At 68.7% G+C, this 55,472-nt stretch carries 54 protein-coding genes and 2 tRNA genes (2 of these 56 only partly in view); 34 read left to right on the forward strand and 22 right to left on the reverse strand.

Annotated elements, in window-relative coordinates; translation table 11 throughout:
• Both BUB76_RS03990 and regB read right to left on the reverse strand, forming a co-directional pair.
• Positions 1-906, reverse strand: the 5' portion of a protein-coding gene (locus BUB76_RS03990) for a PAS-domain containing protein (RefSeq protein WP_073126990.1). It extends 666 nt beyond the left edge of the window; 906 of the gene's 1,572 nt are visible here — the first part of the coding sequence; it begins with the start codon at positions 904-906; its stop codon lies beyond the left edge, outside the window.
• Positions 907-998: 92 nt separating this feature from the next.
• Positions 999-2,426, reverse strand: coding sequence for a sensor histidine kinase RegB (gene regB, locus BUB76_RS03995; protein ID WP_084140523.1), 1,428 nt, complete (start codon positions 2,424-2,426; stop codon positions 999-1,001).
• Between the two features lie 69 nt (positions 2,427-2,495).
• Here regB and BUB76_RS04000 point away from each other — a divergent pair, with 69 nt between their 5' ends.
• Entirely contained in the window at positions 2,496-3,137 is a 642-nt protein-coding gene (locus tag BUB76_RS04000) for an SCO family protein (protein ID WP_073126992.1), read from the forward strand.
• A gap of 61 nt (positions 3,138-3,198) precedes the next feature.
• The gene (locus BUB76_RS04005; RefSeq protein ID WP_073126995.1) at positions 3,199-3,750 is read left to right on the forward strand and encodes an ActR/PrrA/RegA family redox response regulator transcription factor; all 552 of its coding nucleotides are present in this window, start codon (positions 3,199-3,201) and stop codon (positions 3,748-3,750) included.
• 3 nt (positions 3,751-3,753) lie between these two features.
• On the opposite strand, the gene BUB76_RS04010 is transcribed toward BUB76_RS04005, so the two are convergent.
• Both BUB76_RS04010 and BUB76_RS04015 read right to left on the reverse strand, forming a co-directional pair.
• On the reverse strand, positions 3,754-4,626 hold the full coding sequence (locus BUB76_RS04010) for a LysR family transcriptional regulator (protein ID WP_073126997.1): 873 nt from the start codon (positions 4,624-4,626) through the stop codon (positions 3,754-3,756).
• 302 nt (positions 4,627-4,928) lie between these two features.
• A complete protein-coding gene (locus tag BUB76_RS04015; protein WP_073126999.1) occupies positions 4,929-5,519 on the reverse strand; it encodes a YfbR-like 5'-deoxynucleotidase in 591 nt (196 codons plus the stop codon).
• Positions 5,520-5,668: 149 nt separating this feature from the next.
• Between BUB76_RS04015 and ahcY the strand changes: the two genes are divergently transcribed.
• The 3 genes from ahcY to BUB76_RS04030 all read left to right on the forward strand — a co-directional run bounded on the left by ahcY (position 5,669) and on the right by BUB76_RS04030 (position 8,601).
• The gene (ahcY, locus tag BUB76_RS04020; RefSeq protein ID WP_073127002.1) at positions 5,669-7,054 is read left to right on the forward strand and encodes an adenosylhomocysteinase; all 1,386 of its coding nucleotides are present in this window, start codon (positions 5,669-5,671) and stop codon (positions 7,052-7,054) included.
• Positions 7,055-7,205: 151 nt separating this feature from the next.
• Positions 7,206-7,547, forward strand: coding sequence for a DUF2853 family protein (locus BUB76_RS04025; protein WP_073127004.1), 342 nt, complete (start codon positions 7,206-7,208; stop codon positions 7,545-7,547).
• Between the two features lie 76 nt (positions 7,548-7,623).
• Positions 7,624-8,601, forward strand: coding sequence for an FUSC family protein (locus tag BUB76_RS04030; protein ID WP_073127006.1), 978 nt, complete (start codon positions 7,624-7,626; stop codon positions 8,599-8,601).
• On the opposite strand, the gene BUB76_RS04035 is transcribed toward BUB76_RS04030, so the two are convergent.
• Together BUB76_RS04035 and tsaD are read right to left on the reverse strand one after the other, a co-directional pair.
• Positions 8,598-9,011, reverse strand: coding sequence for an EVE domain-containing protein (locus BUB76_RS04035; RefSeq protein WP_073127008.1), 414 nt, complete (start codon positions 9,009-9,011; stop codon positions 8,598-8,600). The genes BUB76_RS04030 and BUB76_RS04035 overlap by 4 nt on opposite strands.
• A complete protein-coding gene (gene tsaD / locus BUB76_RS04040) occupies positions 9,008-10,087 on the reverse strand; it encodes a tRNA (adenosine(37)-N6)-threonylcarbamoyltransferase complex transferase subunit TsaD (RefSeq protein WP_073127010.1) in 1,080 nt (359 codons plus the stop codon). Before tsaD ends, BUB76_RS04035 begins: the two co-directional genes overlap by 4 nt.
• Before the next feature lie 138 nt (positions 10,088-10,225).
• On the opposite strand from tsaD, the gene BUB76_RS04045 reads away from it, so the two are divergent.
• The 7 genes from BUB76_RS04045 (at position 10,226) to BUB76_RS04075 (ending at position 17,356) form a co-directional block, all read left to right on the forward strand.
• Positions 10,226-10,855, forward strand: coding sequence for a uroporphyrinogen-III synthase (locus BUB76_RS04045; protein WP_084140524.1), 630 nt, complete (start codon positions 10,226-10,228; stop codon positions 10,853-10,855).
• 71 nt (positions 10,856-10,926) lie between these two features.
• The gene (locus tag BUB76_RS04050; RefSeq protein WP_073127014.1) at positions 10,927-12,147 is read left to right on the forward strand and encodes a mitofilin family membrane protein; all 1,221 of its coding nucleotides are present in this window, start codon (positions 10,927-10,929) and stop codon (positions 12,145-12,147) included.
• 11 nt (positions 12,148-12,158) lie between these two features.
• Positions 12,159-13,814 carry a heme biosynthesis protein HemY gene (locus BUB76_RS04055; RefSeq protein WP_084140525.1) on the forward strand — a complete coding sequence of 552 codons (1,656 nt, stop codon included), beginning with the start codon at positions 12,159-12,161 and terminating at the stop codon, positions 13,812-13,814.
• A gap of 50 nt (positions 13,815-13,864) precedes the next feature.
• A tRNA-Thr gene (locus BUB76_RS04060) sits at positions 13,865-13,940 on the forward strand.
• A 133-nt stretch (positions 13,941-14,073) separates the two neighbouring features.
• Complete coding sequence (locus BUB76_RS04065) at positions 14,074-14,535, forward strand: (2Fe-2S)-binding protein (RefSeq protein WP_073127016.1); 462 nt, start codon at positions 14,074-14,076, stop codon at positions 14,533-14,535.
• A 2-nt stretch (positions 14,536-14,537) separates the two neighbouring features.
• Positions 14,538-16,727 carry a xanthine dehydrogenase family protein molybdopterin-binding subunit gene (locus BUB76_RS04070; protein ID WP_073127018.1) on the forward strand — a complete coding sequence of 730 codons (2,190 nt, stop codon included), beginning with the start codon at positions 14,538-14,540 and terminating at the stop codon, positions 16,725-16,727.
• An 11-nt stretch (positions 16,728-16,738) separates the two neighbouring features.
• Positions 16,739-17,356, forward strand: coding sequence for an Isoquinoline 1-oxidoreductase subunit (locus BUB76_RS04075; protein WP_073127020.1), 618 nt, complete (start codon positions 16,739-16,741; stop codon positions 17,354-17,356).
• Between the two features lie 98 nt (positions 17,357-17,454).
• On the opposite strand, the gene BUB76_RS04080 is transcribed toward BUB76_RS04075, so the two are convergent.
• The gene (locus BUB76_RS04080) at positions 17,455-18,879 is read right to left on the reverse strand and encodes an alkaline phosphatase D family protein (protein WP_073127022.1); all 1,425 of its coding nucleotides are present in this window, start codon (positions 18,877-18,879) and stop codon (positions 17,455-17,457) included.
• A gap of 93 nt (positions 18,880-18,972) precedes the next feature.
• Here BUB76_RS04080 and BUB76_RS04085 point away from each other — a divergent pair, with 93 nt between their 5' ends.
• Positions 18,973-19,896: an NAD(P)-dependent oxidoreductase gene (locus BUB76_RS04085; RefSeq protein WP_073127531.1), complete on the forward strand. Its 924-nt coding sequence runs from the start codon at positions 18,973-18,975 to the stop codon at positions 19,894-19,896.
• A 19-nt stretch (positions 19,897-19,915) separates the two neighbouring features.
• Here the strand turns inward: BUB76_RS04085 and BUB76_RS04090 are convergent, their stop codons facing one another.
• Together BUB76_RS04090 and ubiG are read right to left on the reverse strand one after the other, a co-directional pair.
• Positions 19,916-20,881 (reverse strand): DUF808 domain-containing protein, encoded by a 966-nt coding sequence (locus BUB76_RS04090; protein ID WP_073127024.1) that lies wholly within the window; start codon positions 20,879-20,881, stop codon positions 19,916-19,918.
• Positions 20,882-20,976: 95 nt separating this feature from the next.
• A complete protein-coding gene (gene ubiG, locus BUB76_RS04095; protein WP_073127026.1) occupies positions 20,977-21,687 on the reverse strand; it encodes a bifunctional 2-polyprenyl-6-hydroxyphenol methylase/3-demethylubiquinol 3-O-methyltransferase UbiG in 711 nt (236 codons plus the stop codon).
• 137 nt (positions 21,688-21,824) lie between these two features.
• Between ubiG and BUB76_RS04100 the strand changes: the two genes are divergently transcribed.
• The 5 genes from BUB76_RS04100 (at position 21,825) to BUB76_RS04120 (ending at position 27,601) form a co-directional block, all read left to right on the forward strand.
• Positions 21,825-22,625: a flagellar motor protein MotB gene (locus tag BUB76_RS04100; protein ID WP_073127028.1), complete on the forward strand. Its 801-nt coding sequence runs from the start codon at positions 21,825-21,827 to the stop codon at positions 22,623-22,625.
• A gap of 79 nt (positions 22,626-22,704) precedes the next feature.
• The gene (locus tag BUB76_RS04105) at positions 22,705-24,006 is read left to right on the forward strand and encodes a flagellar hook protein FlgE (protein ID WP_073127030.1); all 1,302 of its coding nucleotides are present in this window, start codon (positions 22,705-22,707) and stop codon (positions 24,004-24,006) included.
• A 39-nt stretch (positions 24,007-24,045) separates the two neighbouring features.
• A complete protein-coding gene (gene flgK, locus BUB76_RS04110; RefSeq protein ID WP_073127033.1) occupies positions 24,046-25,491 on the forward strand; it encodes a flagellar hook-associated protein FlgK in 1,446 nt (481 codons plus the stop codon).
• 2 nt (positions 25,492-25,493) lie between these two features.
• Entirely contained in the window at positions 25,494-26,498 is a 1,005-nt protein-coding gene (locus BUB76_RS17585; RefSeq protein WP_175550260.1) for a flagellin N-terminal helical domain-containing protein, read from the forward strand.
• On the forward strand, positions 26,498-27,601 hold the full coding sequence (locus BUB76_RS04120; protein ID WP_073127037.1) for a flagellar basal body P-ring protein FlgI: 1,104 nt from the start codon (positions 26,498-26,500) through the stop codon (positions 27,599-27,601). Before BUB76_RS17585 ends, BUB76_RS04120 begins: the two co-directional genes overlap by 1 nt.
• 33 nt (positions 27,602-27,634) lie before the next feature.
• Here BUB76_RS04120 and bchO read toward each other — a convergent pair whose 3' ends face one another.
• Genes bchO through crtA form a run of 4 tightly spaced genes read right to left on the reverse strand, consistent with a single transcriptional unit; the run spans position 27,635 to position 31,921 of the window.
• Positions 27,635-28,531 (reverse strand): alpha/beta fold hydrolase BchO, encoded by an 897-nt coding sequence (bchO, locus tag BUB76_RS04125; RefSeq protein ID WP_073127039.1) that lies wholly within the window; start codon positions 28,529-28,531, stop codon positions 27,635-27,637.
• A gap of 2 nt (positions 28,532-28,533) precedes the next feature.
• Positions 28,534-30,198: a magnesium chelatase subunit D gene (locus tag BUB76_RS04130; protein ID WP_084140528.1), complete on the reverse strand. Its 1,665-nt coding sequence runs from the start codon at positions 30,196-30,198 to the stop codon at positions 28,534-28,536.
• On the reverse strand, positions 30,195-31,220 hold the full coding sequence (bchI, locus tag BUB76_RS04135; RefSeq protein WP_073127042.1) for a magnesium chelatase ATPase subunit I: 1,026 nt from the start codon (positions 31,218-31,220) through the stop codon (positions 30,195-30,197). Before bchI ends, BUB76_RS04130 begins: the two co-directional genes overlap by 4 nt.
• Positions 31,217-31,921 (reverse strand): spheroidene monooxygenase, encoded by a 705-nt coding sequence (crtA, locus tag BUB76_RS04140; RefSeq protein ID WP_139210031.1) that lies wholly within the window; start codon positions 31,919-31,921, stop codon positions 31,217-31,219. The genes bchI and crtA overlap by 4 nt, the downstream gene beginning before the upstream one ends.
• Positions 31,922-32,044: 123 nt before the next feature.
• On the opposite strand from crtA, the gene BUB76_RS04145 reads away from it, so the two are divergent.
• Together BUB76_RS04145 and crtB are read left to right on the forward strand one after the other, a co-directional pair.
• Entirely contained in the window at positions 32,045-33,598 is a 1,554-nt protein-coding gene (locus BUB76_RS04145) for a phytoene desaturase (RefSeq protein WP_073127046.1), read from the forward strand.
• Positions 33,595-34,629 carry a 15-cis-phytoene synthase gene (crtB, locus tag BUB76_RS04150; RefSeq protein WP_073127049.1) on the forward strand — a complete coding sequence of 345 codons (1,035 nt, stop codon included), beginning with the start codon at positions 33,595-33,597 and terminating at the stop codon, positions 34,627-34,629. The genes BUB76_RS04145 and crtB overlap by 4 nt, the downstream gene beginning before the upstream one ends.
• A 20-nt stretch (positions 34,630-34,649) precedes the next feature.
• Here the strand turns inward: crtB and BUB76_RS04155 are convergent.
• Both BUB76_RS04155 and BUB76_RS04160 read right to left on the reverse strand, forming a co-directional pair.
• Positions 34,650-34,726: transfer RNA gene (locus BUB76_RS04155), tRNA-Pro, on the reverse strand.
• Between the two features lie 15 nt (positions 34,727-34,741).
• Complete coding sequence (locus BUB76_RS04160; RefSeq protein WP_073127051.1) at positions 34,742-35,752, reverse strand: DMT family transporter; 1,011 nt, start codon at positions 35,750-35,752, stop codon at positions 34,742-34,744.
• A gap of 91 nt (positions 35,753-35,843) precedes the next feature.
• Between BUB76_RS04160 and BUB76_RS04165 the strand changes: the two genes are divergently transcribed.
• Positions 35,844-36,335 (forward strand): DUF421 domain-containing protein, encoded by a 492-nt coding sequence (locus tag BUB76_RS04165; protein WP_073127054.1) that lies wholly within the window; start codon positions 35,844-35,846, stop codon positions 36,333-36,335.
• On the opposite strand, the gene leuB is transcribed toward BUB76_RS04165, so the two are convergent.
• From leuB to leuC, 5 genes are all read right to left on the reverse strand, one after another.
• Complete coding sequence (gene leuB, locus BUB76_RS04170) at positions 36,332-37,432, reverse strand: 3-isopropylmalate dehydrogenase (protein ID WP_073127056.1); 1,101 nt, start codon at positions 37,430-37,432, stop codon at positions 36,332-36,334. The genes BUB76_RS04165 and leuB overlap by 4 nt on opposite strands.
• 80 nt (positions 37,433-37,512) lie before the next feature.
• Positions 37,513-38,601 (reverse strand): endonuclease/exonuclease/phosphatase family protein, encoded by a 1,089-nt coding sequence (locus BUB76_RS04175; protein ID WP_308417664.1) that lies wholly within the window; start codon positions 38,599-38,601, stop codon positions 37,513-37,515.
• Positions 38,592-39,413 (reverse strand): hypothetical protein, encoded by an 822-nt coding sequence (locus BUB76_RS04180; RefSeq protein ID WP_308417662.1) that lies wholly within the window; start codon positions 39,411-39,413, stop codon positions 38,592-38,594. Before BUB76_RS04180 ends, BUB76_RS04175 begins: the two co-directional genes overlap by 10 nt.
• 281 nt (positions 39,414-39,694) lie before the next feature.
• The gene (gene leuD, locus BUB76_RS04185) at positions 39,695-40,300 is read right to left on the reverse strand and encodes a 3-isopropylmalate dehydratase small subunit (protein WP_073127063.1); all 606 of its coding nucleotides are present in this window, start codon (positions 40,298-40,300) and stop codon (positions 39,695-39,697) included.
• Positions 40,301-40,311: 11 nt separating this feature from the next.
• Positions 40,312-41,733 carry a 3-isopropylmalate dehydratase large subunit gene (gene leuC / locus BUB76_RS04190; RefSeq protein ID WP_073127065.1) on the reverse strand — a complete coding sequence of 474 codons (1,422 nt, stop codon included), beginning with the start codon at positions 41,731-41,733 and terminating at the stop codon, positions 40,312-40,314.
• 232 nt (positions 41,734-41,965) lie between these two features.
• Between leuC and BUB76_RS04195 the strand changes: the two genes are divergently transcribed.
• The 3 genes from BUB76_RS04195 (at position 41,966) to tspO (ending at position 44,337) form a co-directional block, all read left to right on the forward strand.
• Positions 41,966-43,294 carry a mechanosensitive ion channel family protein gene (locus BUB76_RS04195; RefSeq protein WP_073127067.1) on the forward strand — a complete coding sequence of 443 codons (1,329 nt, stop codon included), beginning with the start codon at positions 41,966-41,968 and terminating at the stop codon, positions 43,292-43,294.
• Between the two features lie 221 nt (positions 43,295-43,515).
• Entirely contained in the window at positions 43,516-43,839 is a 324-nt protein-coding gene (locus tag BUB76_RS04200; RefSeq protein ID WP_073127069.1) for a DnaJ family domain-containing protein, read from the forward strand.
• A gap of 30 nt (positions 43,840-43,869) precedes the next feature.
• The gene (gene tspO / locus BUB76_RS04205) at positions 43,870-44,337 is read left to right on the forward strand and encodes a tryptophan-rich sensory protein TspO (protein WP_073127071.1); all 468 of its coding nucleotides are present in this window, start codon (positions 43,870-43,872) and stop codon (positions 44,335-44,337) included.
• On the opposite strand, the gene crtC is transcribed toward tspO, so the two are convergent.
• Positions 44,327-45,211 (reverse strand): carotenoid 1,2-hydratase, encoded by an 885-nt coding sequence (gene crtC, locus BUB76_RS04210; protein WP_073127073.1) that lies wholly within the window; start codon positions 45,209-45,211, stop codon positions 44,327-44,329. The two genes, tspO and crtC, sit on opposite strands and share 11 nt — an antisense overlap.
• A 32-nt stretch (positions 45,212-45,243) precedes the next feature.
• On the reverse strand, positions 45,244-46,713 hold the full coding sequence (crtD, locus tag BUB76_RS04215; RefSeq protein ID WP_073127075.1) for a 1-hydroxycarotenoid 3,4-desaturase CrtD: 1,470 nt from the start codon (positions 46,711-46,713) through the stop codon (positions 45,244-45,246).
• Positions 46,714-46,810: 97 nt separating this feature from the next.
• Here crtD and BUB76_RS04220 point away from each other — a divergent pair, with 97 nt between their 5' ends.
• The 10 genes from BUB76_RS04220 to pufL all read left to right on the forward strand — a co-directional run.
• Positions 46,811-47,680: a polyprenyl synthetase family protein gene (locus tag BUB76_RS04220; RefSeq protein WP_073127077.1), complete on the forward strand. Its 870-nt coding sequence runs from the start codon at positions 46,811-46,813 to the stop codon at positions 47,678-47,680.
• A 44-nt stretch (positions 47,681-47,724) separates the two neighbouring features.
• Positions 47,725-48,846: a methyltransferase gene (locus BUB76_RS04225; protein ID WP_073127535.1), complete on the forward strand. Its 1,122-nt coding sequence runs from the start codon at positions 47,725-47,727 to the stop codon at positions 48,844-48,846.
• A gap of 110 nt (positions 48,847-48,956) precedes the next feature.
• Positions 48,957-49,895 carry a chlorophyll synthesis pathway protein BchC gene (gene bchC / locus BUB76_RS04230; protein WP_073127537.1) on the forward strand — a complete coding sequence of 313 codons (939 nt, stop codon included), beginning with the start codon at positions 48,957-48,959 and terminating at the stop codon, positions 49,893-49,895.
• On the forward strand, positions 49,892-50,896 hold the full coding sequence (locus tag BUB76_RS04235; RefSeq protein ID WP_073127079.1) for a chlorophyllide a reductase iron protein subunit X: 1,005 nt from the start codon (positions 49,892-49,894) through the stop codon (positions 50,894-50,896). The genes bchC and BUB76_RS04235 overlap by 4 nt, the downstream gene beginning before the upstream one ends.
• Positions 50,897-51,069: 173 nt before the next feature.
• On the forward strand, positions 51,070-52,539 hold the full coding sequence (gene bchY, locus BUB76_RS04240) for a chlorophyllide a reductase subunit Y (RefSeq protein ID WP_139250783.1): 1,470 nt from the start codon (positions 51,070-51,072) through the stop codon (positions 52,537-52,539).
• Between the two features lie 58 nt (positions 52,540-52,597).
• On the forward strand, positions 52,598-54,073 hold the full coding sequence (gene bchZ / locus BUB76_RS04245; protein WP_073127081.1) for a chlorophyllide a reductase subunit Z: 1,476 nt from the start codon (positions 52,598-52,600) through the stop codon (positions 54,071-54,073).
• Positions 54,070-54,297: a cytochrome PufQ gene (pufQ, locus tag BUB76_RS04250; protein ID WP_073127083.1), complete on the forward strand. Its 228-nt coding sequence runs from the start codon at positions 54,070-54,072 to the stop codon at positions 54,295-54,297. The genes bchZ and pufQ overlap by 4 nt, the downstream gene beginning before the upstream one ends.
• A 143-nt stretch (positions 54,298-54,440) precedes the next feature.
• On the forward strand, positions 54,441-54,590 hold the full coding sequence (gene pufB / locus BUB76_RS04255; protein ID WP_073127086.1) for a light-harvesting antenna LH1, beta subunit: 150 nt from the start codon (positions 54,441-54,443) through the stop codon (positions 54,588-54,590).
• Positions 54,591-54,604: 14 nt separating this feature from the next.
• The gene (gene pufA, locus BUB76_RS04260; protein WP_073127088.1) at positions 54,605-54,787 is read left to right on the forward strand and encodes a light-harvesting antenna LH1, alpha subunit; all 183 of its coding nucleotides are present in this window, start codon (positions 54,605-54,607) and stop codon (positions 54,785-54,787) included.
• Positions 54,788-54,898: 111 nt separating this feature from the next.
• A protein-coding gene (gene pufL, locus BUB76_RS04265) for a photosynthetic reaction center subunit L (RefSeq protein WP_073127091.1) crosses the window boundary here: on the forward strand, positions 54,899-55,472 show its 5' portion. Its footprint extends 257 nt past the window's final position; the window shows 574 of its 831 coding nt (coding positions 1-574); it begins with the start codon at positions 54,899-54,901; its stop codon lies beyond the right edge, outside the window.

Genomic DNA, 55,472 nt, shown 5'->3' on the forward strand with positions numbered 1-55,472 from the left:
GCGCGACAGCAGCAGGTCGATGGGCAAGGTGGTGAGGTCCGTCAGGGCGGGGTTGAACATGACCAGCTGCCGGTCCCGGTCGAAAAGCGCGATGCCCACCGTCAGTTGCGCGAAGGTGCGCGAGAAGGTCTGGATCGACTCGGACAGCGACGTTTCGGCCCGTACCAGCGCATCGACGGGCAGGGCCGTGACGAACAGGTCCGCCCCGATCCGCGATAGGTGACAGTCGAACCACCGCTCGCCGCCGTCGGGATCCGTGAGCGACAGGCGCTGGATGTCGCCTTCGTCCGGGTTCAGGCGGGGAAAGACCCGGTGCGGCGGCCAGGCCGTGGACGGGCCGTCGGATACCTCTTCGACCAGGGCGAGATAGGCCCTGTTCACCCACGAAATCGTGCCTTCCGGCCCCTCGCGCCACGCGGCGAAGGCCATGGCGTCGCCCTGCGCGCGCAGGCTGTCCAGCTCGGCCCCCAGAGACGCGTGCGCGCCGCGGTCGAGCGTGACGATATCGGTCTCGGCAGACACCAGCGAGAGGCGCACGCCGGTCCCCTCGTTCCTTAGCCGCAGCGCGGTCGAGCGATCCTGCGAGGCCAGCGTCGCGACCCCGAGGCGGGGCATGTCCAGCATCGTGCGCGAGAAGCCGGGAAAGAGCCGGTCGAGATGGCCGGCGAGGCTGCGGTAGGTCGCCCGCCCGTCGCCAAGGCGCGCGAGATATTCCCGGGCCGGGGCGGTCGCATCGACCAGCGCGCCGCGGTCGACCACGAAACTGGTGGCGGTCGGGTCGGCTTCGCGCGTGAGGCGCTGGTCGCGCCGGTCCGCGCCCAGCCTGTGCGCCAGGAACGCCGCACCCGACAGCGCCGCGGACAGTGAAACCGTCGCACAGATCAGCACCAGATCGACAACTGTCATCGAGACCCCCGACCGAATGGAAACGTTAACGGTCAGCTTCTTCGGGGAAGACTTAACGAAACGTTAAGCTCCCGAAAAAAGGCGCGTTTTACTCAAATGTCGGTCGGTTGGTTTTCACCCAGCGCGCCGCGACCGCCGCCTTCGGCCGCCAGGGCCGCGCGCGACCAGCGCAGGGTGACGATGGCGCCGTGTCGCGTCAGGCGGGCCGAGCGGTCGGTGAACTGGTCCGCGCCATTGGCGAAGACCAGCTCGGCCCCCGAGCGTTCGAGCAGCGTTTTCGCGATGAACAGGCCCAGGCCCATGCCCTGGCTGTCCTCGCGGCGGGTCGTGCGACCGGCATTGCGGCTGCGCATGAACGGGTCGCCCAGGACGGGCAGCAGGTCGGGCGGAAAACCGGGGCCGTCATCGGCGATGCGCAGGTTGATGGTCTCGTCGCTCCAGCGGGCGTCGATCCAGACCCGCGACCGGGCGAAATCCACCGCGTTCTGGATCAGGTTGCGCAGGCCGTGCACCACTTCGGGGCGTCGCAGGATCACGGGCTCCTCGTCCTCGGGGTCGAACTCGACGGCGCCGGTGGGGGCGAGGTCGTAGATCAGCTCGACCCCGCGGGCGCCGTGCGGCTCGGCCGCTTCCTCCAGCACCGCCGACAGGGGCGCGTGGCGCATGTGGCTGTCCTGCTTGCCGGCGCGACCCATGGAGTGAAGGATCATCCGGCACCGCTCGGCCTGGTCGCGGATCAGCCGCGCGTCGTCGCGCAGGTCCGAGTCCTCGCCCAGCTCTTCGAGCATCTCGCCGCTGACCAGCGCGATGGTCGACAGGGGTGTGCCCAGCTCGTGCGCGGCTGCGGCGACCACGCCGCCCAGGTCGGTCAGCTTCTGTTCGCGCGCCAGAGCCATCTGCGTCGCCTGCAACGCGTCGGCCATGGCCGTCATCTCCAGCGTGACCCGGCGCGCGTAGGCGGCCTGGAAGATGACCCCGATGCAGATCGCCGCCCAGAAGCCCAGCCGGAACAGCGGCGGCAGGTGCATCTCGGCCCCGTCGGTGGTGCTGAGCGGGACGTAGACCCAGAAATTCGTCGTGGTCAGACCCACGGCAACGACGCACACCAGCAGGGTCGCGTTCAGCCGCAGCACGGCGGCCGAGATCGCCACCTGCGCAAGGATCAGGGACGCGAACGGGTTGTTCAGCCCGCCCGTCAGCATGAGCAGCGTCGACAGGTGCACCATGTCGAAGACCAGCACGCCCGCCAGCCCGGTTTCGTTCAGGCGCTTGTTCTCGGGATAGATCAGCGCGGCGGCGACATTGGTGATGACCGCAACCGCGATGGTGACCGCGATCAGCCCGGTGGGCAGCGCCAGGTCGAGGAACACCAGCGACAGGATGACGGTCACCACCTGCCCGGCAATGGCGATCCAGCGCAGCAGGATCATGGTGCGCAGGCGCACCCAGTTCGACCGTCGCGGCGCCGCGAAGATCGGATCGTTGGGGCCGAAATCGGGCGCTGCGTCTGTCTGCGTCATCGTTTCGCTTGTAAGGCCGGTCACGCGGCCCGATCAATGGGCCGGATTCGGGGCGAAAGGACGCAAGCGATGAAGAAGGCTTACCTGTTCGGCGGCGCGGCGGTGGTGGCCGTGGGGGTCGGGCTGACCGCCGGCCTGCTGCTGCGCGAGGATGGCGGTCCCTTCGCGCCGTGCCGGGACAACGTCATCGCCGGGGGCGGCGGCACGATCGGTGGCGACTTCACGCTGGTGTCCGAGACCGGCGAGACCGTGACCTCGGACGATGTCATCGACGGACCCACCCTGATCTATTTCGGCTACACCTTCTGCCCCGATGTCTGCCCCTACGATGCCGCGCGCAATGCCGAGGTCGTGGACCTGCTGGACGCGCGCGGATACGACGTGACGCCGGTGTTCGTCACCATCGACCCGGCCCGCGACACGCCCGAGGTTCTGGCCGAGTACACCGACTACCTGCATCCCGACATGCTGGGCCTGACCGGCTCGGCCGAGCAGGTCGACGCCGCGGCGCGGGCCTATCGCGCGTATTACGGGCGCGGGCCCGATGTGGGCGAGGACGGCTACCTGATGAACCACTCGGTCTTCAGCTACCTGGTCCTGCCCGAACACGGCTTCGTCGAGTTCTATCGCGGTGCGCCCGGCGTGGCGGGCGAGGGGATCGAGTCCGACGCGATGGCCGAGAGCATGGAGTGCTACCTCAGCAGGGCGTGATTTGATCGCCGCCGTTTCGCGCCTATGTCACGCGACATAGTAGAGAATTGCGGGATGCGGGATGAGCGAGACTGCCCAGAAAATCGGACCGGACAAGAGCCTTCTTCTGCTGGATGACGACGAGGCGTTCCTGAAACGCCTTGCCCGGGCGATGGAGAAGCGCGGCTTCGAGGTGCGCACCGCCGAGTCGGTCCAAGACGGATTGGCCGCGGTCCGCGAGGCGACGCCGGCCTACGCCGTCATCGACCTGCGCCTGGGCGACGGCAACGGGCTGGACGTGGTCGAGCAGATCCGCGAGCGGCGCGAGGACACGCGCATCGTCGTGCTGACGGGCTACGGCGCCATCGCGACCGCCGTGGCGGCGGTGAAGATCGGCGCGACCGATTACCTGTCCAAGCCCGCAGACGCGAACCAGATCAGCGCCGCGCTGCTGGCCACGGGCGAGGATCTGCCCCCGCCGCCCGAGAACCCCATGTCCGCCGACCGGGTGCGGTGGGAGCATATCCAGCGCATCTACGAGCAATGCGACCGCAACGTGTCCGAGACGGCCCGGCGGCTGAACATGCATCGCCGGACCTTGCAGCGTATCCTGGCCAAGCGGTCGCCGCGCTAGGTCTCAGGCGGCCTCGGCCCGCAGCCATCTTACGAATTTGCGCAGCGTCTCGGGCCGGTGGCCCGGTCTCGTGACGACGAAGTAGCCGTAATCGGTCTCGGTATCCTCGAACAGGTCGATGAGGCTGCCGCGCGCCAGGTCGTCGGACACCACCGGGTAGGGCAGGATCGCCACCCGGTCCGACCCGCGCAGCGCCTGCAGCAGCATGGCATTGTCGTCGAACTCGGTCGCGCGCACCCGGTCCAGGTCCAGCCCGTGCGCGCGGGCCCAGTCGATCTCGGCCTGCCGGTACGGCCCGAGTAGCCAGGGCCAGGTGGATAGCGGCGACAGGTCGGTCAGCGGGCCGACCGCCGGCGCCTCGGGCCCCGCGACCACCACGTGCACCGATCCCATCAACCATTCCGACTCGACGCCCGGCCAATCGCCCTTGCCCTGCCGGATGGCCATGTCGAACCCGTCGCGCGACAGGTCCACCACGCGGTTCGACGGCAGCAGCTCCAGCTCGACCTCGGGGTGGCGGGTCCAGAACCGGCCCATGCGCGGCATGATCCAGCTGGCCGCCAGCGACGGCGTCAGCGACACCCGCAGCGGCCGGGCGCTGTTGCGCGTCGCCATGTCCCGCGCCGCACCGGCGATGCGTCCGAACCCGTCCGTCAGCGCGGCGCAGAGCGCGATCGCGTCATGCGTCGGTGCCATCCCGTCAGGCGTCCGCTGGATCAGCGCCACCCCGAAATGCGCTTCGAGCTTGCGCACGCTCTGCGACACCGCGGCGTGGGTCACGTTCAGCTCGGCCGCGGCGGCGGTGTAGGAGCCCAGTCGCGCGACCGCCTCCAACCCCCGCAAGGCCTGAAGCGAAGGAACCCCGTGCCAGTCCATTGTAAGCCCACCTTACATGCAAGAATTCGTTCTGATTCGGTATGGCCTAATAAAGCAGCTACATGAGGGACATCGGAAGTCGAAAGGTGCGACGCCTACCGTAAGAAACGCATCGATCCCTTCCGTGGTCCCCAAAGGGCCCATCGGAACCCTCACCGCAGGAAAGGATCCTGTCATGATGAACATTTTCGCTCAAAGCTTCCTCGTCGCCACGCGCCAGGAGCCCGGTTACCGCAACCGCGCGCAGAAACGGGCGGAAGACGCCCGGACCGAGCGGTGGCACAGCGACCGGCGCTCGGGCTTCAGATCTGCGCCAGCAGAGACGCGTGACGGGCGGTGAACGCCGCCCGCACCTCGCGCGGGGGGCGCAGGACGATGTCGAGATCCGCGATCAACTCGGGATTCGGCCGTCCGAAGAAGCGCGTGGCTTCCGCTTCGGCGAAACCCGCGATCTGCACCGCTTCCATCCATGCACTGACCCGGTCCGCCGCCTTGATCTGCCGCTTGATCTTCTGCGGCAGGGCGGCGGGCAGGCCGAACCGCAGGTGGATCGCCGCCGTCAGCCGCGTGTCGAGCTCGCCGTAGCTGGCACCGATGGCGGCCTTCACCGGCGAGATCATGTCGCCGATCACGTATTCCGGCGCGTCGTGCAGAAGCGCGGCCAGCTGCCAGCGCGGTTCGGGACGGGCGCTGGTCGCGGTGAACAGGGTTTCGACCAGAAGCGAATGCTCGGCCACGCTGTAGGCGAAATCGCCCCTCGTCTGCCCGTTCCAGCGGGCGACGAAGGACAGGCCATGGGCGATGTCCTCGATCTCGATATCCATCGGAGTGGGATCCAGCAGGTCCAGCCTGCGGCCCGACAGCATCCGCTGCCATGCGCGGGGGGTATTCATGGGGCGATCTTCGATCAGGGTCGGTTGCCGGGTCACCTGTAGGCCATGGGGCCGGCCGATGCGACCGCTTCGCGCGGCCGCGCGCAGCGCGTTGCCTGTGCGGAAATCCGATGCTACACGCCACCCAACTTTTGCAAAGGATGATGGATATGGCTGGCGACTATGTCGTGAAGGATATTGGTCTGGCGGATTACGGCCGGATGGAGCTGGACATCGCGGAAACCGAGATGCCGGGCCTGATGGCCTGCCGCGAGGAATTCGGCGAGGAAAAACCCCTGAAGGGCGCCCGGATCGTGGGCAGCCTGCACATGACGATCCAGACCGGCGTTCTGATCGAGACGCTGACCGCCCTGGGCGCCGATGTGCGCTGGGCCTCGTGCAACATCTTCTCGACCCAGGATCACGCCGCCGCGGCCATCGCCAAGGCCGGCGTGCCGGTCTTCGCCGTGAAGGGCCAGACCCTGGAAGAGCACTGGGACTACCTCGACCGGTCGTTCCAGTTCGACGATGGCCCCAACATGATCCTGGACGATGGCGGCGACGCGACGCTGTATATCCTGCTGGGCGCCCGGATCGAGGGCGGCGAGGAATTCGGCGTGGCCACCTCGGAAGAGGAAGAGGTCATCCAGAAGCAGATCAAGAAGCGCATGGAAGCCTCGCCCGGCTGGTTCACCAAGATGAAGGAACAGATCAAGGGCGTCAGCGAAGAGACCACAACCGGTGTGCATCGCCTCTATGACTTGAAGAAGAAGGGCGGCCTGCCCTTCCCCGCGATCAACGTGAACGACAGCGTCACCAAGTCGAAATTCGACAACAAGTACGGCTGCAAGGAATCGCTGGTCGACGGCATCCGCCGCGCCACCGACACCATGATGGCCGGCAAGGTCGCCGTGGTCATGGGCTACGGTGACGTGGGCAAGGGCTCGGCCGCGTCGCTGCGCGGCGCCGGTGCCCGCGTGAAGGTGACCGAGGTCGACCCGATCTGTGCGCTCCAGGCCGCCATGGACGGGTTCGAGGTCGTGCTGCTGGAAGACGTCGTCGCGGACGCCGACATCTTCATCACCACCACCGGCAACAAGGACGTCATCCGCATCGAGCACATGCGCGAGATGAAGGACATGGCGATCGTCGGCAACATCGGCCACTTCGACAACGAGATCCAGGTCGCCAGCCTGAAGAACCACAAGTGGACCAAGATCAAGGACCAGGTGGACATGATCGAGATGCCCTCGGGCAATCGGCTGATCCTGCTGTCCGAAGGCCGCCTGCTGAACCTCGGGAACGCCACCGGCCACCCGTCCTTCGTGATGTCCGCGTCCTTCACCAACCAGGTGCTGGCGCAGATCGAGCTGTGGAAGAACGGCGGCCAGTACGAGAACGACGTCTACATCCTGCCCAAGCACCTGGACGAGAAGGTCGCCCGCCTGCACCTGGACCGGATCGGCGTGAAACTGACCCAGCTGGATCCCGAGCAGGCCGCCTATATTGGCGTGACGCCCGAGGGTCCGTTCAAGCCCGAGCATTACCGCTACTGAGCTTCGGTCAAGCGACAGTCCTTGTGGGGCCCCGGTATCGCCGGGGCCCTTTTCGTTTGCCCATGGGGGCTTTCGCGTCATGCCAAGCTTGACGCACGCGTGTTTTGCCTTCGAAACTGCGCGCGGCACCATAACAGGAGGACAACGCGCCATGGGAAAACGGGATGACCTGATCGAGAAATACGCGGCCGACCTGCGTGAGAAATGCGGGATGGAGCCGGACATGGACCTTCTGCGCAAGGTCACCATCGGCTGCGGGCCGGCGATCTACAACGATGACGCGTCCACCGTGGCCGCCAGCGACACGGAAGAGCTCAACCGTATTCGCGAGAACTTCCTGATGAAGAAGCTGGGCCTGCCCGACAACGACAGCCTGATGGGCGGCATCCAGGAGGTCATCCGCATCTATGGCCGCGAGAACCGCAACAAGTATCGCGCCGTTGTCTACTACATGCTGACCAAGCATTTCGGCCGCGAAGCCGCCTATTCCTGAGCCCCCTGGGCGGGGGCGCACTGGCCCCCGGGGGAACCGCCCCTAGATCCCGCCTCAGCAATGGGGCGGGACGTGCATGAAGGACGCAATCCGGGGATGGTGGTTCGAGGGTGACGACCCCATGCCGTGGCGCGAGGTGGCGATCACCACGCTGGCCGTGGCGGTGCCGCCCGTGCTTGCCATCCTCGCCTTCGGGCGCATGGGCGCGGTGGCCTTCATCGCCTCGCTGGCCGCCCACCTGTCGGCCAAGGACGAGGGCGTCCTGACCGGCACCGTCGTATCGCTGGTGCTGGTCATCTCGGGACTGCTGAGCCTCGGCGATCCCGACCTGGCGCTGCTCACCGCCGCCTCGCTGGGAATAATGACCGGTATCTGCGGGTTGCGCGGCATGGCGCGCCCGCCCCTGCGCGCGCTGATCACCTGGACCGTCTTCACCAGCCCGATCCTGCCCGCGACCGAGAAGCCGCTGCTATTCGCGCTGTTCATCCTCGCCATGGTCTGGAGCCTGGGCGTCACCCACGTCTTCGGCCAGAGCCGCACCACCGGCGATGAGGACCAGGAGAGCGCCGAATACGCGCTGGTCTTCGGCATCGCCTTCGCCGTGGGGCTGACGCTGTCGGTCTATATCGGCGGGCGGTATTTCGGCGATCACGGGTTCTGGTTCCCTCTGACCTTCGTGGTGCTGTGCCTGCCGCCGCATGGGCGGCTGTTCCGACGCACCCTGAAGCGGACCGTGGGCACCGTGCTGGGCACCGCCGCCGCCGTCGCCGTCGCGCTGGTCAGCGAGGCGACATGGCTGGTGGTGACGCTGGGCGCCGTCAGCCTGCCGCTGGCCTTTCGGATGCTGCCCTACAGCTACACCATCTTCACCGCGATGCTGACGATCTGCGTGCTGGAGCTTCTGGCGCTGGTCTCGCCCGTCAGCACCCTGGCGGCGGAACGGCTGTACACGATGGCGGCCGCGGCGGCGATGACCTACGCGCTGGGCATCGTGGGCTACGGCGTCCTGATGATCCTGAAGCCCGACGCGGCCAGGACCCTGCGCGAGGGCTAGAGCCCGCCCAGGTCTCGTATCAACTCCCATTCCTCGGGCGTCACGGGCTGCACCGACAGGCGGGAATTCTTCACAAGCACCATGTCGGCGAGCCGGTCGTCGGCCTTGATCTGGTCCAGTGTCACGGGCGTCGGCAGCGGCTCGACCGCCTTGATGTCCACGCATTCCCAGCGGTCGTCGTCGGTGGTGCTGTCGGGATGCGCCGCGGCGATGACCTCGACGATGCCCACGACCGCGCGTTCCTTCTGCGAGTGGTAGAAGAAGCCCTGGTCGCCCACCGCCATCTCGCGCATGAAGTTGCGCGCCTGGTAATTGCGCACGCCGTCCCATTCCTCTCCCGCGTCGCCCCTGGCGACCTGGTCGTCCCACGACCAGGTCGAGGGTTCCGATTTGAACAGCCAGTAGCTCATGCCTTCGCCCCCTTGCGGCCGCTGCCCAGCATGGGCGCGGCATCGGTATCCAGCGGCCAGCGCGGGCGCGCGGCCAGGCTCATGTCGTCGGTCTGCCCCAGGCGGAGGCGTTCGATCCCCGCCCAGGCGATCATCGCCGCGTTGTCGGTGCACAGCGCCAGGGGCGGCGCGGTGGAGGCGATGCCTCGTTCCGCGCAAAGGTCGCTCAGCCCGGCCCGGATCGCACCGTTGGCCGCCACGCCCCCGGCCACGGCAAAGGCGGTGGCCTCGGGCATCAGGTCCAGCGCGCGGCGCGATTTGGCCACCAGGATATCGGCCACCGCCGCCTGGAACGACGCGCAGATGTCGTCGCGGGTGGACGCGGGCAGGGTGCCGTCGACCAGCGCCGCGTCGCGGGCGCGCAGCACGGCGGTTTTCAACCCGGAGAAGGACATGTCGCAGCCGTCCCGGTCCAGCAGGGGCCGGGGCAGGGTGATCACATCGTTGCCACGTGCCGCCGCCCGCTCGACCTCGGGGCCGCCGGGCTGGGGCAGGGACAGGGCCTTCGCGATCTTGTCGAAGGCCTCGCCCGGGGCATCGTCGATGGTGCCGCCCAGCCGGGTGAACCTGTCGGCGGCCGTCACGCGCAGGAACTGGCAATGCCCGCCCGAGACCAGCAGCATGAGATACGGGAACGCCAGCCCGTCGGTCAGCCGGGGCGTCAGCGCGTGGCCGGCCAGGTGGTTCACGCCGATGATCGGCAGGCCCAGCGCGGCGGCGAAACCCTTGGCGCACATCACGCCCGCCATCACCCCGCCGATGAGGCCCGGGCCCGCGGTCACCGCCACGCCGTCCAGGTCACGCGGCCCGAGACCCGCGGCCGCCAGCGCGCGTTCGATGGCCAGGTCCAGTTTCTCCACGTGGGCGCGGGCGGCGATCTCGGGCACAACGCCGCCGTAGGCCGCGTGCAGGTCGGCCTGCCCGAAGACCACGTTCGACAGGATCTCCGGTGGCTGGCCGGGGACGTGCCGCACCACGGCCGCGCCAGTGTCGTCGCAGCTGCTTTCGATGCCGAGAATGGTAAGCGTCGTGTCCATGCCGGCCTGTTGCCTTGGAAGTCGCCCGAGCCTACCACTTGGCCCTGCAGCCGTCCATTGTGAAGGAGCCGCGCCATCCCCGCGCCGCCGCTTGTCCTTTCGCGTCCGCGCCCGGCCGCCCTGAGATTCGCCCGCACGGTGCGCGGCCTGGGTTTCGGGGGGCCGATCCTGTTCGCGCCCGTGCTAGAGATCGTGCCGATGGCGCCCGGAGACCTGCCGGGGGGCGATCTGGTCTTCACCTCCGAACACGGGGCCATCCGCGCCGCCGAACTGTGCCTGCGGGACCGGCGCGCCTTTGCCGTGGGACCACGCACCGGGGCGGTGGCGCGCGCGCTGGGATTCGACTGCGCCGACGGACCGGGGCAGGCCGCCGAGCTGCCGGATTGGCTGGCCACGCAGGGCGCCGGGCCGGTCCTGCACCTGCATGGTCGCCACGTGACCGGCGACTTGGCGGGCGCACTGCGGGAGCTTGGCGTGCTGGCCGAGGCCCGGGTCGTCTATGACCAGGTCGCGCGCGCGCCCGGCGCCGCCGCGACCCGTGCGGCGCGCGGGCCGGGTGCGATCTTGCCGTTGTTCTCCGCGCGCACGGCCCGCCTGTTGGCGGACGGATTGGAGCAGGTGGACGACAGCGCGCAGGTGCTTTCGATCAGTTCGGCGGTCGCGCGGGCTTGGCCTTTGGGCGGTGTGCAACATATTGCATCAACGCCCGATGCGGCGGGGATGGCGGCTCTGGTGGCCGCCCTTGTTGCACCGGCAGTGGAACGCTAAGGTCGCGTGACGCTTTGGAAAGCAGGAACAGCCGACCCGTCCGGGCGGCGAGAAGGTGGGAAGACGTTGGCATGACCGAGGCAAAGACCGAAAGCACCGACACGACCCGGGGCGGCGCCGAAGACACCAAGCCCGACCCCACGACCGAGACGGCCGCGACCACGACGCCCGACACGCCGAGCACCGGGAACGATGACAGCCGGGCCGCCCAGGAAACCAGCCGCACGCCCTTCGCCACGCTTTTCCTTGGGGGTTTCATCGCCGCCGCGCTGGGATACGGCGCGGCCTATTACGGTGAATTCGGCCTGTTCGGCGCTGGCGAGGACGAAGCGCTGGTCGAGGTTGTCGCCGCGCAGGAAGCCCGGATCGACGCGATCGAGGCGGCGCTGGGCGCCCCCGACGAGGTGACCGAGCGGCTGGACGCCTCGGATGCCGGGCTGACCGAATTGCAGCAGAATTTCGGGTCGCTGGCCCAGAACATCGATTCGCTGGATGAGCGCATCGGCGGGGTCGAGGCCGGTCTCGCCGGTCTTGCGCCGGGCGAAGACGCCGAGGGTCAGACCGCCGGCGTGGACCTGTCTATGATCGAAGACCTCACCGACGCGCAGAATTCGATCCAGGGGCAGCTGTCCCAGCGGATCGACGAGCTTGCCGCGCAGGTCGCGGCGCTCGAGCCGGGGGCGAGCACCGACAGCGTCGCCGCGTTGGAACAGCGGCTGGCCGACCTTTCGGCCCAGATCGACGCACAGTCCGAGGCCATCGCCGGCGCCGAGACCGCCGCCGAGACCGAGACCCGCCGCATCGCTGCGCAGGCCGCGATCAGCGAGATGCGCGCCGCCATCGAAAGCGGTGCGCCCTTCGCCGATGCCGTGGGCGCCTTCGAGGACGCGAGCGGCCAGGACGTGCCCGAGGCGCTCAGCGCGCCCGCCGGTCAAGGCGTGGCCACCCTGTCGTCGTTGCAGGACAGTTTCGACGCCGCCGCGCGCGACGGTCTGGACGCCTCGCTGGCCGTGACGGCCGGCGACGGCGCACTGTCGCGCATCGGTGCGTTCGTGAAGGCGCAGACCGGCGCCCGCGCCCTGAGCGAGCAGGAGGGCAGCGGCCCCGACGCGGTTCTGAGCCGTGCCCAGGCCCGCCTGAACGAGGGCGATCTTCGGGCCGCGCTGACCGAGCTCGACGCGCTGCCCCAGGAGGGTCGCGATGCCATGTCCGACTGGATCGCCCGCGCCGAGACCCGGCTGCGCGCCAGCGCCGCGCTGGCCGACCTGTCGCCGACTTCCAACGCTAACTGAGGACGATCGTCATGCTGTGGTCCCTTCTGAAGGTCGTTCTGTTCTTCTGTGCCGTCGCCGCCCTGACCTGGGGCGCGGGCCAGTTGCTGAATGCCGATGGCGCCATCCGCGTCGCCGTCGCCAATACCGAATTCACGCTCGGGCCGCTTCAGGCGGCCATCGCGCTGATCCTGTTGATCGTCGCGGTCTGGATCGTGTTGAAGTTCATCAGCCTGCTGGTCGCGATCCTGCGGTTCCTGAACGGCGACGAGACGGCGCTGAGCCGCCATTTCTCGCGCAACCGCGAGCAGAAGGGCCTTGCCGCTCTGGGCGACGCCCTGCTGGCGCTGGCCTCGGGCGAAGGCAAGGAGGCGCAGGCCAAGGCCGCGCGGGCGCAGAAATACCTCGACCGCCCCGAGCTGACCAACCTGCTGGTGGCCCAGGGCGCCGAGATGACCGGCGACCGCGCCACCGCCGAGCGTGTCTACAAGGAATTGCTGGCCGAGGATCGCACCCGCTTCGTCGGCGTGCGCGGCCTGCTGAAGCAGAAGCTGCAGGATGGCGACACCGACACAGCCCTTGCGCTGGCCGAGAAGGCCTTCGCGCTGAAGCCCAAGCACGCCGAGACGCAGGATACCCTGCTGCGGCTGCAAGCGGGCAAGCATGACTGGGCCGGGGCGCGCAAGACGCTGGGCGCCAAGCTGAAATACGGAACCCTGCCGCGCGACGTTCACAAGCGGCGCGACGCCGTGCTGGCCCTGTCCGAGGCGAAGGACCTTCTGGCCGAGGACAGCACGATCTCGGTCCGCGAGAACGCGATCGAGGCCAACCGCCTGTCGCCCGACCTGATCCCGGCGGCCGTCATGGCCGCGCGGGGCTACATCAGGAACAACCAGACCCGTTACGCGACCCGGGTGCTGAAGAAGGCCTGGGAGGCACAGCCGCATCCCGACCTCGCCGCGGCCTTCGCCGACATCTCGCCCGACGAGACGACGGGCGAGCGCGTGCGCCGCTTCGGTACCCTGACGCGGTTGAAGCCCGACCACCCGGAAACCAAGATGCTGCTGGCCGAGCTGCACATCGCCAACGAGGACTTCCCGGCCGCACGTCGCGCGCTGGGGGACCTGGCGACCTCTCACCCGACGACGCGGTCGATCACCATCATGGCCGCGATCGAGCGGGGCGAGGGCGCCGATGATGCGATCGTGCGCGGCTGGCTTGCCCGTGCCGTGACGGCGCCGCGCGGCCCGCAATGGGTCTGCGACAACTGCCAGACGGTGCATGGCGAATGGGAGCCCGTCTGCGGCAATTGCGGTGCGTTCGACACGCTCAGCTGGACGGAACCCAAGGCCGGGTCGATCTCGGTGCCGAAACAGGCCGAGATGCTACCCCTGGTCGTTGCCGGCGGGTCGCCCAGCAGCGATATCGTGATCCCCGACGCGCAGGAAGAATCCGCGACGACGACCACGGCGTCCGAGCCGCCGATCCCGTCCGAGCCTGAGCCCGACGCCGAGCCGAAGGCCGAGGAGAAGCCCGCGGCCGAGCCGGCCCCCGAGCCCGCGCCGAAGCCCGATCCCAAGGTCCAGCCGGTCGGCGCCGACGAAACGCCCGAGGCCACGGCGGTGCCCGAAGCCGAGGTCATCGTGCCCCAGGACCAGCGCGACGAGGAAAACGCCCGCCGCCCCTGAATTGCCCTTCCACCGCCGCGGGATCCTTGTTACAGACCGCGCCGGTGGACGCCGCTGTAGCTCAGCTGGTAGAGCACGTCATTCGTAATGATGGGGTCGGGGGTTCGAGTCCCTTCAGCGGCACCACCCGTTTTCACTGGAAATTCTCGGAAGCTGGATCGGTCGAATTCCGATCACTTTTTCCGTCGCGCCGCCTGACGAGGGTGCGGCTCGCGCTATGCTCTCCCCCAACCCGCCGCACGCGCCAAGGAGAGCTGTCATGTCCACCACCTTCACCGTCAACGGCCGCGAGGTCACAGTCGACGCAGACCCGGACACGCCGCTCCTGTGGGTGCTGCGCGACGAGCTTGGGCTGACCGGCACCAAGTTCGGCTGCGGCATCGCGGCCTGCGGGGCCTGTACCGTGATGCTGGACGGCATGTCGCGCCGGTCCTGCGTCACGCCCCTGTCGACGCTGGACGGCGCGCGGGTCGAGACCATCGAAGGCGTCACCGGCCCCGAGGCCGAGGTGGTCCAGGCGGCCTGGGTGGATATCAACGTCCCGCAATGCGGATACTGCCAGTCAGGGCAGGTCATGGCGGCCACGTCGCTGCTGCAGATGATCCCCAAGCCCACGGACGAGGAGATCGACAACGCCATGGCCGGCAACATCTGCCGCTGTGCCACTTACGTCCGCATCCGCCAGGCCATCCGCCAGGCCTCGGACAACCTGGAGGCCTGATCATGCTGCCGCACATCGCCAAAGCCGCCCCCCGTGTCGCGACCACGCGCCGGGGTTTCCTTGCCGGGGCCACCGGCCTTGTCATCGCCACCCACCTGCCGGGCAAGTCCCGCGCCCAAGCCGCCCGCGTCGTGACCGAGGACGGCACCACGCAGCTTGCGCCGAATGCCTTCGTGCGCGTGGCGCCGGACAACACCGTGACCGTTCTGGTCAAGCATATCGAGATCGGCCAGGGCGCGAATACCGGCCTGCCGGTGCTGGTCGCCGAGGAGATGGACGCCGACTGGTCCCAGGTCCGTGCCGAGGCCGCACCCGAGGACGTGACGCTCTACAAGAACCTGGCCTTCGGGATCCAGGGCACGGGCGGCTCCACCGGCCTATCCAACAGCTACATGCAGATGCGCGAGGCCGGGGCCGCCGCGCGGGCTATGCTGGTCGATGCCGCCGGCCGCCGCTGGGGTGTGCCCGCGACCGAGATCACCGTCTCGAAAGGCGTGGTCAGCCACGAGCGGTCGGGCAACAGCGCCACGTTCGGCGAGCTGGCCGAAGAAGCGATGGAAAGCGAGATCCCGGTCGGCGTGCAGCTGAAGGATCCCGCCGACTTTACGCTGGTGGGCACGAAGGTCACGCGCACAGACTCGGCCGCCAAGTCCACGGGACAGGCGACCTTTGCGCTGGATATCTACCGCGATGGGATGAAGACCGTCGCCCTGCTGCACCCGCCGCAATTCGGCGCCACGGTCGTGACGGTCGATGACAGCGCCGCCATGCAGGTCGCGGGCGTGCGCCAGGTGGCGCAGGTGCCCAGCGGCGTGGCCGTCATCGCCGACAATACCTTCGCCGCGCTGAAGGGTCGTGACGCCCTGAGCGTCGAGTGGGACACCAGCAGCGCCGAGACCCGCAGCAGCGCCCAGATCGCCGAGGCCTTCCGCGCCCAGGCGCAGCCCGGCGCGGGCACTCAGGTCGAGGGCAACGGCAATATCGACGATGCGCTGGCCGGGGCCGACCGCACCTTCGAGGCGGAATACCTGTTCCCCTACCTCGCTCACGCGTCGATGGAGCCGCTGGACGGCGTGATCGAGGTGAAGGACGGCGAGGTCGACGCCTGGATCGGGTCGCAGTTCCCGACCGCCGACAACCAGACCATCGCCGGTGTCCTGGGCGTGTCGCCCGAGCAGGTGCGCGTGCACACGATGTTCGCGGGCGGCTCCTTCGGGCGCCGCGCGACGCAGGGATCCCATTTCGCGGCCGAGCTGGCCAACGTCGCCAAGGCGGGCGGCGACGGCGCCTACAAGCTGATGTGGACGCGCGAGAACGACATGCGCGGCGGCTATTACCGCCCGCTGACCGTGCACAAGCTGCGCGCCGGTCTCGACGCCGAGGGCAACATCACCGGCTGGGACAACCTTGTCGTGAACCAGTCGATCATGATGGGCACGCCGATGGAGGCGATGGCCGTGCAGAACGGTCTCGATCCCACGTCCTACGAGGGGTCGAACGACCTGCCCTATGGCTTCCCGGCCCACCGACTGAGCTGGGCGCGGGGCGAGGCGGGCGTGCCGGTCCTGTGGTGGCGTTCGGTCGGGCACACGCACACAGCCTACGCGGTCGAGACGTTCCTGGACGAGCTGCTCGAAGCCGGCGGCAAGGACGCGGTCGAGGGGCGTCTTGCCCTGATGAAGGACGAACGCCCCCGCGACGCGGCGGTTCTGCGGCGGGTGGCCGAGATGGCCGACTGGTCGGGGCCCGGTACGGGCGACACGCGCTTCGGCGTGGCCTATGCCCGCAGCTTCGGCAGCTACGTCGCCCAGATCGCCGAGGTCGAGGACCGCAACGGCGTACCCCACGTGCGCCGGGTCTGGTGTGCCGTGGATTGCGGCGTGGCCGTGACGCCCGACGTGATCGCCGCCCAGATGGAAGGCGGCATCGGTTACGGCCTGGGTCACGCGCTGTATTCGCAGATCACGCTGGACGACACGGGCCGCGTGCGCGAATCCAACTTCGACACCTATCGCAGCCTGCGCCTGTCCGAGATGCCGCAGATCGAGGTGTCGATCATGGACAGCACCGCCAACCCCACCGGCGTGGGCGAACCGGGCCTGCCGCCGATCGCCCCGGCCGTGGCGAACGCCTGGCGCAGCCTGACCGGCGTGTCGCGCCGCGACCTGCCCTTCGTAAATCGTATGTCCTGAAAGGAATGAGCATGAAACCGATCGGGACGCTTGCCCTGGCCGCGCTGCTGGCCGCAGGGCCCGTTTTCGCCGAAAGCCACCAACCCGAGATCGCGACCGAGCTTCGGCCCGTCTCGGCCTTCGAGGATATCGAGAACGACGACGAACGGGCCTCGGCGCTGTTCACCGAGATGGCGAAGGTGCTGCAACATCCGCGCTGCCTGAACTGTCACCCGGTCGAGGGCGGCCCTCTGCAAGGCGACGATATGCAGCCGCACGATCCGCCCGTGGTGCGCGGCGCGGGCGGCATGGGGGCCATCGGGATGCAGTGCAACACCTGCCACGGGGCCGAGAACGTCGCCTTTACCGGCGCCGAAGGCTCGATCCCCGGCCATTCGCCCTGGATGCTGGCACCGCTGTCCATGGGCTGGATCGGCCTGACCGTCCCCGAGATCTGCGCCCAGCTGAAGGACCCCGAGCGCAACGGCAATCGTGACCTGGCCGCCATCCACGAGCACAACGCCGAAGATGGGCTCGTCGGTTGGGGCTGGCATCCGGGCGAGGGCCGCACGCCGGTGCCGGGCACGCAGGAGCAGTTCGGCGAGCTGACCCAGGCCTGGATCGACGCGGGCGCGGGCTGCCCGAGCTGAGTTAGCCGTCCGAAGTTTTTGAAGCGGGCCGCCAACGGGCGGCCCGTTTTCTTTTGAGCGATGTCCGGGACTCGCTTTCGCGTAAGCCGACGCCCTGGCTAAAGTGCCAGTTCCGGCGTCAGACCCGTCTTCTCCAGCGCCCAGGCGGCGGCCCAGGCACCGTCGCGCCGGGTCAACATCAGGTAGTTGCGTTGCGCGCAGTAGATCCCGGGACGACCGGGCAGCGCGCGCAGGCGGATCGGGTGGCCCTTCAGGGGCGCTTCGCCGAACCGTGCCAGCGTGCCCAGCCCGCGGGCGAAGGCGGTGGGCGGCGCGGGGTGCGAAATGCCCGAGGCCACAAGCTGGTGCAGCGGCCCGCTCGCGGCATCCATCGTGCCGCGCGTGGCCAAATGGATCTCGCCCGACAGGACCGTCACCGGTGTCTCCGGCCGCTCGTGCCGGTCGAGGATCAGGCGCAGGAACCGTTGCCATTCGGCCCGGTGGGTGCGGCTTTGCCACTGGTCGCGCAGGTCATCCTCGTATTTCTCCATCCGGCGCGTGAGGCCCATCAGCCGCTCGACGATCGACAGGCGCGGCCCCAGGGCGGGGACCGAGGATAGCAGGAACAGGTGCCCCGTCGGGGCGCCGGTGATCGCGTCGGTCACGTCACGCCAGGTGGCGTCGTCCATGACCCGCTCGGGCCGCCGGGTGGAGCGCAGGTCGGGCGCAACGAAGCTGACGCCCGGCGCATCCACGCGCCACGACAGGTGCCCCGACCCGGTGGCGACAGGAGGCTGCTCATCGGGCGCGCAGCCCATCTGGAACATCAGGAACGACTCGCGCGCGACGTCGAACAGCGTGCGGCCCACGTCGCTGTCCAGGATGTCCTCGGGCAGCGATCCCCAGCCGTCGCAGATGTCGTGGTCGTCCCACATGGACAGGCTGGGGACGCGCGCGGCGACCGCGGCATAGCCCGCCTGCGCCGACTGGAAGGCATAGCGCAGGAAGAACGCGCGACGCAGGGCTTCGCGCAGTTCGGCCAATGCGGATGCGGGCTGGGGGCGGGTGTCGATGTCGGGCCAGTCGCGGCTGATCGGGTGCGCCTCGGTCACCTCGTCGGCATAGATCTGGTCGCCGCCTTGGAGCAGCAGGTGCAGCGGCGCGCGGTCGTTGCGTTCGGCCAGCTGGCGCCACATGGCGTTCCGGCTGGCCTCGGGGCGGTCGAGATCGCCATGCTCCTGCCCGTTGCACGAGGTGTAGGCCACGTTCAGGTCGCCGCCCCAGCGGGTGTTCACGCGGTATTCGCGCCCGTCGATCTGGTAGCTTGCGGCCGGATCCGCGGGCAGGCGGAAATCGTATCGCCACATGGTCGCCCCCGCCGCACCGCCCAGCCGCACGGGGTCGACCTGCGTGCCATCGGCCTCCAGCACCGGGGGCTTTCTGCCGACGTGGCGGACCAGTGTCGCGGCCAGGGTCACGCCCCGTTCGTCGACCTGGCGCAGGTGCAGCATCGGAAGGGTGTCGGGGGCACGGTCTGGCAACATCGCCCTGAGATAAGCCCCCCGCGCCCGCCCGCAAGTGCGCTTGAACCGGCGGTGATCTGGTATACCATTTGCCGGAAAACCGAGGAGGACAAGATGGCAGACAAACCGACAGTCGGCTTTATCGGCGTGGGCTACATGGGCCACGGCATGGCCAAGAATATCCTGCAGGGCGGCTATCCCATGCAGATCAAGGGCAACCGCAACCGCACCCCCGTCGACAGCCTTGTCGGCATGGGCGCGACCGAGGCCGATACGCCCAAGTCCATGGCCGAGGCCTGCGACATCATCCATATCTGCCTGTCGAATTCCCCCCAGGTGGAAGAGATCATCCGGGGCGAGGACGGCATCCTCGCTTCGGGCAAGAAGGGCCTGATCGTGGTGGACTGCACCACCGCCGATCCCGGCTCGACCGACATGCTGGCGGCAGAGCTGGCCGAGGCGGGCATGACCATGGTCGACGCGCCGCTGGGCCGCACCCCGAAGGAAGCCGAGGAAGGCACGCTGGACGCCATGGTGGGTTGCGACGACGCGACCTTCGAGACCTTGAAGCCGGTGATCGAGTGCTGGGCCGGCACCATCAACCGTATCGGCCCCGTGGGCAGCGCGCACCGGATGAAGCTGATCATGAATTTCATCGCCATGGGCTATGGCGCGCTGTTCGCCGAGGCGCTGAGCCTCGGGGCGAAATCCGGTATCTCGCCCCAGACCATCCGCAAGGTCATCGGCGAAAGCCGCATGTCCAACGGTTTCTTCGAGACGTTCATGTCCTACGCCGTCGACCGCAATCGCGAGGCGCACAAGTTCACCATCACCAACGCGCTGAAGGACGTGACCTATGTCGCCTCGATGGCGCAGGGGGCGGGGGTGATGAATCCCATCGGCGCGGCCACGCGAAACTACTACGCCCATGTCGCCGCGCTGGGGCAGGGGGCGGATTACGTGCCCATGGTCGCTGACCACGTGGCCCGTCTGAACGGGCTGGACCTGGCCGACGAGGTCAAGAAGGGCGAGAAGTAAGCGCGCGGGCTGGCCGGGGTCAGTGGGCCCCGGCCTTGTCCTTGTTGCCGAACAGGCCGCTAACGGTCTTCACCACCGGCACCAGGATCGCGCCCAGGATCAAGCCGATGACACCGTCGAGGAACGCCGTCACCGCCCATTCGACAGCACCGCGATAGCCCGACACCGCATCGCCCGCGGCGACCGCCAGGTCGTGGATGATGTCGTAGGGCAGGTGCCAGCCCATCTCGTGCAGGCCGTGGACGATGATGTTGCCGCCGACCCACACCATGGCGGCGGTCCCGATGACCACCAGCGCCTTCATGATCCACGGCATCGCCTTCACGATGAACCGGCCCAGCGACCGCGTCACCGACAGCCGCCCCTTGGCGGCCATGGCGACGCCGGCGTCGTCGGCCTTCACGATGACCGCCACCGCGCCGTAAACGGCCACGGTGATCAGGATTCCCGCCGCGCCCAGCACCAGCGCCACGCGCCACAACCCCATATCCTCGGGCAGGGACGACAGCACGATGGTCATGATCTCGGCCGACAGGATGAAATCCGTCTTGATCGCGCCCTTGACCTTCTTCTCCTCGAGATGCGCGTCGGCCATCTTTTCCTTCACCAGGTCCTCGGCGTGATGATCGGCCGGGTTGATGGCGTGAAGCACCTTCTCGGCGCCCTCGAAACACAGGTAGGCGCCGCCCAGCATCAGGAGCGGCGGGATCGCCCACGGCGCGAAGACCGACAGCAGCAGGGCGATGGGCAGCAGGATGACGATCTTGTTGAAGAACGACCCCTTGGCGATCTTCCAGACGATCGGGATCTCGCGGTCGGCGGAAAAGCCGTGGACGTATTTCGGGGTGACCGCGGCGTCGTCGATCACGGCGCCCGCGGCCTTGGACGACGCCTTGACCGCCTGCCCCATGACATCGTCGACCGAGGCCGCCGCCACCTTCGCGATGGCCGCCACGTCGTCCAGTAGCGCGATCAGACCGCTCATCCGGCGTCCTCCTTTGCCTGCTCCGGGGTGACATAGCACCGCAGGGCGGCCGCGCAATGCGGGGCCGCGTTGGCGGGCCAGATGGCTTGGGCGGATCAGCCCGGCTTGCGCGCCCATCCCATGTAGATGACGGCGGTCGTGGGCACACGGCCGAAGACCGGGTCCAGCCGCTTGTTCAACCCGCGCGGCCCCAGCCCGGTCGTCTCGCGCGGCGCGAGCCCCGCGCGTTTCAGCAGGGTGTCGAGCTCGCCGGGCTTGATGAACATGTCGGGGTCGTGGGTGCCCTTGGGCAGGATGCGCAAAACGTCCTCGGCCATGGTGATCGCCGCCAGGCGCGACACGGGGTTGCGGTTCAGCGTGTCGAACAGGAACAGCCCGCCCGGACGCAGCACGCGCGCCACCTCGCGCAGGGTCTGCTCGACGCTTTCCACGTGCTCCAGCACGTCGACGCAGACCACCGCGTCGAAGGCGCCGTCGTCGTAGGGCAGCGACTCGCCCTTGCCCACGTCGTAGCGGATGTCGCGCCCGCCCTGTTCGGCGTGTTGCCGCGCGGCCTTGATCGAGTCCTCGGCCGGGTCGATGCCCGTGACGCGCGCCCCGCGATCGTCCAGCGCCTCGGCCATGAAGCCGCCGGCGCAGCCCAGGTCCAGCACCTGCTTGCCCTGCCAATCGATCAGCCGGTCGAACCACGACAGGCGCCCGGGCACCATGTTCTTCAGGGTGCGCACCCAGCGGATGTCGTCCGACCACCATTGCCGGGCGAAATCGTCGTAGATCTGCAGGTTGTTGCGCGTCTTTTCGGCCATGTCCGCCCCTTCGGTCCTTCGCCGCACAGATAGCGCGGGTTGCGCCACACCCAAGCCACGCAATGACCTTATTCGGTTAGCCCCCGGTTCATCGCTGCGACCGTAGATCCGTCCTCGGGATTTACGGGGGTGACACCATGGCATCGAATGCGCCGATCATAATCAAACGCAAGAAGAAGGGCGGCGGCGACGGCCATCACGGTGGCGCCTGGAAGGTGGCCTATGCCGATTTCGTCACGGCGATGATGGCCTTCTTCATGCTCATGTGGCTGCTGAACGCCACGACCGAGACCCAGCGCAACGGTCTGGCCGACTATTTCAACCCGGCCATCCCCATGGCGAAGCTCTCGGGCGGGGGCGATGGGGTGTTCGGCGGGGACGACGTGGCGTCGAACGATCAGTTCGTGGGGCGCGCCGGGGGTGCGCAGGTGGTTCAGTCGTCCGGCGCCGGTGCCGGGCAGGGCGCCGAGGCGGCGCTGTCGGACGCGCTGGGCGACGTGAAGGACCAGCTGGACGCCAATTCCGGCGAATCGACCGTGGCCGACGACCTGTTGCAGCATATCGACGTGCGCATCACCGACGAGGGGCTGATCGTCGACATGTTCGACCTGCCCGGCGCGCCGCTGTTCGAGCCCGAGCGCGACACGCCCACGGCACTGGGCCGCGAGCTGATCGCGGTTGTCTCGGACATCTTCCGCCTGGCCGAGAACCGGGTCGCGGTGAACGGCCACGTCCGTGCCCAGCCCGTCGTCCGGGTGGAACGGGCGGAATGGGACCTGTCGGCGGCCCGGGCGCAGAAGACCCGCATCCTGATGACCGGCAACGCGATCTCCGCGGACCGCATCGCCCGCATCGGCGGCTTCGCCGACCGGAACCGGCTGCACAAGGCGCCGACCGACCCGCGCAACAACCGGATCGAGCTCATCCTGCTGCGCTGACCGGCGTTAGCGGCCTGTTAAGCCCGGTGGGCTAACCCTTCCTCAAAGACGACGCGGTGACATCAGAAAGGCGCACCCCATGACGATCTCTTCCTCCCTCGCCGCCGGGGTTTCCGGCCTGAACGCGAACGCCCAGCGGCTGGCCAGCATCTCGGACAATATCGCGAACTCGGCGACCATGGGCTACAAGCGGGTCGAGACCGACTTCCACGCCATGGTCCTGGAAAGCGGCAATGCCAGCCGATTCAACGCGGGCGGCGTGCGCAGCTCGACCGCGCGGCTGATCGACGAACGCGGCCAGTTGCAGACCACGCAGAACGCCACCGACATCGCCATGAACGGTCGGGGATTCATGCCCGTCACGCGACAGGCGGCGCTGACCCAGCAGGGCGAATTGCCGCTGTCGCTGATGACCACCGGATCGTTCCGACCCGACGACAGCGGTATCCTGACCGACCCCGTGGGCAACGTGCTCCTGGGCTGGCCGGCCCGCCAGGACGGCAGCTTCCCGTCCTTCCCCCGCGACAGCACCGACGGGCTCGAGCCGATCAACATCTTCCACAACCAGTACTCGGCCAACCCGACGACCGAGATGACGATGCATGTGAACCTGCCGTCGGACGACAGCGCGCCGGGTGCCAGCGGCGATCCGTATGACATCACCCTGGAATACTTCGGCAACCTTGGTCAGAAAGAGTCGCTGAACGTCGTCTTCACCCCGACCGTGGGCGGCGCGGCCCCGTCGAACCAGTGGACCATGCAGGTGACCGACAGTGCCAGTGGCGGCGCGGTCATCGCCGAGTACACGCTGGACTTCAACACCGGCAACCCGGGCGGCGGCACCATGACCTCTGTCACGACCGTCACGGGCAATGCCTACGATCCCGCGACCGGAACGGTGGACCTGACGGCCGGTGGAGGCACCATCGCTCTCAATATCGGTGAGCTGAACGATAATTCGGCCATTACGCAGCTCGATTCGGTCTTCGCGCCCTCGTCGCTCGCGAAGAACGGCACCTCCGTCGGAACGCTGCTGGGGGTCGAGATCGACGCGGGTGGCATCGTGAGCGCGGTTTACGATTCGGGCTTCACGCGCTCGATCTACCAGGTGCCCATCATCGACGTGGCCAATCCCAATGGCCTGAAATCCGGCGATGGCCAGACCTACTCCGTCACCGGCGAAAGCGGCGACATGTTCCTGTGGGACGCCGGTGAAGGTCCGGTGGGCGAGACCGTGGGCTATACCCGTGAAGCCAGCACCACGGATGTCGCGAACGAGCTGACGACCCTGATCCAGACCCAGCGCGCCTATTCCTCGAACGCCAAGATCATCCAGACGGTGGACGAGATGCTGCAGGAAACCACCAACCTCAAGCGCTGATCGGCGCAGCCTTCCTGAACCAGCGACAGGAGACGCCAAGTGGCCATCTCGAACGCATTGAACAACGCCATATCGGGCCTGGGGGCGGCCGGGCGCAGCGCGCAGGTCGTGTCGTCGAATTTCGCCAACGCGCTGACGCCCGGCTACGGCAAGCGCGAGGTCGACCTCGCCAGCCGGGCCCTCACCGGCGGCGTCACCGTGGCAGGGGTCACGCGTGCATCGGATCCCGCGCTGCTGTCCGAACGCCGTGCCTCGGATGCGGCCGTGGCCAGCGGCGACACCACGGTGACCGGCCTGCAACGCCTGACAGATGCCATGGGAGAGCCCGGCGCGCCGCAATCGATCCCGGGCCGTGTCGCTGCCCTGTCCGGGCTCTTGACCGAGGCGGCCAGCCAGCCCGCATCGCAGCCGAGGCTGAACGCGCTGGCCGACGGTGCCCGTGCCCTCGCGGGCAGTCTCAACGCGGCCTCCGATACGGTGCAATCCGTCCGGCTCGACGCCGACAGGTCGATCGCCGCGCAGGTCGATCGGCTCAATACCAGCCTCGCCCGCGTGGATACGCTGAACGGCGACATCATGCGCGCCCGGGTACAGGGCAACGATGTGAACGGCCTGCTGGACGCCCGCCAGGCCGAGATCGACAGTATCGCCGGGATCGTCCCGCTGCGGGAACTGCCGCGCCCGAACGGCGGCGTGGCGCTGATCACCACGGGCGGCGCTTTGCTGCTGGATGACCGGCCCGCCCGGGTCGGCTTCTCGCCCGCGGGCGCCATGACGCCGGGCGATGCGCTCGGCGGATCATTGTCGGGCCTGAACATCAACGGCCTCCCGGTGGACATGAGCCGCAGCTCGGGCCGGATGTCGGGGGGATCCCTGCAAGCCGCGTTCGACTTGCGTGATCGCACCGGGGTCGCGGCGCAGGCCCAGCTCGACGGCCTGGCGCGGGAGTTGATCGCACGCGTTTCCGCCTCCGGTGTGGACCCGACCATCGCGGCCGGATCGCCCGGGCTGTTCACCGATGCAGGCGCGGCCTTCGCCCCGGCCAACGAAGTCGGGCTCGCCGGACGCGTGACCCTGAACGCGGCAGTTGATCCGGCCCAGGGTGGCGCGGTGTGGCGGCTTCGCGATGGCGTGGGCGCCACCGCGCCCGGACCGCAGGGCGACGCGCGCCTTCTGAACACGCTGGGCGCGGCGCTGGGCGCCTCGCAACCCGCCGCGTCGGCGGCGCTCGGAACCGGATCCTTCAGCCTCGGCGGGCAGGCCGACCAGGTCGCGTCGAGCCTGGGATCGTCCCTGTTCCGGGCCGAGCAGGATCGCACCTTCGCCCTGTCCAGGTCATCCGAACTCATCGCCCGCGAGCTCGAGCAGGGGGTCGATACCGATGCCGAGCTTCAAACCCTGCTGTTGGTCGAACAGATCTACACCGCCAACACCAAGGTGATCCAGGCCGTCGACACGATGCTGCAGCAACTTCTGGAGATCTGATCGTGCCATTTTCATCCATAGGCGATCTCGCCCAGACCTTCGTGACGCGCCGTGCCAACACCCGGCTGACATCCGAACTCTCCAAGCTCGGAACCGAACTCACCACGGGCCTGAAGCGCGACAAGGGCACCGCCCTCTCGGGCGATCTGGGGATACTCACCGCGCTCGAACGCAGCGTGACCGAACTTGCCGCCCTCAGCAGCGCGGCGAAGGAAGCCAAGGTTTTCGCCGACGCGACCGAAGCCCGATTGGGTCGTATCCAGGACTTGGTACAGGATCTTGGGACGAAGGCGGTCCTGTCCCAGGGCGGGGTCGGCGGCAATGTCGAATCCGCCGTCATCGCCGCGGCACAAGACGCCTTCGCAACGACCGTGTCGTCGATGAACGCGACGGGTGCGGGCCGCTTCCTGTTCTCGGGCACGGCGACCGGAACCGCCCCGCTTCGGGACGCCGACGCGATCCTGGCCGACCTGGCGTCGTTCGTCGCCGGGGCCCCAGACGCGGCCAGCTTCAACGCGGCGGTCGATGCCTATTTCGGCCCCGGGGGCGGATTCGAGACGACCGATTACCAAGGCACGGCCCAAGATCTCGCGCCGCAAAGGATCAGCCAGGACGAATCGGTCGACCTTGGCCTTCGGGCCGATTCCGCGCTTTTCCGGGATACTCTCGCGGGTATCGCGAGGATCGCCCTCCTGGACGGCGGCGCCTTCGTCGGGGCCCCGGCCGAGCGCCAGGCCATAATCGACACCGCGATCGGCGGGCTGCGCGGCGCGGACAACGGCCTGACCCGTGAACGGTCGGTGGTTGGCAGCGCGCAGGGCCTGATCGACCGCGCGATCACCCGGAACGCCTCCGAGACAACGGCGCTCGATCAGACCCGGATCAGCCTGATCGGTGCTGATCCCTACGAAACCGCGACCCGGATCGAGCAGACGCAGGTCCAGCTCGAATCGCTCTACACGTTGACCGCGCGACTGTCGCGCCTGAACCTGGCGAACTTCCTGTGATGCGCAGGCTCTGGTTGACATGCGCCGTCCTGATCCTCGGCCTGACCGCCGCTTCGGCGTCGCCGGTACGGATCAAGGACCTGGTGGAATTCGACGGCGTCAGGGGCAACGATCTGCTGGGTTACGGCCTCGTCGTCGGGCTGAACGGCACCGGTGACGGGTTGCGCAATTCGCCCTTCACCGAAGAGATCATGGCCAGCATGCTGGAGCGGCTGGGCGTGAACGTCACGGGCGAGCAGTTCCGCCCCAACAACGTCGCGGCCGTGCTGGTCACCGCGGTGTTGCCGCCTTTCGCCCGCGCCGGGAGCCAGATCGACGTGACCGTTTCGGCCATCGGTGACGCCAGTTCGCTGCTCGGGGGGACCCTCGTGATGACCCCGCTCAATGCCGCGGACGGCCAGATCTACGCGGTGGCCCAAGGCACTATCATTGCCGGCGGCGCCACGGCCGAGGGTGACGCGGCCACGGTCACCCAGGGCGTCCCGACCGCCGGGGCCGTGCCCGCCGGCGCACGCGTCGAACGCGAGATCGATTTCGACTTCGGCTCACTGACCAGCGTGCGGCTGGCCTTGCGGACCCCCGACTTCACCACGGCGGCCCGGATCGAACAGGCGATCAACGCGGACCTGAACCGGGGGGTCGCGATCATGCTGGATGCGGGGACGGTCGAGGTCGATATCGCCGCGACTCGGGCGCGCTCACCCGCCCACGCGCTGGGCCGGATCGAGAATATCCGGGTCGAGCCCGAACGGCGTGCGCGCGTGGTCGTTGACCAGAGATCGGGCACCATCGTCATGGGATCGGACGTGCGGATCAGCCAGGTGGCCGTCAGCCAGGGCGGCCTGACCATCCGGGTCGAGGAAGCGCCGGTCGCGGTGCAACCCAACCCCTTCGCTCCGGGCGAGACGGTCGTCGTGCCGCGCACCAATGTCGGGATCGAGGACGAGGCAGGGATCGGGCTGGCCGTCGTGCCGGACGGGACATCCCTGTCCGAGGTGGTCGCCGGTCTGAACGCGCTGGGCGTCGCGCCGCGCGACATGATCGACATCCTGAAGGCGATCAAGTCCGCGGGCGCGCTGCATGCCGAACTCGTGGTGCAATAGTCCGATCGGGCAGCGGGCCCACGGACACGGGGTTCAGCATTGCTGACGCACGGGTTTGATCGGTCGACTGCCGGGTTGGGCGATGTGTCTCGAGATGGCTTCGGCGAGGATACCGGGTGCCTCTTCCGCCAGCAGATGACCGAATGACCCCAGTCGCACCACTTCGCCGCGTGACGTCGGCCGCGCCGCCCTGCGGGACACCTCGGGTGACACGGTCCGATCGGCGTCGCCAACCATCAGGACCAGGGCGCCGGACCATTCGCGCAGCAGCGACGGCAGTCCGGCTGTCGACCATTGCGCCATCATGTCGAGCGTGCCGCGCAGGTGCTCGGGGTCGGCCAGGAGGCGCGCGTAGATGTCGAGGCTCTCTTGGGTCAGGCGCGACCCGGTGCTTCCCATGATCTGGCTAAGGCGCGCCGGGCTGCGCGCCACGCGCGACAGCGCGGCGCCGATGCCGGGGGTCGCCGCCATGGCACGGGCGGCCATGGGAAACGCCCAGGCGGCTGCACCCTGGAACCCGTCCAGCGCAGGGTTCACACCGATGAGTCCGTCCACGCGGTCGGGCGCCTGCGCACCCATGTGCACGGCCAGCGCGCCGCCCGCCGAGTGTCCGACGATCCAGCGGGGCCGCGCGCCTAGCCAGTCCATGAGCCGCCACAGATCCTCGGCCATGGTGACCGGACGGCTGCGTTGCCGTGTCCCGGGCCGGGTGAAGCCGTGGCCCGGCAGGTCGGGCGCGATGACGCGGAAATCCTTGGCGAGGAGCGGCATGACTCCCGCCCAGCCATAGGAGGTGCCGCCCGTTCCGTGCAGCAACAACAGGTCCGGACCGTCGCCCATGACCTGCACGTGCCAGTCATGGGGTCGGCAGCGAACGCGGCGCGAGGCCGCCCGGTTCGGCCAGTCCCGCGCGTCGCGCGCCCAGTCCACGGTCAGCCGTCCAGAAGGGGCGCCACCGTCCGCGACAGGCTGGCGGCGTCGGCGCGGGGCAACGGCACGTAGCTGGCCGCGGCGCGCTCGGCCAGCGTGGCGAGGCTGGGGCTGGGCCGCCGCCCGGTATCTATGACGATCCCGCCCGGCAGGCCGCGCCCCGCGCGCGTGGCGGCGGACAGGGCATCATCCTGGGCACGCTGCCGGTCGGGCTGCCCGTCGAGGTCTATGTTTGCGCGCCCGTCCGTGAGCAGCGCCAGCGACGGCGTCAGGCCGCGCCGCGCGGCCATCTGCGCAAGATCGCAGGCGGTGGAAACCCCGGCGGCCAGCGGGGTGCCACCGCCGCCCGGCAAGGCGGCGAGCCGTTTCTTGGTCTGCACGAGCGAACGGGTGGGCGGCAGCAGCACCTCGGCCGCCTTGCCGCGGAAGGCCACCAGCGCCACGTGATCGCGCCGGGCGTAGGCCTGTGCCAGCAACAGCTCGATCGCGCCCTTCGCCTCGGCCAGCCGCGCCACGGCCTGCGAGCCGGACGCATCGACGCAGAAGATCAGCAGCCGCTCGGTCCGCTCCTCGAAGCGCTGGATGCGGAAATCGGCGGGCCGCAGGTGAACCAAGCGGGGGACCTGCGCGGTGCGGGCACGGATGGTCTGCCATGGGGCAGCCGCGCGGAGGGTGGCCACGAGATCCAGCCGCGCGGCATCGCCCGGCCGACCGGGTCGCGCGGGCAGGGGACGCCCCCGCCGGTGGCCGCGCTGGGCCGCGCCGGTGCCGCCGGAGCCCTTGGCGGCCCGCGCGCGGCGCCCTTCGGCAAGGCTGCGGAGCAGATCGGACGGCAATTGCGCGCGGGCTGCGGCGACGAGCAGCTCGGCCGGCAGGCTGTCGGATGGCGCGTCGGTGCTGTCATCCTCGGCGGCGCTGTCGCGCTCCTCGGGCGGCGGCGTGTCGTCCGCGGCCGTCTCGTCGGTGTCGTCCGTCTGGGGCAGCGGCGTGCCGCGATGGGCAAGGCACAACGCCACCGCCCGGGCCAGGTGATCCTCGGTGAGCGTAGCCGCGCCGTCCAACGCCGCGAGGCCCCGCGCTGCGCGGGCGGTAAGAAGGGGGGCGCGCATCCCGTCGATGGCGAGGGCGGCTGCGGTTTCGACCAGCGCGCGGACCTGGTCGGGTGCGAGCGTCACGTCCGGCCCCTGCATCGCCGCGCCTCCGGCCGACACGGTGTCGAGATCGTCCAGCGCATCGTGGCGCATGTCGTCGAGATAGAGAAACAGACCCAACCGATCGGCCAGCGCACCTGGCAGGCCTTCGTCCTCGGCGGCGCCTTCGTCGAGGCAGACGAGCGCCAGGCCGCCGTCATCGACCGCCTGCGCCAGCCGCGCGGCGCGGGCCGGGTCCAGGCGTTCGGCCCCCGTGACGATGACCAACCCGCCCTGTTCCAGAATGCCGGGCCGGGACACGACCTGCCCTGCCGACAGGGTCGCGGCAAGGTCGATTCCACCGCTCAACGCGTCTTCCGGGGTTTGCGGACCGATGCGGCGGGCGCCGAGCGGTTCGAGCGCGGCCAGTACCGCGTCGCGCACCGGGCCCGGCCGCGCGCGAAGCCACAGACCGCCAAGCCCGGCACCGTCCAGCGCCAGCAGCCGCAGCGCGTCGTGGATCCGTCCCGGTGTCATTCCGCCGCGACGCGGACCGGGCCCAGCGTGTCGGCTACGATACGTTCGACCCGGGCGGCGCTGCCCGATTCGTCCATGGGATCGCGGCGCAGGCGATGGCCCAGGGCCATGGCGGCGACCCGGCGCAGATGTTCGCGCTCGACAGACTTGGCGCCGTCGAAGGCGGCGGCGGCGCGGGCGGCCTTCAGCAGCGTGAGCTCGCCCCGCAGCCCGTCGGACCCGAGTGCGATGCAAAGGGCGGCGCAATCGGTCAGCGTGTTCTCGGACGTCGACACCTTGGGCAGTGCCTTGCGCGCGGCGAGGATATCCTTCCGAAGCTGGGCGTCCTGCGGCTTCCACAGCTTCAGGAACCCGCGCGGATCGCGATCGAAGGCGTCGCGGCGGCGCATGACCTCGACCCGTGTGTCGATATCGTGGGGTGATGTCACCTCGACCGACAGGCCGAACCGGTCCAGAAGCTGCGGGCGCAGCTCGCCCTCCTCGGGGTTGCCCGAACCCACGAGGACGAAGCGCGCGGGATGGCGGATCGAAAGACCCTCGCGTTCGACCAGGTTCTCGCCCGATTGCGCCACGTCGAGCAGCAGGTCGACGATGTGATCCTCGAGCAGGTTCACCTCGTCGATATACAGGTATCCACGGTTTGCCTTCGCCAGCAGGCCGGGCTGGAACGCCTTCTCGCCCTTGGTCAGCGCGCGTTCGATATCCAGCGCGCCGGTCACGCGGTCGTCCGAGACGCCCAGCGGCAGGTCGACCACCGGGGTCGGTCGGCTGACGATGCGGGTGTCTTCGACCGCGGCCCAATCGGGGCAATCGGCCTTCCGGGGGCTGTTCACCGGGCAGCCCGCCACGCATCGGATGGGTGGCAGCAGTGCGGCCAGCGCGCGCACGGCGGTGGACTTGCCGGTGCCCCGGTCGCCGAAGACCAGGACGCCGCCGATGGACGGATCAACCGCGGTCAGCACCATGGCGTGTTTCATGGCTTCCTGGCCGACGATGGCGGAAAAGGGAAAGGGTTGGCTCATGCGGCCTGTCCTTCGGTTGGGAGGGGTCGGGCGGCCTGCCAGTGGCCGCATGTGTCGATAACGCGAAACCGCGCGTAAAGCTCTTCCGCGAACCAGTCGCCGTCCCGCACCGCGCGAATGGCGCGGGCATGGGGCCCGTCCGCCCGGGCGAAGGCCGCCATCGAGGCGGCGTTGGGCCAGACGGAAAAGGTGATCTGGTGCAGGAACGGGATCTCGCCGATGCCGATCTTGAACGCCACGTTGGGATCGGCGCCGATCACGTCGGAGATCGCGGGCGCCTGGTCCCAGAACCGCAGCAGGTGGCGGGGCCGGATCGTCGCCCGGGTCAGCGCGGCCAGCGGTCCACCCGGGTCGGGCGATGCGCTGAAGGGCGTGCGCCGCGACCATTCCCCCCGCACCGAGGTCGGGCGCAGGAACAGGGTCCAATCTTCCGAGGCGCGATCGCGCCAGCGCCGGAACACGGGCGTGTCGCGCAGGCGGATTCGCGCGGTGGCGGCATCGGGCCAGACCGCCAGAATCGCCCAGACGGCGGTTTCGGGGCGTGGCGTGAACCCTTCGCCGCTGCCCGACCCGCAGAGCTTCCAGAACTGGCAGTCGGGAACACGGGACAGTGGCAGACGTGAGGCACCCATCTGCGCGAACGCCCAAAGGCGCGCGGAAACCGTGTCAAAACGGTGGATGGACAGGGTCACGGTCTGGATGGGGCGCCCTCCGCAAGCGGCCACGAAGTGTAAACCTAGTCTGACAGATATCTGATCACTTGCAAAGCGCGCGGCGTGATACAGCTGATTGTCAGGCAAAGTTGACATCTATAGGCTGTAACCATGCGCAGCACATCGAAACACAGTGATCCAAGCCACGCCGTCGTCATCGGCGCGGGTCTGGGCGGCCTGGCCGCGGCCATGCGGCTGGGGGCCAAGGGCTATCGTGTCACGGTGCTGGACCGGCTCGACAGCCCCGGGGGCCGCGGCTCGGCCCTGCACGAGGAAGGGCACCGATTCGACCTAGGACCCACCATCGTCACCGTGCCGCAGCTGTTCCGCGAGCTCTGGTCCGATTGCGGGCGCGACTTCGACGCCGACGTCGATCTGCGCAGCCTCGATCCGTTCTACCAGATCCGCTGGCCCGACGGTTCGACCTTCACCGCGCGGCAGGACACCGACGCCATGCGCGACGAGGTCGCCCGCCTGTCGCCCGGCGATGTCGCGGGCTACGAGCGATTCCTGAAAGACAGCGAGGCGCGCTACGCGTTCGGGTTCGAGGACCTCGGGCGACGGTCCATGCACCGGCTGCGCGACCTTGTGGCGGTGCTGCCGAAATTCGCGTGGCTGCGCGCCGATCGCTCCGTCGCCGCCCACGCCAAGCGGCGGTTCCGCGACCCGCGTCTGCAGATGGCGTTCAGCTTTCACCCGCTGTTCATCGGGGGCGATCCGTTCAACGTGACGTCCATGTATATCCTGGTCAGCCACCTCGAGAAGGAATTCGGGGTCCACTACGCCATCGGCGGTGTCGCCGCCATTGCCGAGGCGATGGTGCGGGTGATCGAGGACCAGGGCGGTCACGTCCGGCACGGGGCCGAGGTGGACGAGATCGTGATCGAACGCGGCACCGCGCGGGGCGTGCGCCTGACCTCGGGCGAAAGCATTGCGGCCGACCTCGTGATCTCGAACGCCGACGCGGGACACACCTATGACCGCCTGCTGCGCAACCACGCCAAGCGGCGCTGGACCCCGGCCAGGACGAAATCGCGCCGCTGGTCCATGGGGCTTTACGTCTGGTATTTCGGCACGCGCGGCACGGCGGACATGTGGGGCGACGTGGGCCACCACACCATCCTGAACGGCCCGCGCTACCAGGGGCTGGTGCGCGACATCTTCATCAAGGGGCAGCTGTCGCAGGACATGAGCCTGTATATCCACCGCCCCTCGGTGACCGATCCGACCGTGGCGCCCGCGGGGGATGACACGTTCTATGCCCTGTCGCCGGTGCCCCACCTTGGGTTCGACCATGCGGCCGACTGGGAGGCCGAGGCGGACCGGTACCAAGACCTGGTCGCCGCGCAGCTGGAGACCGTGATTCCCGGTTTCCGCGACCGCATCAGCGCCAGCCACGTGATGACGCCCAACGATTTCCGCGACCGCTACCTGTCGCCGCACGGATCGGGCTTTTCCATCGAGCCGCGCATCCTGCAATCGGCCTGGTTCCGGCCCCACAATGTCAGCGAAGAGGCGCGCGGGCTTTACCTGGTCGGCGCGGGCACCCATCCGGGCGCAGGGCTGCCCGGCGTGATCTCGTCGGCCGAGGTTCTGGGCAAGCTGGTCCCCGACGCCGCGCGCCCCGTTTCGCCGCCGATCCCCCAGAAGGTTGCCGCCGAATGATCGACCCCGACGACATGCAGCATTGCCGCGACGCGATCCGCCACGGGTCGCTGTCGTTCCACACCGCGTCGCGGATTCTGCCGGCCAAGGTGCGCGACCCGGCGCTGGCGCTCTATGCCTTTTGCCGGCTGGCCGACGACGCGGTGGACCTGGTCGACGACAAGGCCGCGTCGGTTCTGCGGCTGCGCGACCGGCTGGACCTGGCCTATGACGGGCGGCCGCTGAACGCGCCGGCTGACAGGGCCTTCGCCGCCGTCATCGCCGATTACGAGATGCCGCGCGCCCTTCCCGATGCCCTGCTCGAAGGGCTGGCCTGGGATGCGCTTGGCCGGCGCTACGCCACCCTGTCCGAGTTGCACGACTACTGCGCCCGGGTGGCGGCGGCCGTGGGCGCGATGATGTGCGTGCTGATGCGGGTGCGCGATGCCGATGCGCTGGCCCGGGCCTGCGACCTGGGCGTGGCGATGCAACTGACCAATATCGCCCGGGACGTGGGCGAGGACGCGCGCGCGCGGCGGATGTATCTGCCGACCGACTGGCTGGACGCGGCGCGAATCGACGCGGACGCCTTCTTCGCCGAACCGCTGCCCACCGACGCGGTGCGCGGCATGGTGCGCCGCCTGCTCGACCATGCCGACCGGCTGTACCTGCGGGCCGAGGCCGGCGTCGCCGCCCTGCCCATGGGCGCGCGTCCTGGCATCTTCGCGGCGCGGCACATCTACGCCGGCATCGGCACCGCCGTCCGGCGCAACGGGTGCGATTCGGTCAGTTGGCGCGGCCGAACGTCGCGGCGCCAGAAGGCGGGCTGGATGGGCCTGTCGATGTTGCGCGCGGGGGTGACGGTGGCGATGCCGCGCTCGGCCGTGCTCTATGCCCGGCCCCTGCCCGAGGTGCAGTTCCTGGTCGATGCCGCTGCCCGGCAACCGCGAGCGAGTGCGCCCTGGGGCGAAGGCCGCTCGGGCGCGCTGATCGGCGCATTCGCGCAGCTGGAACAGGTCGACCGCGTGCGATCCGGCCGCGCGGCGGGCTGAAACAGGCATTTCCTGAAAACTGGTCGGGCAGAGAGGATTCGAACCTCCGACCCCCTGCTCCCGAAGCAGGTGCGCTACCAGGCTGCGCTACTGCCCGACCGTGGGGGGCGGACTACTGCTTCGGCGGGCGCTTGGCAAGGGCCTGATAGCCGGGCGGCACCCGGTTCGCCTGGTTTCGCAGAAGCATGGCGATCCGCGGCACCGCCACGTTGTCGGTGCGGTGGCGATAGGCGGTGGCGGGCGTCGTCTGCGACCGGCCGCCCAGGCTTTCGCGCAGCACGATGTAGACGCCCGACGCGATGATGATGGCCGCGCCGATCCAGGTGGGCGTGTCGGGACGTTCGCCGAACAGCAGTGCGCCGAAGATCGCGGCCCAGATGATCTGGCTGTACTGCATGGGGGCGACCACCGCGGCCTCGCCGTTGCGGAAGGCCGCGATCATCAGCAGGCCCGCAAGAAACGCCAGGAGCGCGACACCCCCCGCCATACCCATGTGGAGCAGCGGCATGGGCTGGTAGACCAGCGGCATCATGGCGCCCGCCAGCACGAAGTTCGTCATCATCGGATAGAGCAGCAGGACCACCGGACGTTCGTCCTTGCCGATCTTGCGCACGACGACCGACGCGGTGGCAGAACCGCACGCCGTCAGCAGCGCGGCGGCGTGGCCCAGCGTCAGTTCGTCGGCGTTCCACGGCCGCAGCACCACCAGCACGCCGATCAGCCCGGCCACCACCGCCGCCCAGCGATGGGCCCCGACCCGTTCCCCGAGGATCGGGATCGACAGCACCGTGATGATCAGCGGCGCCGCGAAGATCAGGGCATAGACCTGCGCCAGCGGCAGGTTCGAGAACGCGTAGAACGCGCCCATCAGGGCCGAGACACCCGCCACCGTGCGCAGCGCCGTCCACCAGGGATGCACCGGGCGCAGCGTGCCCGAGACCGGGTCGCGCATCAGCATCACGGTGACCAGCGGGAATCCCAGCAGCACCGAGAAGAAGATGATCTGGAAGGACGAGTAGGTCGCCCCCAGCGCCTTCACCAGCACGTCGTGGGTGGCGAAGATCGCGTAGGCCAGCAGGGCGAAAAGCGGGCCTTTGATGGCGTGGGGCAGCGTGAAGGTCATGCTGTCTCAGAACGCCCGAACGCGCCACAGGTCAAGGGGGAACCGCCGGGCCCGGCAAACGCTGTCCTGCCAGATCGGAAAGGGACCGCCCATGGAAATCATCTACCTGATGTTGCGCGCCGCCACGGGCGTCGCGCTTGTCGTGCTGCTCGCCCGCCTGAACGGCCTGCGCAGTTTCTCGAAGATGTCGGGCTTCGATTTCGCCATCACGGTTGCCACGGGCTCGGTCCTGGCGGCCGTCGTCACGGCGGACAAGATGGAGGCCTACCTGGTGGCGATGGGCGCACTGGTCGCCCTGTTCGTCGTTCAGCGCGCGTCATCGCAAGCGCGGTCGCGGAGCGACTCCTTCCACCAGGCCATCGACAACACGGCGCTTCTGCTGATGGAGAACGGCGAGATCCTGCAACACAACATGCTGCGCGGCCGGGTGACCCACGACGACCTGATGGGCAAGCTGCGCGAGGCGAATGCCCTGCGCCTGTCCGATGTCCGCGCCGTGGTGCTTGAGGACACCGGTGAAGTCAGTGTCCTGCACGGCGCGGAACAGGTAGACGATTGCCTGCTCGAGAATGTGCGCCGTTAGCCGGCGCCCAGCGCGGCGACGATGGCATCGCCCATTTCCGAAGTGGTGACGGGGTCCTTACCGTCCTCGCCCAGCAGGTCGGCGGTGCGCAGGCCCTGTGCCAGCACCGCCTCGACCGCGCCTTCAAGCGCCATAGCGTCGTCGCCCCGGTCGAAGCTGTAACGCAGCGCCATTGCAAAGCTCAGGATACAGGCGATGGGGTTCGCCTTGCCCTGTCCCGCGATGTCGGGGGCCGAGCCGTGGACGGGCTCGTACAGCGCCTTGGGCCGACCGTTTTCCATCGGCGCGCCCAGCGAGGCCGAGGGCAGCATCCCGAGGCTGCCGGTCAGCATCGCGGCGGCGTCGGACAGCAGGTCGCCGAACAGGTTGTCAGTCACGATCACGTCGAACTGCTTGGGATTGCGGACCAGCTGCATGGCGCCGTTGTCGGCATACATGTGGCTAAGCTCGACATCGGGGTAATCCTTGCCGACCTCGGTAGCGATCTGGCGCCAGAGCACGCCCGATTCCATCACGTTGGCCTTTTCCATCGAGCAGAGCTTCTTGCCGCGGCGCATGGCCAGCTCGAAGGCCGAGCGGCAGACGCGCTCGATCTCGGACTCGGTATAGCGCTGGGTGTTGATGCCCACGCGCTCGTTGCCTTCCTCGATGATGCCGCGCGGCTCGCCGAAATAGATGCCGCTGGTCAGTTCGCGCACGATGACGATGTCCAGCCCCGCGACCACGTCCTTCTTCAGCGAGCTGAAATCGGCCAGCGCGTCAAAGCACTGGGCCGGGCGCAGGTTGGCGAATAGGTCCATTTCCTTGCGCAGGCGAAGCAGGCCGCGCTCGGGCTTCACGCTGAAATCCAGGTCGTCGTATTTCGGGCCGCCGACGGCGCCCAGTAGCACGGCATCCACGCGCTGCGCCTGTGCCATGGTCTCGTCGGTCAGGGGCGTGCCGTGCTTGTCGTAGGCGCAGCCGCCCACGAGATCCTCGGTCACGTCGAAGGTCAGGTTGCGATGGGTGCCGAACCAGTCGATGACCTTGCGGACCTCGGCCATGACCTCGGGGCCGATGCCGTCGCCGGGAAGGATCAGAAGGGAAGGGTTCGGCATGGGTTACGCTCCGTCGCTATGGGTCCAGCGCGGGGTATAGCGGGGGCGTTGGGCCGTCAAGCGCGGGGCCCCGGGCGTGGTTAGGGCAGGGTGATGTCCGCCCAGACCAGGCGATGGCGCGGCCAGTCCTCGACCGGTCCCAGATCCGTCGCCTGCGGGGTGTCCGGGGCGGGCCAGAGCACGCCGGCATCACGCACCGCGATGTCCGCCGAGGGCAGAAGAACGCTCAGCCGCAGGTTGCCCGGGCCGTCCAGGTCCGCGGTGTCGAGCGCCGGGTCGCCCACGTGTTCTGGGTCCGCCGCGGCCATGCCTCCGGCGCTGCGCGGGGCGGGATCCTGCACGCGTGGATCGTCCAGAAGCGCGTTCACCGCTTCGGCGCGACCCTCGCCATCCACCGGGTCGATATTGCCAAGTCCCAGGATCACGAAGGGCGCGGGCGGCGCGGGGACCGCCAGCGCGCCGTCCAGCAGGCGCAGCCAAAGCGCCGTCTCGTCATGGGCGCGGCGACCGTTCAGATCCTCGGGTCCGTCGAAGACCGGGGGCGTGGCGGACCACGTCATCAGGTGCAGGACCTCGTCGCCCACGGTGACGGGAACGATCCAGTGCCCGGTCGACGACACCCGCCTTTGCGCGGCGGTCTCCGGGTCGGGGAAGGGCGGCTCCGGGGGGATGGCGCCGGGAAGATCGTCCCACAGCAGGTCGGACAGGTCGGTGGCGGCGTCGGCGTCGATGGGAAAGCGCGACAGCACGGCCATGCCGCCCTGCCCGGCGAAACGTCCATAGCCCATGGCATCGCGCGGACCGCCCAGCCGACCGTCGCCGTCCAGGTCCAGCCCCGTGGCTTGTCCGGAATTCGGTGGCAGGGCGAAGCGGTGGGGGTAGTCAGGCGCGCCCGCCTCGGTCGCGGTCTCGGCCAGGGCGTTCAGCGTGGCGGCGCCCGCGTCGTAGTCGACCCCCTGCAAAACCAGGATATCGGGCACGGCCTCGGCGATCATGCGTGCGACCGCCAGCGGGCGCGGGTCATCCTCGAGAATGTCGCGCAGCATCAGGCCGGGCCCGCGCGCGAAGAGATCGGTGTTGAAGGTGGCGATCCGCAGGTCGGTGGCGCCGGCCAGCCCCGGCAGCGCCGAAAGAAGCAGCGCGGCGGCGAGACGACGGATCAGGCCGATACCATGCCGCCCGCGTTCAGCGACGACTGCCGACGGCGTTCGTCGATCATGGTGGCGATCCGGGCCATGGCGATGCCGCGCATGAACAGCGACGCGGGCAGGAAGGCCCAGGCCGAGATCACCCAGACCATCGTTTGCGGGTCCTGCAGGCTGATGCGGCCGAACTGGTCCGACGCCGTGCTGATGGCAACGGGCATGAGGAAGGGCAGCAGCAGCCCGAACAGCACGTTGATGCGTCCGTCGCGTTCCAGCCGGGTGACGACGTCACCGCCGCGGGTGGGATCGAAGGTGGGCAGGTTGACCCACACGTTGAAGCTGCCGCCCTTCAGCGGCCAGCTGCGCCGACCGAGCAGCAGGACGAACACTGCCAGCGACAGCAGCGAGATCACGTGGGCGAGCCCGACGGCGCTGCGCACCAGCAGCAATTCGCGGACGGTGGCGTCCTCGGGCATCATCAGCACCAGCAGGCGCACCGGCGAATAGGGGAAGTCCATCGCGCGGCCGATCACGTGCCCCACGATTTCCAACAGGACCGTGAGCGAGTTCGGATCGCTCTGACCGCGCGCGATCAGGCTGATCGCGGCAACGGTCAGGAAAAGCATGGTGAAGCGGATGCGGTTGAAAGGCGCGGCATCGCGGAATTCGTAGAGACAGGGATAGCGCGAACCGTACTCGAACAGGGTCAGGACGCCTGCGCAGATGGCAATGAATGCCACCGCCTGCGTCGTGTCATCGGACACGATAGGCAGGATCAGCGATGGCGTCGCGATCAGCAACGCAACCATGATCCCGCGCAAAAGCGCGCCTGTCACCCGTGAGATCACTGTCTCATTACCCCGTTCCGGACGCGACCGATACGATGCCGGGCGCTTGTTCCAACGATGGTCCGCGGCTGGCCGCGGTATGCCTCAATCTTGCCCAATTTTTGCCCCACTTGTCGCTGGACGCGCAACTTCGGATCTTGGTTAACAGGGAATTCGGGGCGGTTTCGTGGAATAACTGGTGCGACTTTGCATCAAATAAGGCACAAAAAAGGGGCCGACCGTAAGCCGACCCCTGCATCTTGTGGTTGTGGCCTACTGGCCTACAAGGGTCAGACCCAGGGCCGCGACTGCGAGGCCTGCGCCTCGAAACTGTCGATCGCGGCAGCCTTCTCCAGGGTCAGGCCGATATCGTCCAGGCCCTCCATCAGGCAGTGCTTGCGGAAGCTGTCGACCTCGAAGGAAATCTGCTCGCCATCCGATGTCGTGATCGTCTGGTTCTCCAGGTCGACCGTCATCCGGGCGTTCGATCCCTTCTCGGCGTCCTTCATCAGCAGGTCCACCTGCTCCTGCGGAAGCGCGATGGGCAGGATGCCGTTCTTGAAGCAGTTGTTGAAGAAGATGTCGGCGAAGCTGGTCGAGATCACGCAGCGGATGCCGAAATCCTTGATGGCCCAGGGCGCGTGCTCACGCGACGAGCCGCAGCCGAAATTGTCTCCAGCGATCAGGATTTCCGCGTCGCGATAGGCCGGCTGGTTCAGGACGAAATCGGGGTTTTCGCTGCCGTCGTCGTTATACCGCATCTCGTCGAACAGGTTCACGCCCAGCCCAGACCGCTTGATGGTCTTCAGGAACTGCTTGGGGATGATCATGTCGGTGTCGATGTTGATCAGCGGCAGCGGCGCGGCGATGCCGGTCAGCTTTTCAAATTTTTCCATGGATTTGATCCTTATGCCGGTTCGGCCACGGGTTGCATGAGGTCGCGCACGTCGGTCAGCCGGCCGGTGACGGCGGCGGCGGCGGCCATGGCGGGGCTCATCAGGTGGGTGCGCCCGCCGCGGCCCTGGCGACCTTCGAAGTTCCGGTTCGACGTTGCCGCGCAGCGTTCGCCCGGGGCCAGCTGGTCGGGGTTCATCGCCAGGCACATGGAGCAGCCGGCCATCCGCCATTCGAACCCGGCGTCGCGGAAGATGTCGGCCAAGCCTTCTTCCTCGGCCTGCGCGCGGACCAGGCCCGAGCCCGGCACGACCATGGCGCGCTTCACGGCGATCTTCTTGCCCTTCAGGATCTCGGCCGCGGCGCGCAAGTCCTCGATCCGGCCATTGGTGCAGGACCCGATGAAGACCGTGTCGATCTCGATCTGGTTCAGCGGCGTGCCGGCGGTCAGGCCCATGTATTGCAACGCGCGCTTGGCCGCGTCGACCTTGCCGCCCTGGAAGCTTTCCGGCGCGGGGACCTCGGCGGTGATGGGCAGCACGTCCTCGGGCGAGGTGCCCCAGGTGACCACGGGCGCGATGTCCTCGCCGCGGATGGTGATGACCTTGTCCCAATGGGCGTCGTCGTCGGACTTGAGCGTTTTCCACCAGTTCAGCGCGGCTTCCCATTGCGCGCCCTTCGGCGCGTGGGGGCGGCCCTGCACGTAGGCGAAGGTCTTCTCGTCCGGCGCGATCAGGCCGGCGCGGGCGCCACCCTCGATCGCCATGTTGCAGACCGTCATGCGGCCTTCCATGGACAGGTCGCGGATCGCCTCGCCGCAATACTCGATGACATAGCCGGTGCCGCCGGCGGTGCCGGTGCGACCGATGACGGACAGGGTGATGTCCTTGGCCGTGACGCCGGGCGCGAGCTTGCCCGTGATCTCGACCTTCATGTTCTTGGACTTCTGCTGGATCAGCGTCTGGGTGGCCAGCACGTGCTCGACCTCGGAGGTGCCGATGCCGTGCGCGAGCGCGCCGAAGGCGCCGTGGGTCGCGGTGTGGCTGTCGCCGCAGACGACGGTCATGCCGGGCAGGGTCCAGCCCTGTTCCGGCCCGATGATGTGCACGATGCCCTGCCGCACGTCGCTGACGGGGTAGTAGTGAATGCCGAAATCCTTGGCGTTCTTGTCCAGCGCCTCGACCTGGATGCGGCTCTCGGGGTTCTCGATCCCCTTTTCGCGGCCCTCGGTCGTGGGCACGTTGTGGTCGGGAACGGCGATGGTCTGGCCCGGGGCGCGCACGGTGCGGCCAGCCAGGCGCAGGCCTTCGAAGGCTTGCGGGCTGGTCACCTCGTGGACCAGGTGGCGGTCGATATAAAGCAGGCTGGTGCCGTCCTCGGCCTCGTGGACCAGGTGGGCGTCCCAGATCTTGTCGTAAAGCGTCTTGCCGGACATGGCGTGTCCTCTGATTGGCGAATGTCTGTGGGTGGGTGCGGACGGGGCGCAGCCCTATAGGCGCGCCAGCACCGTCCGGGTGGCACCGAAAAAGCGTTCGCGCAGGCGGGTGCGGTCGCAAAGGTCGAAGACTCGGGTCATGCGCGCGGGTTTATCCCAAGCCATGCGGCAAATAAAGCACCTCGCGCCCGGCTGGCTTGTCTTGTGATCAGGGCCTCGCCATTCTGCCCTGATGGAACAGGAATTCACGGCGCTCAGGACCGCCTTCGTCGAGCTTTGGGACCTTGCCCAGCTGCAGTTTCAGAACTTGCTGCTGCCCTCGCGCCTGTGGCAGATCGCCATCATCGTGGGCCTGGTGGTCGCCGCCTGGACGTTGAACGCCTGGTGCAAGCCGCGCATGCACGAATGGATGCGCGGGCTCGAGGGGCGGCCGAAATGGCAGCTGCGGCTTCTGCTGACGGTGAACAAGCGCCTGAAGCTGATCTTTTTCGTGGTTCTGATCTGGCTCGCCGTGTGGACGGTCCGCGCCTACACGCCGTTCCCGTCGCGCAGCTATATCCTGGCGCTGGCGGGGTCGCTGTCGCTGGCCTGGCTGGGGGTGGTCTTCGCCACGCGGCTGGTGCGCAACCCGGCCCTGCGGGTGGTCGTGCGCTGGGGCCTGTGGATCTACGTCACGCTCTACCTGCTGGGCGTCACCGAGGAGGTCGGCGCGGCGCTGGACGGTATCGCCTTCGGCTTCGGGGATTTCCGTCTGAGCCTGCTGACCCTGCTGAAGGCCGCCGTCCTGGTCAGCGTGCTGATGGTCGGCGCGCGGCTGGTGGCGACAAGCTCGGCCGAGCAGATCCGCCGCAACGAAAGCATCAGCCCGTCCATGCGGGTGCTGATGGTCAAGGTCCTGCAAATCCTGCTCTACGGCGCGGCGTTCTTCGTCGCGCTGAAGGTCGTGGGCGTGGACCTGACCGGCCTCGCGGTGCTGTCGGGCGCCATCGGCGTCGGGCTGGGCTTCGGCCTGCAGAAGGTGGTGTCGAACCTCGTCTCGGGCGTCATCATCCTGCTGGACAAGTCGATCAAGCCCGGCGACGTGATCTCGTTGGGCGAGACGTTCGGCTGGATCAACACGCTGGGCGCGCGCTACGCCTCGATCACGACCCGCGACGGCAAGGAATACCTGATCCCGAACGAGGACCTGATCACCGGGCAAGTGGTGAACTGGTCGCATTCGAACAATTTCGTCCGGCTCGATATCTATTTCGGCACGGCCTACGGCGACGACCCGCACAAGGTCCGCAAGATCGCGATCGAGTCGGCGTCCGAGGTCGACCGCGTGCTGACCACGCGCCCGCCCGTGTGCCATATCGTGGGCTTCGGCGACAGCTCGGTCGACTATATCCTGCGGTTCTGGATCACCGATCCGACCCAGGGCCTGACCAATATCCGCGGCAACGTCTACCTGGCGCTGTGGGACGCGTTCCAGAAGCACGGCATCTCGATCCCGTTCCCGCAGCGCGAGGTGAAGGTGCTGAACGACACGGTGTCGGTGGAGACGCGGGCGCTGGACTGACGGGCGTCTCGCAAGTCGCCTGCGGGGTGTTCGAGTATTTGAGGACCAGTGATGGCATCGCCAGATCGGTGCCTGCCTCTCCTTTTGCGTTCGTTCCGAATTCGGGAGCCGCGCCGGCCGGTGCCGAAGCCCCGGGGTATTTCCGGACCAGTGATGGGTCAGGGCCGGGCGCGACAGGCTAGCGACTTGCAAGGGGGCGGCGCGGGGGCCATCTTCCGGTCATGTCCTGGCTCACACGTATCGCCGAACGCCTGATCGAAGCCTCCCGCGACGCGGGGGACCTGTCGCAGCTCGAGGGGGAGGGCGCGCGCCTCGCCATCGAGGAAAGCGGGCTCGACCCGATGGAAGAGGCTGGCATGAAGGTCATGAAGTCCGAAGGCGTCGTTCCGCCCGAGGTCACGCTCTACCAGCGGGCGTCGCAGCAGCGCGCGGCCCTGGCCGCCGCCACGACCGAGGCCGAACGCCGCGCGGCCATGTCGGCCCTGTCCGAGACGCAGATGCGCCTGGCCATGATGTCCGAGCGGCGGCGCGGGCTGCGCTATTGATCCGGCGCGCCGGGCGCTAGGTTGCCGGCCATGGACTGGATGCTTTTCCTCATCTTCCTCGTGGGCTGCGGCGCGGCCGCCACCACGGGTGCCATGTTCCAGCCGGGGCAGTGGTACGACGCGCTGGCCAAGCCGCGCTGGACGCCGCCCGACTGGGTGTTTCCGGTCACGTGGACGGTGCTGTACCTTTGCATCGCCGCTGCCGCCGCACGGGTCGTGGTGCTGGACGGCAATGCCTACGCCATGGCGTTCTTCGCGGTGCAGCTGGCGTTCAACGTGCTGTGGACGCCGATCTTCTTCGGGCTGCACCGGATGAAGGCGGCGTTGCTGGTGATCGTCCTGCTCTGGGCGTCGGTGGCGGCGACGCTCTGGCATTTCTGGCAGCTCGACTGGATCGCCGGCCTGCTGTTCGTGCCCTACCTGATCTGGGTCAGCATCGCGACGGCGCTGAACTTCGAGGTCTGGCGCCTGAACCGGCACAACGCTCTCAGGACCTGAACCGCCAGCCCGCGCGGCGCGGGACCCGCACCGCCAGCATTGGCATCAGCCAGGGTCCCCGGAACCGGTCGAGGTCCAGCGCCTCGTGCACGCCGGTACTGCGTTCGCCCTCCACCACCGTTTCCACGGCCGAGCGCGTGTAGAACGGCGCGTCGAGCATCGGCAGCACCTGGCGCGGCGCCTGGCCGGCATCGCAGCGCGTTTCGCGGCGCACGGCCCAGAGCGACCGGGGCAGGCGCGCGCGGGGCGGGCGCGCATCCATCTCGGCCACCGACCCGTCCGCGCCGATCTTAAGGGCCGTGGCCCCGTGACTGCCGTCGCGCAGCACCGCGTCGTAGAAGCAGGCGGCGCCGTCCTTCAACGGGTAGCGGCCCCAGGTCCAGTAGCTGAAATCGGCCTCGAGCGCCCGGGTGCCGAAATTGGCGTCGAAATAGCCGTGGCCCGACCACTGCCCGCGTTTGCCCAGGTCGACCTCGACCCGGCCCGAGGGCGCGAACGGGCGCCACACGTGGGCGCCGTCGGGGGTCAGCGCCAGTTCGACGCCCGTGACCGCGTCGGGGGTCAGCGTGATCGTCCCGCGCACCCGGCTGACCCGCGGAAGCGAACTGACCTCGTCCACGGTGATGACCAGCTTGCCGTCGGTCCAGCGCATGGACGAGGGCCCGACCTCGAAAGTATCGGGCGACTGGCGCAGCGCGGCCCGGCCCCGGTCGGTCATGGTGAAGCGGCCGCCGGGACCGTAGGTGGCCACGTTGATGCAGCAATGGTTTGCCGGATCGCGCCGCCCCGACCAGCGATACCAGGGCGAGAAGACCGAGCCGATGAAGCCGATCACCGACAGCGCGCGCGTCCCGTCATCGCTGAGCGCGTCCATGTACCACCAGGCATAGCCGTCGGGCGGAACCTCTAGGTCGAAATTCGGTCGCTCAGAATCGTCTCGGCCGCGTGCCGACCGGAGAGCGTCGCCATCGGCACCCCGGCCCCCGGATGCGCCCCGCCCCCCGCCAGGTAGAGACCCGGCACCCGGCTGCGCGCCGTCGGTCGCGCGAAGGCCGCCATCATCCCCTCGGGGGATCGCCCGTAAAGGGCACCGCCGCTGCCCGGAAACAGGCTTTCGAACCCGGCCGGCGTCGTCAGTGCCTCGGGCCCCGGCGACGGATCGAAGCTCAGCCCGCGGTCCTTCAGCGTTTGAAACGTCCTTCGGTGACATTCTTCGAACTCCTGTTCCGGGCTGTCGGGCGCGGCGTTCACGATGATCTCGAACCGCTCGGGCGCGGGCGGCGCGGCGCCCGTCCCGCGGTCCTGCGCGCAGACATAGAGGGTAGGGTCGCGGGGCGGCGCGCCGCGGGCGATGGCGTCGAACTCGGTGCGCGGGTCGCGTCCGAAGAAGACGTTGTGATGGACCAGGTCGCGACCGTGGGGCGTGGCGGCGAAGGACCAGACCTCGGCCGACAGGCTGCGCGGGGCGACGGCCTCGGGTGCGACGGCGTCCAGTACGCCGGTGCCCAGGTGCCCGTGGGCCAGCGCGCGCGGGTCGCCGTTGAAGACGACCGCGTCGCAGTCGAAGCGTTCGCCGTTTCTCAGCGTCACGCCCCGGATGCGTCCGCCGGACACGTCGATCTGGGCGACCTCGGCGTCATAGTGCAGCGCGACACCCTGATTTCGGGCCAGGTCCTCGATCGCTTGGGCCAGCGCGTGCATCCCGCCTTCGACGCGCCAGACGCCGGCGGCCTCGGCCTGCCAGACCAGCGACAGGAGCGCGGGCGCGGCGTAGGGCGACCCGCCGACATAGGTGGCGTAGCGCCCGAAAAGCTGCCGCAGCCGGGGGTCGCTGAAATCGCGTGCCAGCCGCGCGGCGAGGCTCAGACCCGGCGCCATCGCCCCGATCAGGCGCGGGTTGCGCATGACCAGCCCGGTGACGGCCGCGCGATCGGGCACGGCGGTTTCGATCATCGGCGTCTCGAACGCGTCATAGAGCGCGCGGGTTCGGGTGCAGAAGGCGCGGAACTGCCCTGCCGCCCGGGCGCCCGCGAAGGCGCCGACGGCCTCGGCGCTCTGTTCCAGATCGGCGTGCAGGTCCAGCTGGCTGCCATCGGGCCAGAAGTGCCGCGCCAAAAGCGGCTCGGGCACCAGCGTCACGTGGTCGTCCAGCCGCGCGCCGAGATCCTCGAACAAGGCGTCGAACACGTGGCGCAGGGTCAGAACCGTGGGCCCGGCGTCGACCGGCCCGGCGTCCGAGGGCACCTGCCGCATCTTGCCGCCCGGCGTTCCGGCCCGTTCCAGCAGGGTGACGGCGTGCCCGGCACGGGCCAGCCGGGCGGCGGCCGCGAGGCCGCCCATGCCGGCGCCGATGACGATGATGCGAGCGGATGCCATGTCCGAAACTTGACTCGGTTCCGCGCATGTGTCCAGATAAGTTGACAGTTTGGGGCATGGATTCATGTCTCGAAATCCTGACAAGATCGGAGCCGTCATGCCGCTCACCGCCCGTATCGAAGCCGCCATTGCCGGGGCCGTGGCCACGGGGCAGGGCGGCGATGCGCCGTCGCGCCTGTCGTCCGCGCTGAACTATGCGACCGCGCCCGGCGGGGCCCGGATCCGGCCGACGATCCTGACCAGCGTCGCCATGGCCTGCGGTGACGACAGGCCCGCGCTGACCGACGCGGCCGCCGCCGCGCTGGAGCTCATTCACTGCGCGAGCCTCGTCCATGACGACATGCCGTGCTTCGACGATGCCGACACGCGGCGCGGCAAGGCATCGGTGCACCGCGCGTATTCCGAGCCGCTGGCCCTTCTGACCGGCGACAGCCTGATCGTCATGGCGTTCGACACGCTGGCGCGGGCCGCGGCCGACGCGCCGCTGCGTGGGATCGGCCTGATCCGGCTTCTGTCCACGCGCACCGGGATGCCGCACGGCATCTGCGCCGGGCAGGGATGGGAGAGCGAGGCGCGCATCGACCTCAGGGCCTACCACCGCGCCAAGACCGGTGCGCTGTTCATCGCCGCGACGCAGATGGGCGCGCTGGCCGCCGGGGAAGAGCCCGAGCCGTGGGAAGAGCTTGGCGCCCGCATCGGCGAGGCGTTCCAGGTGGCCGACGACCTGCGCGACGCGGTGATGGATGCCGGCACCTGCGGCAAGCCCGTGGGTCAGGACGACCTGCACGGCCGCCCGAACGCAGTGGCGGAACTGGGCGTCGAAGGGGCCATCGCGCGGCTCGAGGACATCCTGGGTGGTGCGATCGCGTCGATCCCGTCCTGCCCGGGCGAGGCCGCGCTGGCGGCCCTCGTGCGCCGTTACGCCGACAAGCTGGTGCCGCTGACCCAAACCGCGCAGGCGCGCTGAGCCCGTGGGACCGCAGGCCGACCCGCGCCGCGCCCGTGGCTGACCTGCCCTTGCCCGAAAGCCCCCGCCGCGGCTGGTTTGCGCCCGGATGGCGCAACCGGCTGATAGCCTCGCGCCCGTTCCAGCGCTGGGCGGCGCGCTTTCCGCTTACGCGGTCGCATGTCAGGAACGAAGGCAGCGCGATCTTCGACCTGGTCGCAGGGTTCGCCACCAGCCAGGCCCTGCGCGCGCTGATCGAGCTGCGCGTCCTGCACCTGCTGCGCGACGAGCCGCTGACCGCAGGGGACGCGGCGGCGCGCCTGTCGCTGCCGCCGCGCCGCGCCGAGGTCCTGCTGCGCGCCGGCGTGGCCATGGGGTTGTTGCGGCTGCGGCGCGGACGGTTCGTCACCGCCGCCCGTGGGGCCGCGCTGTTGGGCGTGCCGGGGCTGGAGGACATGATCCGCCATCATGACGTGCTCTACCGCGATCTCTCGGACCCCACGGCGTTCTTCCGGGGCGATACCGAGCCCGAGCTGGCATCCTTCTGGCCCTATGTCTTCGGCGCAGGCGGCGATGTCAGCCCCGAGGACAGCGCGCGCTATTCCCGTCTGATGGCCGACAGCCAGGGCTTGGTGGCCGAGGATACACTCTCGCAGGTGGACCTGTCCGGTATCCGCTGCCTGATGGATGTCGGCGGCGGCACGGGGGTGTTCCTCAGCCACGTGGCCCGCCGCGCACCCGACCTGGAACTGATGCTCTTCGATCTTCCCCCGGTGCTGGAGGCGGCACGGGAATCATTGAGTCGGCAGGGCCTGTCGCAGCGGGTCGCCCTGCACCCCGGCAGCTTCAAGACCGACTCGCTTCCCGGGGGCGCGGATGCCATTTCGCTGGTGCGGGTGCTTTACGATCACGACGATTCGCAGGTGGCCGACCTGTTGTCGAAGGTGCACGCCGCGCTGCCGTCCGGGGGGCGGCTGATCGTGTCCGAGCCGATGACCGGGGGCGACCGGCCCCACGTGGCCGGCGACGTGTATTTCGCCCTCTATTGCATGGCGATGCGGACGGGGCGGGCGCGCTCGGGCGCCGAGATCGGGGCACTGATGGGGGCCGCCGATTTCGTGAAGATCCGGCCGGGCCGCGCCCATCGTCCCTTCGTCACGAGCACGATCACCGCACACCGTCTCTGAAGAAACTGTCTAATTTATTTGACAGTCTTGAGTGTAAAGATACACTGACAGTCCAAGAGGTGTGGTCAATTCAGGCCGCAGTTTCAGGAAGACCGGGAGGGGTCAACTTGATCGACACCGCCGCCATCATCCTAGAGGGACCGCAGGCCATTGGCCTTGGCAGCATCCCCATTTGCGACCCGCAGGACGGTGACGTGGTGGTGGATATCGACTGGTCCGGGATCTCGACCGGGACCGAAAAACTCTTCTTCACGGGCAAGATGCCCCCGTTCCCGGGTATGGGATACCCGCTGGTCCCCGGATACGAATCGGTGGGCCACGTGGTCGAGGCGCGGCCCGGATCGGGCCTGCGCGCCGGTCAGGCCGTGTTCGTGCCCGGGGCCAACTGCTTCGGCGCGATTCGCGGGCTTTTCGGTGGTGCCGCGCGGCGAATCGTGACCGGCGCCGACCGCGTGACCCCGATCGACGAGTCGCTGGGGGCCGACGGGGCGCTTCTGGCGCTGGCCGCCACGGCGCGGCACGCGCTGGCGGGGCTTCGCACCGAACTGCCCGAGCTGATCGTGGGTCACGGCACCCTGGGCCGTCTGCTGGCACGCCTGACCATCGCCGCGGGCGGATGCCCGACGGTCTGGGAAATCGACGTAAGCCGCCGCGATGGCGCATCGGACTATCCGGTCATCGACCCGGCCGAGGATGCCCGCCGCGACTACACCACGATCTATGACGCCACCGGCCGCGCGGACCTGCTGCCCGAGCTGATCGGCCGCATCGCCAAGGGCGGCGAGATCGTCCTTGCCGGGTTCTACACCGACCCTATCAGCTTCGCCTTTCCGCCCGCCTTCATGAAGGAAGCGCGGCTCCGCGTCGCGGCGGAATGGACGCCCGACGACATGCAGGTGACGCACCGGCTGGTGCGCTCGGGCGCGCTGTCGCTGGACAGTCTCATCACCCACAGGCGCCCGGCGGCCGATGCCGTCCGCGCCTACCCGCAGGCCTTCGACGACCCGGCCTGCCTGAAAATGATACTCGACTGGAAGGACGTGGCATGAGCCTCGACGACGTTCCGAACCTCAAGAGCTATGACGCCAAGCTGAAGGACGAGGCGGCCGAGCCCACGCTGGAAGTGCCGCAGGCCGAGCCGACCTCGAAAACCCAGATCATCGCGATCTACGGCAAGGGCGGGATCGGCAAGTCGTTCACGCTGGCCAACCTGAGCCACATGATGGCCGAGCAGGGCAAGCGCGTGCTGCTGATCGGCTGCGACCCGAAATCGGACACCACGTCGCTGCTGTTCGGCGGCAAGGCCTGCCCGACGATCATCGAGACGTCGACCAAGAAGAAACTGGCCGGCGAGGAAGTGAAGATCGGCGATGTCTGCTTCAAGCGCGGCGGCGTCTTCGCCATGGAACTGGGCGGCCCCGAGGTCGGCCGCGGCTGCGGTGGGCGCGGCATCATCCACGGCTTCGAGCTGCTGGAGAAGCTGGGCTTCCACGACTGGGATTTCGACTACGTCCTGCTGGACTTCCTTGGCGACGTGGTCTGCGGCGGCTTCGGTCTGCCCATCGCGCGGGACATGGCGCAGAAGGTGATCCTGGTCGGGTCCAACGATCTCCAGTCGCTTTACGTCGCCAACAACGTCTGCTCGGCGGTGGAGTATTTCCGCAGGCTGGGCGGCAATGTGGGCGTCGCGGGGCTGGTCATCAACAAGGATGACGGCTCGGGCGAGGCGCAGGCCTTTGCCAAGGCGGTGGACATCCCCGTGCTGGCCGCGATCCCGCAGGACGATGACCTGCGCAAGAAATCCGCGAACTACCAGATCGTCGGCACCGACAAGTCGCCCTGGGGCGGCCTGTTCGCCGAGCTGGCCGAGGCCGTGAGCGGCGCGCCCGGCTGTCGCCCGGCGCCCTTGGACCAGGACGGTCTGCTGGCCCTTTTCGACAGCAAGGACACCGGCGGCGACGTGGTGCTGGAGCCCGCGACCGACGCGGATATGCGCGGCAAGAAGGGCGCGGTGAAGCCGTCGCTCGAGGTGATCTACGACGAGGTCTGACGGCCGCCGGCCGGGGGCCAGCCCCCGGACCCCCGAGGTACTTGAAGAAAGATGAAGACAGTTTGACGGACCAGAAAGTGACATATGACCGGTCGGACGAGGTCGAGGTGAGCGAGGGCACCGCACGCGGTGACGTGCCGGCCCTGGCCGTCGATCCCGGCGCGGGCGATGGCATGGGCTGTCACGCCGGTGCCGCCACGATGGAGGCCGCCGCGCGCGAGGCCGGGGCCAGCGACCTGCTGGACGGGTTCGCCGCCGACTATCCCAAGGGCCCCCACGACAAGCCGCAGAGCATGTGCCCCGCCTTCGGATCGCTGCGCGTGGGGCTGCGGATGCGCCGGGTCGCCACCGTGCTGTCGGGCTCGGCCTGCTGCGTCTACGGGCTGAGCTTCGTGAGCCATTTCTACGGCGCGCGGCGATCGGTGGGCTATGTGCCGTTCAACTCGGAGAGCCTGGTCACCGGCAAGCTGTTCGAGGATATCCGCGAGAGCGTTCACGAGATGGCCGACCCGGACCGCTATGACGCGATCGTGGTCACCAACCTCTGCGTGCCGACCGCCTCGGGCGTGCCGCTGCGCCTGTTGCCGAAAGAGATCAACGGCGTCCGCATCATCGGGATTGACGTGCCCGGTTTTGGCGTGCCCACCCATGCCGAGGCGAAGGATGTGCTGGCCGGCGCCATGCTGGACTATGCCCGGGCCGAGGTCGTGGCGGGGCCGGTGCCCGCGCCAGCGACGGGCCGCGACGACCGGCCGACCGTAACGCTTCTGGGCGAGATGTTCCCGGCCGATCCGATGATGATCGGCGCGATGCTGGCCCCCATGGGCCTGGCCGCCGGACCCGTCGTGCCCTGCCGCGAGTGGCGCGAGCTTTACGCCGCGCTGGATTGTGGCGCGGTGGCCGCGGTGCACCCGTTCTACACCGCCGCGATGCGGTCGTTCGAGGCCGCCGGCCGCCCCATCGTGGGCAGCGCACCGGTGGGCCACGACGGCACCGCCCGATGGCTGGCGTCCATCGGCGACGCTTTCGGTCTGCCCGCCGACCGGGTGGCCGCTGCGCAGAACGCTTTCCTGCCCGCGATCAAGGCGGCGCTGCAGGGCGCGCGGATCGACGGAACCATCACCCTGTCGGGCTACGAGGGCAGCGAGCTTCTGGTCGCGCGCCTGCTGATCGAGAGCGGCGCGCGGGTGCCGTATGTCGGCACCGCCTGCGCAAAGACGGAACAAAGCCGCCAGGACCGCGAATGGCTCGAGGCGCATGGCGCGACGGTGAAATTCCGCGCCTCGCTCGAGGATGATCTCGCGGCGATGGAGGCGGTGCAGCCGGATCTCGCCATCGGCACGACGCCCGTGGTCCAGAAAGGCAAGGAGCTGGGGATCCCCTCGCTTTACTTCACCAACCTGATTTCGGCGCGGCCCCTCATGGGTCCCGCCGGCGCCGGGTCGCTGGCGCAGGTGGTGAATGCCGCCATGGGCAACCGCGACCGCATGGCGACGATGAAGGCCTTCTTCGAGGGCGTGGGCGGCGGCGACACGGCCGGCGTCTGGGAAGGCACGCCGAATATCCGCGAGGATTTCCGCGCCCAGAATCTCAAGAAGCTGGAGAAACAGGCCCGCGCCCGCAAGGCGGAGCAGATGATATGACGCAAGATCCGCTTTTCATGTCGCGCGTCCATCGCACCCGGATCGGGGGGGCTGTCCCATGCTGATCCAGGACCATGACCGCGCGGGGGGCTACTGGGGGGCCGTTTATGCCTTCTGCGCCGTGAAGGGATTGCAGGTGGTGATCGACGGCCCGGTGGGCTGCGAGAACCTGCCGGTCACCTCGGTGCTGCACTATACTGACGCGCTGCCCCCGCATGAATTGCCCATCGTCGTCACCGGCCTTGGCGAGGACGAGATGGGATCGGGCACGGAAGACAGCATGAAGCGGGCGTGGGATACGCTCGACCCGGCGCTTCCTGCGGTGGTCGTCACCGGCTCGATCGCCGAGATGATCGGCGGCGGCGTCACGCCCCAGGGCACCAACATCCAGCGGTTCCTGCCCCGCACCATCGACGAGGACCAGTGGGAAGCCGCCGACCGCGCGATGACGTGGCTGTTTACCGAATTCGGCCAGACCAAGGGCCGGATGCCTCCCGAGAGGAAGCGCGAAGAGGGCGCCAAGCCGCGGGTCAACATCCTCGGGCCCATGTACGGCACCTTCAACATGCCCTCGGACCTGGCCGAGATCCGGCGCCTGGTCGAAGGCATCGGCGCCGAGGTCAACATGGTCATGCCCTTGGGCGCGCACCTGGCCGAGATGCGCAACCTGGTGAACGCGGACGTCAATATCTGCATGTATCGAGAGTTCGGGCGCGGGCTGTGCGAGGCGCTGGACAAGCCCTACCTGCAGGCGCCGGTCGGCGTGGACAGCACGACCCGGTTCCTGCGCTCGCTCGGCGATCTGCTGGGGCTGGACCCCGAGCCCTTCATCGAGCGCGAGAAGCATTCGACCCTGAAGCCCGTCTGGGACCTGTGGCGGTCGGTGACGCAGGATTTCTTCGCCACGGCCGAGTTCGGCATCGTGGCGGGCGAAACCTACGCCCGCGGGATCCGCAATTACCTGGAAAACGACCTGGGCTTTCCCTGTGCCTTCGCGGTGGCGCGGGTCGCGGGCAAGAAGACCGACAATGACGACGTGCGCGCGATGATCCACCAGAAGCGGCCGCTAGTCGTGATGGGGTCGATCAACGAGAAGATGTACATGGCCGAGATGAAGGCGGGCCACGGACCGGCCCCGGCTTTCATCCCCGCAAGCTTCCCCGGCGCCGCCATCCGGCGGGCGACCGGCACGCCCTTCATGGGCTACGCGGGCGCGACCTACCTGCTGCAGGAGGTCTGCAACGGGCTGTTCGACGCGCTGTTCCACATCCTGCCCCTGGGCAGCGAGATGGACGCGGCCGAGGCGACGCCCGCCACGCTGAAGCACGATTTCCCATGGGACCCGGACGCGCAGGCCGAGCTTGACCGCATCGTCGCCGAACACCCGGTCCTGACCCGCATTTCCGCCGCCCGAACCCTCCGCGACGCCGCCGAACGCGCGGCGCTGAAGCAGGGGTCCGACCGGGTGAAGCGCGAAACCGTCGCGGCGCTGTCGCCCGCGGCCAAGAGATCCAACACGGAGGACGCCACATGAGCGACATGACCACCCAGCTGAGCGCGGCCGCGCCGCCGAAGAAGGCGAACGCGCGGGCCGAGTTCTACGCCTATTTCGCGCTGATCTTCGCGGCGACCCTGCCCCTGGCGATCCTGACCTGGGCGCTGACGGCCGCGCGGCAGATGACCCTGCCCGAGAAGGGCCCCATCGCGCGGGCCTGGAGCCAGGCGCGCATCATCACACCGATGATCTTCTCGGCGTGACGGAACGATCCCGCGCCCGGTCCTGATCCGGGGCGGAACCACAGAATTCCTCCGGTCGCGTGCGGCCGGGTGAAGTCCGGAAATCTCCGGAACCCGGCCGCGGGGTCCCGCGGCGTCAGCTTGACGATCCTAAGGAGAGTTAAATGGCTGATAGAACCGACCTGTCGTTCACAGGTCTTACCGACGAGCAGGCGCAGGAATTGCACTCTGTCTACATGAGCGGGCTCTGGCTGTTCTCGGCCGTTGCCGTCGTCGCTCATCTGGCGGTGTTCATCTGGCGTCCCTGGTTCTGAGGAAGGACTGAGACATGGCACAATTCTACAAAATCTGGCTGGTGTTCGACCCGCGTCGCGTTTTCGTGGCGCAGGGCGTGTTCCTGTTCCTGCTGGCGGCGATGATCCATCTCGTCCTGCTCAGCACGGACCGGTACAACTGGTTCGAACAGTCCGCTGCCAAGTACGGCACCGGCGCTGTCGAGGCTGCCGAGTAAGGCCCGGCCCCACATCAACGATGCGGGGCGGCGCCGGCCGTCGCCCCCATCAACCCGACAAGGACCAAGACGGCCCGCCAGGCGGACGCCGCCAAAAAACGGAGTAAGAAGATGGCATTGCTCAGCTTCGAACGAAAATATCGCGTGCCGGGCGGCACGCTCATCGGCGGCGACCTGTTCGATTTCTGGGTCGGGCCATTCTTCGTGGGATTCTTCGGCGTGGTGGGGACGTTCTTCATCGGGCTGGGAACGATCCTGATTTTCTATACCGCCGCGATCCAGGGGGTGTGGAACCCCTGGCTGATCTCGGTGAACCCGCCGCCGATCTCCTACGGGCTCGGCGCCGCGCCTTTGCAAATGGGCGGGCTCTGGCAGATCATCACCATCTGCGCGCATGGCGCCTTCATCTGCTGGGCGCTGCGCGAGGTCGAGATCTGCCGCAAGCTGGGCATCAGCTATCACGTGCCTGTCGCCTTCGGTTTCGCGATCCTGGCGTATTTCACGCTGCAGGTGATCCGGCCCGTCCTGATGGGCGCCTGGGGTCATGCCTTTCCCTACGGCATCTGGAGCCACCTCGATTGGGTGAGCTACACCGGCTATCTCTACGGCAACTTCCACTACAACCCGGCGCACATGGTTGCGGTGACGTTCTTCTTCACCACCTGCCTGGCGCTGGCGCTGCATG

The organism is Palleronia salina, from assembly GCF_900141995.1.
In the GTDB taxonomy this organism is placed as follows: domain Bacteria; phylum Pseudomonadota; class Alphaproteobacteria; order Rhodobacterales; family Rhodobacteraceae; genus Palleronia; species Palleronia salina.

Bases quoted from the DNA above. Each gene is read 5' to 3' on its own strand.
- BUB76_RS04085 (WP_073127531.1), top strand. From the start codon at position 18,973: ATGGCAGACAAACCGACAGTCGGCTTTATCGGCGTGGGCTACATGGGC.
- BUB76_RS04195 (WP_073127067.1), top strand. From the start codon at position 41,966: ATGGAACAGGAATTCACGGCGCTCAGGACCGCCTTCGTCGAGCTTTGG.
- BUB76_RS04145 (WP_073127046.1), top strand. From the start codon at position 32,045: ATGCGCAGCACATCGAAACACAGTGATCCAAGCCACGCCGTCGTCATC.
- BUB76_RS04070 (WP_073127018.1), top strand. From the start codon at position 14,538: ATGCTGCCGCACATCGCCAAAGCCGCCCCCCGTGTCGCGACCACGCGC.
- BUB76_RS04055 (WP_084140525.1), top strand. From the start codon at position 12,159: ATGCTGTGGTCCCTTCTGAAGGTCGTTCTGTTCTTCTGTGCCGTCGCC.
- pufQ (WP_073127083.1), top strand. From the start codon at position 54,070: ATGAGCGACATGACCACCCAGCTGAGCGCGGCCGCGCCGCCGAAGAAG.
- BUB76_RS04065 (WP_073127016.1), top strand. From the start codon at position 14,074: ATGTCCACCACCTTCACCGTCAACGGCCGCGAGGTCACAGTCGACGCA.
- BUB76_RS04090 (WP_073127024.1), bottom strand. From the start codon at position 20,881: ATGAGCGGTCTGATCGCGCTACTGGACGACGTGGCGGCCATCGCGAAG.
- pufB (WP_073127086.1), top strand. From the start codon at position 54,441: ATGGCTGATAGAACCGACCTGTCGTTCACAGGTCTTACCGACGAGCAG.
- regB (WP_084140523.1), bottom strand. From the start codon at position 2,426: ATGACGCAGACAGACGCAGCGCCCGATTTCGGCCCCAACGATCCGATC.
- crtD (WP_073127075.1), bottom strand. From the start codon at position 46,713: ATGGCATCCGCTCGCATCATCGTCATCGGCGCCGGCATGGGCGGCCTC.
- BUB76_RS04235 (WP_073127079.1), top strand. From the start codon at position 49,892: ATGAGCCTCGACGACGTTCCGAACCTCAAGAGCTATGACGCCAAGCTG.
- BUB76_RS04120 (WP_073127037.1), top strand. From the start codon at position 26,498: ATGCGCAGGCTCTGGTTGACATGCGCCGTCCTGATCCTCGGCCTGACC.
- ahcY (WP_073127002.1), top strand. From the start codon at position 5,669: ATGGCTGGCGACTATGTCGTGAAGGATATTGGTCTGGCGGATTACGGC.
- BUB76_RS04100 (WP_073127028.1), top strand. From the start codon at position 21,825: ATGGCATCGAATGCGCCGATCATAATCAAACGCAAGAAGAAGGGCGGC.
- BUB76_RS04050 (WP_073127014.1), top strand. From the start codon at position 10,927: ATGACCGAGGCAAAGACCGAAAGCACCGACACGACCCGGGGCGGCGCC.
- bchZ (WP_073127081.1), top strand. From the start codon at position 52,598: ATGCTGATCCAGGACCATGACCGCGCGGGGGGCTACTGGGGGGCCGTT.
- BUB76_RS04165 (WP_073127054.1), top strand. From the start codon at position 35,844: ATGGAAATCATCTACCTGATGTTGCGCGCCGCCACGGGCGTCGCGCTT.
- tspO (WP_073127071.1), top strand. From the start codon at position 43,870: ATGGACTGGATGCTTTTCCTCATCTTCCTCGTGGGCTGCGGCGCGGCC.
- BUB76_RS04075 (WP_073127020.1), top strand. From the start codon at position 16,739: ATGAAACCGATCGGGACGCTTGCCCTGGCCGCGCTGCTGGCCGCAGGG.
- BUB76_RS04160 (WP_073127051.1), bottom strand. From the start codon at position 35,752: ATGACCTTCACGCTGCCCCACGCCATCAAAGGCCCGCTTTTCGCCCTG.
- BUB76_RS04025 (WP_073127004.1), top strand. From the start codon at position 7,206: ATGGGAAAACGGGATGACCTGATCGAGAAATACGCGGCCGACCTGCGT.
- BUB76_RS04105 (WP_073127030.1), top strand. From the start codon at position 22,705: ATGACGATCTCTTCCTCCCTCGCCGCCGGGGTTTCCGGCCTGAACGCG.
- BUB76_RS04035 (WP_073127008.1), bottom strand. From the start codon at position 9,011: ATGAGCTACTGGCTGTTCAAATCGGAACCCTCGACCTGGTCGTGGGAC.
- BUB76_RS04030 (WP_073127006.1), top strand. From the start codon at position 7,624: ATGAAGGACGCAATCCGGGGATGGTGGTTCGAGGGTGACGACCCCATG.
- BUB76_RS04005 (WP_073126995.1), top strand. From the start codon at position 3,199: ATGAGCGAGACTGCCCAGAAAATCGGACCGGACAAGAGCCTTCTTCTG.
- tsaD (WP_073127010.1), bottom strand. From the start codon at position 10,087: ATGGACACGACGCTTACCATTCTCGGCATCGAAAGCAGCTGCGACGAC.
- bchY (WP_139250783.1), top strand. From the start codon at position 51,070: ATGGGCTGTCACGCCGGTGCCGCCACGATGGAGGCCGCCGCGCGCGAG.
- bchI (WP_073127042.1), bottom strand. From the start codon at position 31,220: ATGAGCCAACCCTTTCCCTTTTCCGCCATCGTCGGCCAGGAAGCCATG.
- ubiG (WP_073127026.1), bottom strand. From the start codon at position 21,687: ATGGCCGAAAAGACGCGCAACAACCTGCAGATCTACGACGATTTCGCC.
- leuB (WP_073127056.1), bottom strand. From the start codon at position 37,432: ATGCCGAACCCTTCCCTTCTGATCCTTCCCGGCGACGGCATCGGCCCC.
- BUB76_RS04220 (WP_073127077.1), top strand. From the start codon at position 46,811: ATGCCGCTCACCGCCCGTATCGAAGCCGCCATTGCCGGGGCCGTGGCC.
- BUB76_RS04000 (WP_073126992.1), top strand. From the start codon at position 2,496: ATGAAGAAGGCTTACCTGTTCGGCGGCGCGGCGGTGGTGGCCGTGGGG.
- BUB76_RS04200 (WP_073127069.1), top strand. From the start codon at position 43,516: ATGTCCTGGCTCACACGTATCGCCGAACGCCTGATCGAAGCCTCCCGC.
- BUB76_RS04130 (WP_084140528.1), bottom strand. From the start codon at position 30,198: ATGACACCGGGACGGATCCACGACGCGCTGCGGCTGCTGGCGCTGGAC.
- BUB76_RS04015 (WP_073126999.1), bottom strand. From the start codon at position 5,519: ATGAATACCCCCCGCGCATGGCAGCGGATGCTGTCGGGCCGCAGGCTG.
- crtB (WP_073127049.1), top strand. From the start codon at position 33,595: ATGATCGACCCCGACGACATGCAGCATTGCCGCGACGCGATCCGCCAC.
- pufA (WP_073127088.1), top strand. From the start codon at position 54,605: ATGGCACAATTCTACAAAATCTGGCTGGTGTTCGACCCGCGTCGCGTT.
- BUB76_RS04010 (WP_073126997.1), bottom strand. From the start codon at position 4,626: ATGGACTGGCACGGGGTTCCTTCGCTTCAGGCCTTGCGGGGGTTGGAG.
- leuD (WP_073127063.1), bottom strand. From the start codon at position 40,300: ATGGAAAAATTTGAAAAGCTGACCGGCATCGCCGCGCCGCTGCCGCTG.
- crtC (WP_073127073.1), bottom strand. From the start codon at position 45,211: ATGGACGCGCTCAGCGATGACGGGACGCGCGCGCTGTCGGTGATCGGC.
- BUB76_RS04080 (WP_073127022.1), bottom strand. From the start codon at position 18,879: ATGTTGCCAGACCGTGCCCCCGACACCCTTCCGATGCTGCACCTGCGC.
- leuC (WP_073127065.1), bottom strand. From the start codon at position 41,733: ATGTCCGGCAAGACGCTTTACGACAAGATCTGGGACGCCCACCTGGTC.